This window comes from Paraburkholderia sp. UCT2, from assembly GCF_014397665.1.
GTDB lineage: Bacteria > Pseudomonadota > Gammaproteobacteria > Burkholderiales > Burkholderiaceae > Paraburkholderia > Paraburkholderia tuberum.
Genome location: NZ_VZQO01000031.1, coordinates 1 through 56,580, shown reverse-complemented (window position 1 = coordinate 56,580; position 56,580 = coordinate 1). Strand labels below are relative to the sequence as shown.

The following is a 56,580-nucleotide window of genomic DNA, read 5'->3' as shown; positions in this document are numbered from 1 at the left end:
AACCGACGCAGCGCTGCTGCTCGACGCCCGCCGCGTTCGGGCCGTCCTTGAACGTGACCGTGATCGGCGGACGGCTGAAGCGGTCGGCCATGCCGAGCGCCTGGGCCGATTTTTCGAGCGCTTGCAGCTTCGGCAGCGGCGGGAAATCGTCGGGCACCGGCGACGGTGACAGCATTTTCCAGGCGAGCGCATAGCCGTCGTCGCGTCCGGCTTGGTCGGCGCGCAGCGCGGCCGGCCAGCGCGGGTCGTCCCACAGGCGCGGATCGGCCTTGAGCGCGACGTTCGCATTGATCAGAGACGTCCCGCCGAGCCCACAGCCCACCACCGCGTTGACGTCTTCATTTACGTGCACTTCGAGCAGCGCGAGCGGCGAACCGATCTGCGCCTCGGCCGTGTTGTACTGGATCTGCTCGACGCCCTGCACGGGCGTGCGCGGATACTCGCCGGCCATGAATTCGCGGCCGCGCTCGAGCACGCACACGCGCCGGCCCGCGCGCGCCATGCGGCTCGCGGCAATCGCGCCGCCGTAGCCCGAGCCGATCACGACCACCTCGTAATGCCGTTGCAGCGCCGTCGGCGCGCTCGATAAGCGGTTCATCAGGACCACCTCGTCTGGAATCGGATGCGGGGAATGGAAGCTCGACTTCGGAACAAAGACGGCGTGCTGTGGGAGCTTTTTTATCGTAGGCGGAATATCGGTGCAAAAAAAGCGCGCCGTGGAGGGCGCGCCGAAGTCGTAGCGTGCGACGTTCAGGGCTGCACGCCCGGCCGGCCGTTGCCGGGTGTACCTGGCCGTACGGGCATGCGCACTTACCGCGCTTCTTATGTGGCCTGTTGGTTATCCGAACTATTACGCGGCCACTTCATAGAATTCGCTATCGCTCGATTCCGCCGCGAGCAGATTCAGCGCAACCAGAATCGCCGCGCGATTGTCGACGTCGATCTCGATGCCGAGCGCGTCGGTGAGCCAGCGGCCGAGCTCGGTGTTGGAAAATTCCTCGGCGCCGGCCGTCTTTTTCATGGTGACGCCGAGTTTGACGGCGCGATAGTGATAAGAGGGCACCCGATGCCGAGCCGCGACCGCCGAAAGCCCGCCTTTGCCTTCGGAGCACCAGCCGAGGCTGCCGGCCAGCACGATCCGCTCGGGTTCGTCGAGCCCTTCGATGAACTCGCGCGCCGCGCGCCGCACGCGCTGTTCGTCGAGGCCGTATTGCAGCAGCACGCTTTCCACCGGGTCTTCGAGCGCGTGCGCGTGCAGATCGATTTCCTGCGCGACGCCCTCGGTCTCCATCGACACATTGCGCTGATGGCACGCGCTGCGCAGGCAGTCGATCAGATAGCGGCGGAAATACGCGCATACCGCGTAGCTGTTGGACGGTGCGCTGTCGGCGCGCGCGTTCGTTTCGGTGTGGCCGGGCGCGAGTCGCAACACCTTCGCGTAGATGAACTGAGCGACCAGTTCTTCCTTGTCCTCGCCGAGCGCCTGCAATTCGAGCGGGTGGTAGGTCCGCAACGCGCGCTTGACCAGTTCGACCATCGACACCATTTCGTCCGCTGAGAGCCGGGTGCGTCTGCGCCACAGATCGGGGAGGATCGCGTCGTCGAGTTGGCGGGCGAACTCGTAGCTCGGGACTGCGCCCATGGAAAACCTCCGTCACTGTTGGCAGGGAGCGCGGCGAGCCGCGGCGCGTGGGCCGCGAGTCGAGGGAAGGTGGCTGAAATGCCGCGCTGAAACGTGAATGCAGTATGGTTCGCGGCAAGGCCGTCGCCTATATGGATTAAGTGTTAGCTGATGGGTAAACTGCCGGGTAAACCTTCCGGTGGATTGCTGACGATTCGTCTGAAGAGCGGGCATTCGCCGTAGAATAGACCGCGCGGGCGGCGCGTTCGGTCGCCCGATTCGACCCGCGGTTGCCACGAAGTGCCGGAGCGCCGCCGCTTCGTCAGTATTTCGTCTCAACGAAGTTGCCATGCCCGCGCGATAAAGCTGCGTGGGATCGGCGTAGGCGCTAAAGCGCTCACGCCGATCGACAGAGGAGACCGCCCCATGCGGGCCGACCCGATCCAGCGTGCCATCGACGAAGACCTCGTGCGCGTGCTCTACGCGCAGGATCCGATCGCGTTCTTTTCGCACTGGTTTTCGATCGCGGTACTGGTGGCGATCTACTGGCCGCATGTGCCGGCCCCGCCGCTGTTTATCGCGTGCTTCGTTTTTTATGCGCTCGCCAATTGCGCGGGCCTGGCGCTGTGGATTTGCAATCGCCGTTATCCGCAGCTCGTCTCGCCGCGCGACTGGATCTATCTGCACGCGCTGCGCGGTGTGCTCCTCTATAGCGGGCCGGGCTTCGCGGTGTGGTTCGCGTTCCAGAGTCCGCAAACCGATCTGCCGTTATTGCATACCGTACTGCTGGTGACGCTCGCGGCCGGCGTGTTCATGTCGAATGGATTCGATCTCCTCAATTTTTCGACGTCGATTCCGTTTCTGCTGCTGCCGTCGATCGTGCTGCATTTCGGCTCGCATACGTTCGATCGCACGATTCTCGCGATCGTGCTCGCGTTCTTCTTCTGCGCGATCAACGTCTACGCGATGAGCTATCGCAAGCTGTTTCGCCAGGTCGTGCAGGCGCGTGTCGATCAGCAATACCTCGCGGAATCGCTGGCCGCGCAAAAGCGCGTCGCCGAAGAAGCGAGCCTCGCGAAGACGCGCTTTTTCGCGGCGGCAAGCCACGATCTGCGTCAGCCGCTGCATGCGATCGGCCTGCTTGCGGCATCTCTGAACGATCCGGCGGCGACGCCCGCGCAGCACGCGAAGACGGCCGGGCACATCGTCTATAACGTCGAGGCGCTCAATCAGCTGTTCAACCAGGTGCTCGATCTCGCGCGGCTCGAAAGCGGCGTGACCCAGGTGATCCGGTTGCACTTCCGGCTCTCCGAGCTGTTCGAACGGGTCGGTAGCCAGTATCGTCCGCAGGCCGCGGCGAAGGGGCTCGCGCTGCGCATCGCGCCTACGACGATGGTCGTCTACGACGATCCGGTGTTGCTCGAACGCGTGTTGAGCAATCTGCTGTCGAACGCGGTGCGTTATACGGAGCAAGGCGCGATCTGGCTCGGCTTCCGGCGCGCGGGGCGACAGAAGGGCGGCTATATAGAGGTGCGCGATTCGGGCGTCGGCATGGCGCCGCAGGAGCACGAGCGCGTTTTCGAGGAGTTTTACCAGGTCGAGAATCCGCAGCGCGACGCGCGTCAGGGGCATGGACTCGGGCTGCCGACCGTCAGGCGGCTCGTCGGCCTGCTCGGCGGCGAGTTGCAGCTGCGCTCGGCGCCGGGGCGCGGCTCGGTGTTCCGCTTTGCGGTGCAGGCGGGTGACGCGAGCGGCATCGTCGCGAGTCTGAACGATTCGGTCGCGGGCGGCCCGGCCGCGCAGGGGCGGCGCGTGCTGTGCATAGACGACGAGCCGTCGATACTCGAAGGCCTCGCGAGTCTGCTCGAGCGCTGGGGCTGCGACGTGCGCGGCGCGCGCGACGAAGCCGGCGCGCTCGCCGCGCTCGCGGACGGCTTCGTGCCCGACGCGGTGCTGTGCGACTACCAGCTCGCCAATCACCGCACCGGCGCGCAGGCGCTGAGCGCGATACGGGGCGTGCTTGCGCGGGAGGGGCACGGCAATGTGGTGACGCTGCTCATCACCGGCGATATGGCGTCGGCGGAACTGACGGCGCTCGCGTTGCAGGGGATTCCGGTGCTGCACAAGCCGGTGACGCCGGCGCGGTTGCGGCGCACGCTGGAAATGCTGTGGCAGCAGGCGGAGCTCGATCAGGGGCGGCCGGCGGGTGCGGTGGTGTTGGGGGGCGGAGCGGCGGACGACCCACCGCCGTCGCCCGCCGCGGCCGGCTCGCCGCAAGCCGAAGCGGGCTCAGGCGCGCAAAGCGAAACGCAGCCTTAGAGGCGAGAAGCAAAGACGGGTTTGGCTTGCGGCGCAGCACAAAGCGCTACAACGTCTTCCCGGCCTCCAGCCATCCATTGATTACGGCGATCGCCGTCGACCGGTTATGCACACCGAGCGCCCGAAAGATCACCGACAGATGCACCTTCACCGTGCCTTCGGCGACGCCGAGATCGCGCGCGATCATCTTGTTGGTCCAGCCGCGATGCACGAGCCGCATGATGTCCTGCTGACGTGGTGACAGGTTCTCCAGCAGATGCTGCTGATGCGGCTGCAGCGACGGTACGTGCGTGACCGGTTCGAGCTGCGGGACGGTGCCGGGGCCCGGCCCGCGGACGGCTTGCGCGGCGGCACCCGGGGCCGGCACACGTGCCGATCCATCCGCATCGGCCCTCGCCTGCGTCTCGCGCGAGCCGAGCAGACTCAGCGCCTCCATCGGCACATAGGCACCGCCGGACAGCACCAGTTCGATCGCCTTCAGCATCACGCTGGCGGGCTGGCGCTTGGGGACGAAGCCGAGCGCGCCGGCCGCGAGCACCGCGCGCATCTCGTCGGGCGATTCCTCGGCGGACAGCACCACGACCGGCAGCGCCGGATTCGCCTTCAGCAGCGTTTCGAGCGACGTCGCGCCGCTCATGCCCGGCATATGCAGATCGACGATCGCCAGATCGTGATTCGCGTCGGGGCGCGCGGCGGTCGCAAGCGTTTCCCAGCTGTCGGCTTCGTCGAACTGGGCGTCGGGATCGAAGCCGCGCAGCATGCCTTTGACGCCTTGCCGGATCAGTTCATGGTCGTCGGCTACAAGAAACTTCATGATGTCTCCGCGAGTCGAGCCTGTCCGTTGAGGGCTGCCGCCGTTGCGCTGCGATGCGCGTGGCCGGCTGCCGGCATCGTTCGATGCGCTTCGTGATGTTAAGGCAGGTCTCCCGCGCATAGGTTCCGGCTTGCTACGTAGACGAGCCGCGCGCCCCGTTTTTGAAGCGCTGACGCGCACGATCCGGAAGGTTATGCCCGCCGGATCGACACGGGTTCGCGCGCCGCTATCTGACCGCGAACAGCGTCGCATTCATCAGAAGCTTGAAGGCGAAGCCGAGCGACATCGCCGCGGTCACGCCGAAGCACCATAGCGCGATGAACCAGAGCCAGCCCGGCAGTTTGCGGCTGCGCGTTGCGGCAGTGGCGGTGGGAGCCGACGCACTGGCACCCCGCGTTTCAGTGATAGTGATGTTGGTCGCCATGACGCACCTTGCCTCGAAAGACCCAGTAACCCATCGTCGTATAGGCGACGATGATCGGCAGGATCACCGCCGCGCCGGCCAGCGTGAACGTCTGGCTCGAGCGTGGCGCGGCGGCTTCCCATAGCGTGATGCTCGACGGAATCGCATACGGCCACAGACTCACGAGCAGCCCGAGATAGCCGAGCAGCACGAGCGCCAGCGCGAGCACGAACGGCGTGTTGTGATGGCGCGCGCGCACCGCGCGATGCATGAAGAACGCGCAGATCGCGACGAGGAACGGCACCGGCAGCAGACGGTAGAAGATCCCGTCATGGAACCAGCGTTGCGCGATGCCCGCATCCATCAGCGGCGTCCACAGGCTCACGAGCGCGATGAAGCCGAGCAGCACCAGCGTCAGCGGCCAGACCACGCGATGCAGCCGTCGCTGCAGATCGCCCTCGGTCTTCGCGATGAGCCAGCAGCAGCCGAGCAGCGCGTAGGTTGCGACGAGTCCGAGGCCCGTCAGCAGGCTGAACGGCGTGAGCCAGCCGAACGCGTCGCCGGCATAGGCGCCATCGGCGACCGGAATGCCTTGCAGGAACGCGCCGAGCACGATGCCCTGGAAGAACGCCGCGCCCGCCGAGCCGCCGATGAATGCGAGATCCCACAGATGCTTCGTGCGCCGCGACTTCGCGCGGATCTCGAACGACACGCCGCGAAAGATCAGGCACACGAGCATGAACACGAGCGGCAGATAGAGCGCCGACAGCACGGTGGAGTAGACGACCGGAAACACTGCGAACAGCGCGGCGCCGCCGAGCACGAGCCAGGTTTCGTTGCCGTCCCACACTGGCGCGACCGTGTTCATCATCAGGTCGCGTTCCTTTTCGTCGGGGAAGAACGGAAAGACGATGCCGATGCCGAGGTCGAAGCCGTCCAGCACCACGTACATGAAAAGGCCCAGCGCGATGATCGCGGCCCATACGACGGTTACGTCCATTTTTTCTTTCTCTCGAAGCGTAGGTTAGACGGCGTCGATCATCTGATCGGCGGCGGACAGCGGGCGGCGCGCGGTCTGCGCGGGCGTCGGCTGCGGCAGGCCGTGGGACATGTCGTTCGACGTGCCGCCAGGCAGCGCGGGACCCGAGCGCATCAGCTTGAGCATGTAGTAGATGCCGGTGCCGAACACGAGGAAGTAGACGGCCACGAACGTCATCAGCGACAAACCAACCTGCTGCGTGGTCAGCGGCGACACCGCCTGCGACGTGCGCATCACGCCGTACACGACCCACGGTTGACGGCCCGCTTCAGTGGTGACCCAGCCGGCCAGCAGCGTGATGAAGCCGCTCGGCCCCATCGCGACGCACAGCCGCTGGAACCACTTCGCTTCGAACAGGCGCCCGCGCCGGCGCAGCACCCAGGCCGCGATCGACATCGCGATCATCAGCACGCCGAGGCCGGCCATGATGCGGAAGCTCCAGAACACGACGGTCGAATCCGGCCGGTCCTGCGGCGGAAATTCCTTCAGACCGCGGATTTCGCCGTCCCAGCTATGCGTGAGGATCAGGCTGCCGAGGTGCGGCACCGACACCGCGTAGCGCGTGGTCTCCGCCTTCATGTCGGGGATGCCGAACAGGTTCAGCGCGGTACCGCCTTTTTCGGTATCCCACAAGCCTTCGATCGCCGCGATCTTCGCCGGCTGATACTTGCGCGTATTGAGGCCGTGCTGATCGCCGACGAATGCCTGGATCGGCGTGAGGATCAACAGCAGCCACAGCGCCATCGAGAACATCTTCTTGACGGCGGGATCGCGCCGGCCGCGCAGCAGATGCCACGCGCCGACCGCCGCGACCACCAGCCCCGCGACGATGAACGCCGCGAGCGCCATATGCGCGAGCCGGTAGGGGAACGACGGATTGAAGATGATCTTGAACCAGTCGAGCGGCACGACATGACCGTCGACGACTTCGAAGCCCTGCGGGGTCTGCATCCAGCTATTGGACGCGAGAATCCAGAAGGTCGAGATCAGCGTGCCGATCGCGACCATCAGCGTCGCGCCGAAGTGCGCCCGCGGACTCACGCGCTGCCAGCCGAACAGCATGATGCCGAGGAAGCCCGCTTCGAGAAAGAATGCGGTCATCACCTCGTACATCAGCAGCGGACCGGTGATCGGCCCGGCGAAACTCGAGAAGCCCGACCAGTTGGTGCCGAACTGATAGCTCATCACGACGCCCGAGACGACGCCCATGCCGAAGGCCACCGCGAAGATCTTCGACCAGAACAGACAAAGATCTTTGTAGTAGGCCTTGCCGGTTTTCAGCCAACGCCATTCGAGAACGGCGATGAAACTGGCGAGACCGATGCTGAGCGCGGGGAAAACGATGTGAAAAGAAACGGTGAACGCGAATTGAATGCGCGCGAGATCGAATGCCGATAGTGCGGAGTTCATGATCCTGTTGTGCGTGATGGCCGCGTGAGCGGACTTACGCGCGTCGACCGATGTCGGTGCGCACTGCGCTGGGCAGATGGCGCAAGAGTAGGGGATCGAAACAAAAAGTGCTGCGACGCGATGTGCGTCAAAAAACCGCCTTGTTTTATGCGAAATTCGCTTATCGATGAGGCAAGCCGTTGTTGAATATCAAGTTTCTTTTGGCGGCTGATACGTGGCCGTGTGTGCCTCGTCGCGTGAGCTGCGTCAATCGACCGCGCTGCAGCAATGAGTTTCGCGCAGCCTTGCGCGGCAAGGTCGCGGGCGGTGTCTGTCGCCAGCCGACAATCGATCCATCCAAACCGACTTCGTCGGTGGGCGTGCTGGTCAGGCGATTTTTTTACTTCTACGATGCACGCTGCCGCCTGGCCGTTTCAGCTTGTTCTCTTCAGTATTCGTTGCGCATTATCCGTTCGCCATTCGTTTGGTGTTGATGTTATTTCGCGGCGGAATTTCTCAATAGGTCATGACTCATTGCCGCATTCGCTCGGCGTTCTGTCATGCGTCGCGCGCATACTTCGTGAGCAGCGTCCGCTTCATCCACCTGCCGGCGACGGCAGACTTCATCGACAAGGAGTCAGCAGATGAGCACGATCAGAACGAAAGACGGTACCTCGATTTTCTACAAGGACTGGGGCCATGGCCGCCCGGTCGTGTTTTCGCACGGATGGCCGCTGACCGCCGATGCGTGGGATGCGCAGATGCTGTTTCTCGGCAGCAAGGGCTTTCGCGTGATCGCGCACGACCGGCGCGGTCACGGCCGCTCGGAGCAGCCATGGGACGGCAACGAGATGGACACCTACGCCGACGATCTCGCCGCGCTGATCGAACATCTCGATCTGCAGGACGCGACGCTGGTCGGCCATTCGACAGGCGGTGGCGAAGTTGCGCATTACATCGGCCGGCATGGCACGGGGCGCGTCGCGAAGGCTGTGCTGATCGGCGCGGTGCCGCCGCTGATGCTGAAGACCGCCGATAATCCGCTCGGCCTGCCGATCGACGTGTTCGACGGCATCCGCAAGGGCGTCGCGAACGATCGCTCGCAGTTCTTCAAGGATCTGGCCGTGCCGTTCTACGGCTACAACCGGGAGGGCGCGACGGTGTCGCAGGGCGTGATCGATTCATTCTGGCGCCAGGGCATGGCCGGTTCGATCAAGGGGCTATATGACTGCATCGAGCAGTTCTCCGAAGTCGACTACACCGAAGATCTGAAAAAGATCGACGTGCCGACCCTGGTGCTGCACGGCGACGACGACCAGATCGTGCCGATCGACGCAGCCGGCCGACGCACCGCGGAGATCGTCAAGAATGCCACGCTGAAGGTTTATCCGGGCGGCCAACACGGCATGTGCACGGTGGAGGCCGACAAGGTCAATGCCGATCTGCTCGAATTCATCGGCGCCTGAGCGAACGTAACGATGTGATCTGTTGAGGGCGCGGGCGGCATACGGACGCCGCTCGCGTCGGACGCCACGCGCCCGCTGGCGTCGCGTAAATCCACTCCTGGAACAAAAATCCAATTAGTTATACGATGTCGCACGAACGTGACGTTCCTATGCCTTTGTTTTTTAACGAGGTACGAAACCGCCGCGCAGTAATTTAAGGGTAAATGCGGAGTTGAAATCCGCTTGTCCATCGTTGATAGTACGTTATCGTACAACTTGAGTGTGTTATGCGACGCGCGCAGCGCGATTCGCCGGCCGCTCAGATCCTCTGTCTGTTCTCTGAAGACCTCGCGCGCGGCGCAGTAAAAGGAACCCCTATGAAGAAGATTGCCCTGAGTGGCGCCGGCGGCCAGCTCGGCTCCGTGGTACGTGCTGAATTCGTCGCGCGCGGCGTGCCGTTGCGCTCGGCCGCGGGCTCCAAAGTACTGACGCCGCTCGTCGACGGCGAAGACGTGATGAACGGCGACCTGCGCGATCCGGCGGTGGTCGACCGTCTGCTGAACGGCGTGGACGTGCTGATCCATTTCGCCGGCACGAGCGTCGAGCGTCCGCTGCCCGAGATCATCGAGAACAACCTGCGCGGCCTCGTCGAAGTCTACGAAGGCGCGCGCCGCAACGGCGTGAAGCGCATCGTGTTCGCGAGCTCGAACCACGCGATCGGCATGTACCCGGTCACCGAGCATCTGAGCCTCGACTGCGAACTGCGCCCGGACGGCTTCTACGGCCTGTCGAAGGTGTGGGGCGAAGCGCTCGCGCGTATGTACTGGGACAAGCACGGCATCGAAAGCGTGTGCGTGCGGATCGGCAGTTGCCTCGAGCGTCCGACCGAGCAGCGCCATCTGAGCACCTGGTTCGGCCACAAGGACCTGATGCATTTCCTCGAGCGCTGCATCGAAGCGGAAGACGTCGGCTTCCTGACCATCTGGGGCGTGTCGGCCAATACGCGCAGCTGGTGGGACAACAGCGGCGCCGCGCGCCTCGGCTACGAGCCGAAGCAGAACGCCGAGGACTACGCGCAAGACATCCTGTCGCGCCCGAATCCGCTCGATGAACTGTGCCAGCGCTACCAGGGCGGTAGCTTCGTCGGCATCGACTATTCGCGCAAGGCTTAAGTCCCGTTCGGTTTGACGGGCATTGCATCACGAGGAGTGGCAGCAATGAAGATCAAGGGTATTCGCTGGTGGATGGTCGCGCTGGTCGCGGCCGGCCTGATCATCAATTACCTGGCGCGTAACACGTTGTCGGTCGCGGCTCCGACGATGATGAAGGAGCTGAACATCACGACCGAGCAGTATTCGCACGTGGTCGTGGCGTGGCAGCTCTGCTATGCGTTCATGCAGCCGGTCGCCGGTTTCGTGCTCGACACGATCGGCACCAAGGTCGGCTTCGCGGTGTTCGCACTGGCGTGGTCGGTGGCTTGCGCGGCGGCGGCATGGGCGACGGGCTGGCGCAGCCTCGCCGTGTTCCGCGGTATCCTGGGTCTCGCCGAATCGGCCGGGATTCCGGCTGGCGTGAAGGCGACCAGCGAGTGGTTCCCGGCGAAAGAGCGGTCGGTTGCGATCGGCTGGTTCAACATTGGCTCGTCGATTGGCGCGCTGCTTGCGCCGCCGCTCGTCGTGTGGGCACTGTTTCACGGCCGCTGGCAACTCGCGTTCGTGATCGTCGGCGCGGCGGGTATCGTATGGAGCGTGCTGTGGATGATCATCTACAAGCATCCGCGCAACCAGAAGCTGCTGGGCAACGCGGAGCGCGACTACATTCTGAGCGGCCAGGAAGCGAAGCATCACGATGACATCAACACGCCGAAGCGCAACTGGCGCGCGATGCTGGCGAGCCGCGATTTCTGGGCGATCGGTATTCCGCGAATTCTGTCCGAGCCGGCCTGGCAAACGTTCAACGCGTGGATTCCGTTGTACATGATGACCGAGCGTCACATGAACCTGAAGGAAGTCGCGATGTTCGCGTGGATGCCGTTCCTCGCCGCCGACATCGGCTGCGTGCTCGGCGGTTATCTGAGCCCGCTGTTCCACAAGTACGCGAAGGTGTCGCTGTTCACGTCGCGCAAGATGGTGTTCGTGGTCGGTGCGCTGTTCATGATCGGGCCGGCGTGCGTCGGTCTCGTCGAGAGCCCGTACATGGCGGTGGCGCTGCTGTGCGTCGGCGGCTTCGCGCACCAGACGTTGTCGGGTGCACTGTACGCGATCACCTCGGACATGTTCGGCAAGCACGAGGTCGCGACCGCGACGGGCATGGGCGGCATGGCTGGATATCTGGGCGCCGCGGCGTTCACCGCGCTGTTCGGTGTGCTCGTCACGCAGATCGGCTATAGCCCGCTATTCGTCGTGCTGGCGGTGTTCGATCTGATCGCCGCGGTCGTGGTCTGCCTGATGGCCAGGAGTTCGGAAAAGATGCCGGAGCCGAAGTGGGCGTCGGCCGGTGCGGTGACGGCGAAGTAAGGCGAAGTGCGGTCGGCTTTAGTGGGCCGATGTTGTGAAAGAAGCGGCGCCCATGAGTGGGCGCCGTTTTTTTATTTGCGGGTTTTGAGGCGATCGACCGGATGCTGGTGTTGTGGCGCGAGCATCGCGACAAACTACTCGCTGAGAAGCCTCTTTAATTCGTCAAGAAATGAAGCCGTCGTGTAGCCCATAATTCCGGACCAAAATCCTGCCCATTGTTGTAGTTGCTTGCATTCGAAACGGGTCGTGTTTGCAATCGCCGTGTTCTCCTGGCAGGAATAACTGCAACTTATCGGGCGCATGCACGGACTATCTGCAACTGACGGAACTCGGATCGACAGCCCTGCTTGTCCGCTCTTTGACCCAGTTAGCTCGCGGCGACTGAGATCAGCGTTGCTTTGACCTTTTCCCAATCCCTGGCGACGGGCTCCATCGTCCATTGTCGCCATCTGCGCCGCAAGATGACCGGCAGGCGCGGGCGGTTGGATTGTTTCTCAAGGTGACTCAGGACGATGTCCCGCACCGCCTCAGGGCTCCACCCGCTCCATTCGCCGGCCACGAGGAGATTTGGCAGGAACGCCGGCGCCACCTCGTCGCGCAGGATGTCTTCCAACTCCTGCAGCCCAAAACCTGAACACCGCAGTCTTTCCGCGACGTACCGGCAGGCAATCTCATCGAATTCCGCATCAAGGAAGAGCTCGGAGAGCGCCACCCACACCGGAAGGCGGCGTTCGACTTCATCGGGCTTCAACATGGGCGTCTGCAGTGAACGTTCTTGAGCATCGCATTGCTAATGTGCTTGAGTGGACTGCCACCTTATCGGCGCATGGTCGTCTGATAGACAGTACCGAATACGATGTCACTGCCGAAGGCGAAAAGTGTGCCCCCGATGAGCGCCACCGCGCCCACGCAGACAGGTGCCGTTGCTGTACACACGCCGGTGGCAACCGCACCGGTACTGACGGCCCATCCACCCCATGCACCGGCCGCTGCTATTGTGCCTTGGCGGGCGATCTCGCGCGGCTTGTTCTCTGCCTTGTAGACTTCATAGACTCCGACGGCGATGGACACCAGAAGGAGGCGGCGACCCACCGTGCCAAGCTTTCGGGCGAGCGTACTGGCCGAAGTCCGGTCGGTGCCGGCACTCTGGACGATGCGCAGCCAGACAGCAGATTGCTCGGTCTCGGATAAGGCTGAAACCGGACGTTTGAAGAGTGCCTGCGCGTTCTTTTCGGCCAAACTGGCCAGCGAGGGGCTGGTCCTCTTGAGGTTCGTCACATATGCCCTGATCGTCGGACTCGTGCGCATACGAGTCAATTCGAGGATTTGCTGACGCATGGCATGAGCTTGTTCTGCCGCTTCGGCAACACTGAGGCTCCCGCTTCTGACCCGTTGCTGGAAATCGCCACTCATGGCTTGAATATCACGCAGGTATTGCGCTCGAACACGTTCGTCTCTGATGCATGTGGCGGCAAATTGGCTGGCGGTTCCCTGTAGCGCCGCCAAGGGTTCGTCAAGGGGCTGTGGTTGTGTTGAAATCATCGTTGTCTCCCGCAAGAACCCCGCCAAAATAGCGTCGACCACAGGGACAGGAAATGGGCGATGGATGATTCTTGTGTCCGATTGATCCGGTGAGGTGCGAGTTTTTGACTGCATATCGCTCGTGGTCATGCGCTAGCCTGGCAGGCTAACGCACGGCAGCAGACGGCAATCCGAGGAGACACGGGGCCGGAAGTCCATCGCTAAACACGATAAAGGGGTCGCGTTAGGCGGCGAAAGGCTCTACGGCCCGGAAGAGGGAACAGGCATCACGCGCAAACTACGTACGATGCCCAAGAATGCAAAGTGCAATCGAGCCGGCCATCAGTCACTTGAAGACCGACGGACAACCCGATCGCAACTATTTCGAACCTACGTCAAATCACGCGCTCTTCTGACCGATCTCGTGATTCGCGAGCACTTCGAGCGCGCGCACCATCGCCGAGTGGTCCCACGCCTTGCCGCCGTGCGCGACGCACGCGTTGAACAGCGCCTGGCAGGTGGCGGTGTTCGGCAGCGACACGCCGAGCGCCTGCGCGGTCGACAGCGCGAGGTTCAGGTCCTTCTGGTGCAGTTCGATGCGGAAGCCCGGATCGAACGTGCGCCTGGTCATGCGCTCGCCGTGCACTTCGAGAATGCGCGACGATGCGAAGCCGCCCATCAGCGCCTCACGCACGCGCGCCGCATCGACACCCGCCTTCGACGCGAGCAGCAGCGCTTCGCCGACCGCCTCGATGGTCGCCGCGACGATCACCTGGTTGGCGACCTTGCACACCTGGCCCGCGCCGACCGCGCCGATCAGCGTGACGTTCTTGCCCATCATGTCGAACAGGGGCTTCACGCTGTCGAACGTGGCCTGTTCGCCCCCGACCATGATGGTCAGCGAGCCGGCCTTCGCGCCGACTTCGCCACCGGACACCGGCGCGTCGAGATAATCGGCACCGGATTCGCGCACGCGCGCCGCGAAATCGCGGGTCGCCATCGGCGAGATCGAGCTCATGTCGACGACGGTCTGGCCGGCGCGCAGCGCGCTCGCGAGCCCGTTCTCGCCGAACAGCACGCGTTCGACGTCCGGCGTGTCAGGCACCATGATGAAGATCACGTCCGCGTTGGCGGCGACCGCGGCGGGGTTGTCGCATGCGAGGGCGCCGGCCTGCGTGAGCTCGGCGGGCACGCCGCTACGCGTAAAGGCGGCGAGTGACACGCCGTTTTTCAGAAGGTTGGCGGCCATGGGCTTGCCCATGATGCCGAGTCCGATAAAGCCTGCTGTTTGCATGGAATGCTCCGAAGATGTCGTGGCGGCCGCGTTCAAGCCTCGCCCGCCGGTTTCTGCATGAAGTGTTTCTGTGCCGCCTGCGCGGCGCCCTTGAGCAGCCCGAGATCCGCGCAGACGGCGACGACGCGCGCGCCCATCGACAGATATCGTTCCGCGTCGGCCTGCAGCGGCGCGAGAATGCCGCTCGACTTGCCGGCCGCCTGCGCGCGCGCGAACACATGCGCGATCGCCTGCTGCACGTCCGGATGGCTCGCATTGCCGAGGTGGCCATACGACGCCGCGAGGTCGGACGGACCGATGAAGACCGCGTCGATGCCGTCCTCCGCGAGGATGCTGTCGATATTCTCGACCGCCTTGCGGCTTTCGATCTGCGGGATCACGCAGACGTTGTCGTTGGCGATCGCGAAGTAGTCGGACACGGTGCCGTAGCGATTGCCGCGATGGCCGACCGACACGCCGCGAATGCCCTGCGGCGGATAGCGTGTCGACGCGACCGCGCGGGCGGCGTCGTCGGCGCTGTCGACGAAGGGCACGAGGAAGTTCGAAAAGCCGCTGTCGAGAAAACGTTTGATCACGACGCTGTCGTTGGCCGGTGGTCGGACGACCGGTGCGCTGCCGCTGTCCTTGAGCGCCATCAACTGCGGGATCAGCGTGAGCACGTCGTTGGGCGCGTGTTCGGCATCCAGCAGCATCCAGTCGAAGCCGACCGTGCCCAGCAGTTCAGTGGCGATCGGGCTGGCGAGCGACGCCCAGCAGCCGATTTGGGTTTTTCCCTCGCGCACCGCGCGCCGGAAGCGGTTGGGCAAGGATTCGTAAGGCGTGACGGCGGGCATGCGGTGTCTCCTCGAACTGCGATGGATCGGGAAAAGCTGCGACAATGCTGAACCGCGAAATGCGAGTTATAAGTCGTCGTATGACCAGCTGCAGATTAGCACCGCACGGCCTGGTTGTAATGGGCGAGTATACCCGTATGCCCCTGTCAGACAAGCGTTTCGGGTTGCATAGAGCCCCCGCGATGTTGTAGGATGACCTATATCTTTAGCCTTCATTAAAGGAAAGTCGAAAATGCCTATTACCGGCGAAATGCTGATCGGTCGCAAAGCCGTGCGCGGCGAAGAAAAACCGCTGCGCGCGTTCAATCCTGCCACGGGTTCCGAGATTGCCGAGCCGGTGTTCGGCAGCGGCACCGTCGAGAACGTCGAGCAGGCCTGCGCGCTCGCGCAACAGGCGTTCGACGCCTACCGTCAACTGCCGCTCGCAGTGCGCGCCGAGTTCCTGGACCGTATCGCTGACGGCATCACCGCGCTCGGCGACGAGCTGATCGAGCGCGCGCAGGCTGAATCGGGACTGCCGAAGGCGCGTCTGGAAGGCGAGCGCGGCCGCACCACCGGCCAGTTGAAGCTGTTCGCGCAGACCGTGCGCGCGGGCCAGTGGCTCAACGCTACGCTCGATTCGCCGCTGCCGGAGCGCAAGCCGCTGCCGCGCTCGGATCTGCGCATGCAGAAGATCGCGCTCGGTCCGGTCGCGGTGTTCGGCGCGAGTAACTTCCCGCTCGCGTTCTCGGTAGCGGGTGGCGACACCGCCGCGGCGCTGGCTGCTGGCTGCCCGGTCGTCGTGAAGGCGCATCGCGCTCACCTCGGCACGTCGGAGCTGGTCGGTCGCGTGATCCAGCGCGTCGCGCAGGAAATGGATCTGCCCGAAGGCGTGTTCTCGATGATCGTCGGCGCGGGTAACTCGGTCGGCGAGGCACTGGTTGCGCACCCGGCCATCAAGGCGGTCGGCTTCACCGGTTCGCGCGCGGGCGGCACGTCGCTGATGCGCGTCGCGGCGGCGCGTCCGGAGCCGATCCCGGTGTACGCGGAAATGAGCAGCATCAACCCGGTGTTCCTGCTGCCCAACGCTCTTGCGGCACGCGGCGACAGCATCGCGCGCGGTTTCGTCGACTCGCTCGTGCTCGGCGCCGGCCAGTTCTGTACCAACCCGGGCCTCGCCATCGCGATCGACAGCGACGCGCTGAAGGGCTTCGTCGCGACGGCATCGGAAGCGCTCGCGGCGAAGCCGGCGCAGACCATGCTGACCTCGGGCATTCACGCCGCGTATGAGGACGGCGAAGGCAAGCTGGCCGCAACGAAGGGCGTCGAAGTCGTGGCACGCGGCGTCGCCGCGACCGGCCCGACCCAGGCTTGCGCGGCGCTGTTCGTGACCGACGCGCAGACGTTCCTCGCGAACCCGGCGCTCGAAGACGAAGTGTTCGGCCCGGTGTCGACGATCATCCGCTGCAAGGACGAGCAGGAAATGCTGAAGGTCGCCGAACACTTCGCGGGCCAGTTGACCGCGACGCTGCAGATGGACAGCGCCGACGTGGCGGCTGCGAAGAAGCTGGTGCCGATTCTCGAGCGCAAGGCCGGCCGGATTCTGGTCAACGGCTTTCCGACCGGCGTCGAAGTGTGCCATGCGATGGTCCACGGCGGCCCGTTCCCGGCAACGTCGGATAGCCGAGCGACCTCGGTCGGCACCACGTCGATCGACCGCTTCCTGCGCCCGGTCTGCTACCAGGACTTCCCGGCCGAGCTGCTGCCGGAAACGCTGGCTGACGGCAATCCGCTGGAACTGTGGCGTCGTCGCGATGGCGAACTCACGCGCGGTTAATCGCGTGACGCCGTCCTGAACGGATGCGTGCCCGGGCCGGTCGGCCGGGCGCGGATCGAAGGGAAGGGCGGACGCAATCGCAAGATAGAAAAATGGCCGGGAGATTCCCGGCCATTTTTTTCGCCCGCGAGCTTGGTGAGAATCAGCTGTTCGCTTCGCTCGCTTCATTCGCGCGACGCAGCCGCTCGCGGCTATTCGACAGATGCATGCGCATCGCCGCGCGTGCGCCTTCGGCGTCGTGCCGGCTGATCGCCTCGAGGATGCTTTCATGCTCGAGGTTCACGAGCGACAGATACGCATCAGGATCGGCGCGCGCGATGCCGGCCGAGTCGAGCCGGTTGCGCGGAATCAGCGCGCTGCCCATTTGCGACAGGATGTCGACGAAATAGCGGTTGCCGGTTGCGCGTGCGACCGAGATGTGGAACTGCAGGTCGGCCTGCACGCTGTCGAGCCCGTTGTGGCGCGTGGCCTCGATCGCGTCGAGCGCGGTGCGCATGCGCGCGAGGTCGTCCGGTTTCGCGCGTTGCGCGGCGAGACCGGCGCATTCGGTTTCGAGGCTGATGCGCAGCTCCAGAATGCACAGCACGTCGCGCAGCGTGGTGGCGGGCACCATGTCGATGCCGAGCTTTTCGCGTTGCGGCTCGAGCACGAAGCTGCCGATGCCGTGCCGCGTCTCGATGACCTTGCCTGCCTGCAGGCGCGAGATCGCCTCGCGAATCACCGTGCGGCTCACGCTGAGTGTGCTCATCAGCTGCGATTCGGTGGGGAGTTTGTCGCCCGGCTTCAGCAAGTTGGCCGCGATCTGCTCGGTGACGTAGTTGACGACGAACTCGGCAAGATTGCGAGCGCGTCGTGGCGGTGCCGCGGATGCTAGTGGTGTAGCCATCGAAAACGCTCCTTGTTTGAAAGATCGCTGGGAATCGTGCATTTTTATTATATCGTCGTCTGACGACTGATTATATAAGCGCCAGATCGTTTCCGGCGCAAACGTCACGTATATCGGCGCAGACCCGAAGTTTGGCGCCTCGGCGCGGATAGATCGCGCGAGGCGCCGGGTCGGTCGGCCGGAAGTACGATAACCGCGACGATAACCAAGCCTATAACGGGCTCACGCCGGGCGCAACTCGACCCGCCGGATGTCCTTGACGATCACCAGATAGCTGATCACGGTCAGCAGCGCGTTCGCGCCGACGAACACCAGCGCGCCATTGAAGGAGCCCGTGCGGGCGACGAGATAGCCGATCACGATCGGCGTCACGATGCCGGCGATGTTGCCGAACATGTTGAAGATCGCGCCGGACAAGCCGAGCGCTTCCTTCGGCGACGTATCGGCGACGACCGCCCAGCCGAGCGCGCCGATGCCCTTGCCGAAGAACGCGAGCGACATCAGCGCGACGACGACCCAGTCGGTCGACACGTAGTTGCAGCCGATGATGCAGGTCGACAGCAGCATGCCGCCGACGATCGGCACCTTGCGCGCGACGGTCAGCGAACAGCCGCGGCGGATCATTCCGTCCGACAGCACGCCGCCGAGCACCCCGCCGAGAAAACCGCAGATCGCCGGCAGCGAGGCCACGAGGCCCGCGTGCAGGATCGTCATGCCGCGCGCCTGCACGAGGTAGATCGGAAACCACGTCAGGAAGAAGTAGGTCAGCACGTTGATGCAGTACTGCGCGAGATAGACGCCGAGCAGCATGCGGTTGCCGAGCAACTGACGCACGAGCGTCCAGCCGCCAGCCTTCGAAACATCGTCCGGGCGCGTCTTGCGCGCACCGCTGACGAGGCCGCCACCTTGCTCGATGTACTCGAGCTCGGCGCGCGACACGCGCGGATGGTCGGCGGGATTCTTCATGACCTTCAGCCACGTCAGCGCGAGCAGCAGCCCGGCCGCGCCCAGTACGACGTAGACCATTTCCCACCCGAACGCGTGCGTGAGCCACGCCATCAGCGGCGTGAACACGACCGCGGCGAAGTATTGCGCGGCGTTGAAGATCGCCGACGCGGTGCCGCGCTCGTTGGTCGGGAACCAGCTCGCGACGACCTTCGCGTTCGCCGGGAACGCCGGCGACTCGGCCGCGCCCATCACGAAGCGCAGCGCGAACAGGCCGGTAATCGCCGCACCGGCGCTGCCGAGCAGGCCGACCGAGCTCTGCAGCAGCGTGAATAGCGACCACGAGAAGATGCTCGCCGCGTACACGCGGCGTGCGCCGAAACGGTCGAGCAGCCAGCCGGCCGGCAGTTGCGACAGCACGTAAGCCCAGCTGAATGCGGAAAAGATATAGCCCATGCGGATCGCGTCGAGGCTGAACGCGGTGCGCATTGCGGAACCGGTGACGGACAGCGTCGCGCGGTCGGCGTAGTTGAGGGTGGTGATCACAAAGATCAGCAGCAGGATCCCGTAGCGGACCTTGGTGCGTGCCGCGCTGGAAGCGGCGTCGGTGGAACTGGCCGAGCGGCTCAAGTCCATGGGTCATCTCCTGTATTGTCGGGCGAGGTGTAGTCTGCACACCGGGCGGCCCGCAGACCACCTGCCTGTCGGGCAAACACACGAACGCCCGGCGACGTTGCTGTGCCGGGCGTTCGCCACGCGGCCGTCCAGGCGGCCCTCATCGATGAAGCTGGCGAGCTTTCTCGCTCGAAGCCCTGACGCCGGTGCCTTACTGCGGTCCGAGCTTCTTGATCAGCGCGTCGAGCTGCTCCATTTCTTCCGGCGTCAGATCGGTCAGAGGTGCGCGCACCGGACCTGCGTCGTGGCCGACCAGCTTCGCGCCAGCCTTGACGATGCTGACCGCGTAGCCGGCGCGGCGGTTGCGGATCTTCAGATACGGCAGAAAGAATTCGTCGATCAGCTTGCCGACCGTCGCGTGGTCGTCAGCGGCGATCGCGCGGTAGAAGTCCATCGCGGTCTTCGGAATGAAGTTGAACACCGCCGACGAGTACACCGGCACGCCCAGCGCCTTGTAGGCGGCAGCGTAGACTTCCGCGGTCGGCAGGCCGCCGAGGTACGAGAAGCGCTCGCCGAGGCGGCGGCGGATCGTCACCATGTTTTCGATCTCGCCCACGCCGTCCTTGAAGCCGATCAGGTTCGGGCAACGGTCTGCCAGACGTTCGAGCATGTCGGCGTTGAGCTTCGAGTTCGCGCGGTTGTAGATGATCATGCCCATGCCCGGAACAGCCTTGCAGACCTCTTCGGCGTGCTCGGCGATACCGTCCTGGCTTGCTTCGGTCAGGTAGTGCGGCATCAGCAGGATGCCGTGCGCGCCGAGGCGCTGCGCTTCCTTCGCGTAGGCGATCGCCACGCGGGTCGGGCCGCCGGCGCCGGCGAGGATCGGTACCTTGCCCTTGCAGACCTCGACCGCGGTCTTGACTACTTGCGTGTAGTCGTCTTGCGTCAGCGAGAAGAATTCGCCCGTGCCGCCGGCGACGAACAGCGCCGATGCGCCGTACGGAGCGAGCCATTCGAGACGCTCTGCGTAGGTGTCGGCGCGGAAGTCGCCTTTAGCGTCGAAGTCGGTGACGGGGAAGGACAGGAGGCCTTCCGAAACGATCTGCTTGAGTTCCTGCGGTGTCGTCATGATCAAAATATCCAGGCGTCGGATTGGGTCGTTGTTGGTTCCAACCAGTACAACGGACGTCGTACTAGTAGAAAATCTTTGGAAATCAGATTTCTTATACGTCATCGTACAACAACAAATCCGGTAACTCAACGGGGTTTTCACGGCATAATTCACGCTATAGGGTAAATACGGAACATCCGGGCAAAACTTCATGTTGTAGGATGACGTATGATTTCTGGCGAAGCAGGTCTATCACGCCTCAAGGATCGATCAATGGAACAAACTCCGCTCTACATCCGCGTTCATCCCAATGACAATGTCGCGATCGTCGTCAACGACGGCGGTCTGGGCGAGGGCGCGGTATTCGCTGATGGCCTCAGGCTGCGCGAGCGTGTGCCGCAGGGCCACAAGGTCGCGGTGGCCGATCTCGCCGAGGGCGACGAGGTCATCCGCTATAACGTCGTGATCGGTTATGCGCTGAAGCCGCTGCCGAAGGGCAGCTGGATCAACGAACACGTGATCCGCATGCCGAGCCCGCCGGGACTCGAAGACCTGCCGATCGCCACCACCAAAGCGCCGGACATGCCGCCGCTCGAAGGCTATACGTTCGAGGGCTACCGTAACTCGGACGGCTCGGTGGGCACGCGCAACATCCTCGCGATCACGACCACCGTGCAGTGCGTCGCCGACGTCGTGCAACACGCGGTCACGCGCATCAAGGCCGAGCTGCTGCCGAAATATCCGAATGTCGACGATGTCGTCAGCCTCGGTCACACCTACGGCTGCGGCGTCGCGATCGACGCGCCCGACGCGATGGTGCCGATCCGAACCGTGCGCAACATCGCGCTGAACCCGAACTTCGGCGGCGAAGTGATGATGGTGAGCCTCGGCTGCGAGAAGCTGCAGCCCGAGCGTCTGATGCCGCCGGGAACGATTCCGATCGCGGCGGCAGCGGTCGTCGACGACGTCGCGGACATCGGTGATGTCGCGCTGGACCAGAACGGCGACGTCGTGGTGCTGCAGGACGAATCGCACGTCGGCTTCCAGTCGATGATCACGTCGATCATGAGGATGGCCGAAGGGCATCTGAAGCGCCTGAACAACCGCCGTCGCGAAACCTGTCCGGCGTCGGATCTGGTGATCGGCGTGCAGTGCGGCGGTAGCGACGCGTTCTCGGGCCTGACCGCGAACCCGGCCGTCGGATTCGCAACCGACCTGCTGGTGCGCGCCGGCGCGACCGTGATGTTCTCTGAAGTCACCGAAGTGCGCGACGGCGTCGATCAGCTGACCGCGCGCGCGGCCAATGCGGACGTCGCACAGGCGATTATCCGCGAGATGCAGTGGTACGACGATTACCTGAAGCGCGGCGGCGCGGACCGCAGCGCGAACACGACGCCCGGCAACAAAAAGGGCGGCCTGTCGAACATCGTCGAAAAGGCGATGGGCTCGATCATCAAGTCGGGCAACTCGGCGATCTCCGGCGTGCTGTCGCCGGGTGAGAAGGTCAATCAGAAGGGCCTGATCTACGCGGCGACGCCGGCCAGCGACTTCATCTGCGGCACGCTGCAGGTCGCCTCGGGCATCACGCTGCACGTGTTCACGACCGGCCGCGGCACGCCGTACAGCCTCGCCGAAGTACCGGTCATCAAGGTTGCGACGCGTTCGGACCTCGCGCGCCGCTGGCACGATCTGATGGACATCAACGCCGGCACGATCGCGACCGGCCAGTCCAGCATCGAGGAGGTGGGCTGGGAACTGTTCCGCCTGATGCTCGAAGTCGCGAGCGGCCGCAAGGAAACCTGCGCGGAGAAGCTGGGACTGCACAATGCGTTGACGCTGTTCAACCCGGCGCCGGTGACCTGAGCAGGCACCGTGCCCCGTCAATACTCAGGCGAGCGCCGGTCCAGCCGGCGCTCGCTTTTCCATTCAGAAGACCCGCTCGCAATCACAACATCCAAGAGACATGACCGATTTGAACGTTGACCGCTCCGCGGCAAAGAAACCCTTCCGCCGTCTGCTGCTCACCGGCGCCGCGGGCAACCTCGGCAAGCAACTGCGTCCCGCGCTCGCGCAATGGGCCGACATCGTGCGCGTGTCCGATATCGCTGCGCTCGGCGAAGTCGCCGCGCACGAGGAAGCGCCCGTCGTCAATCTCGCCGATGAAGCAGCCGTGCACGCGCTGCTCGAAGGCGTGGACGCGGTGGTGCATCTCGGCGGCATCTCCGTCGAAGCGCCGTTCGAAGACCTGCTCGAAGCGAACATCCGCGGCCTCTACAACGTGTACTCGTCGGCGCAAAAGCATGGCGTGAAGCGCATCATCTACGCGAGCTCGAATCACGCGGTGGGTTTCCATCCGGTGACGTCGGTTCTCGATACCGAAGTGCCGCTGCGTCCGGACGGCATGTACGGCGTGACGAAGTGTTTCGGCGAATCGCTGTCGCGCTACTACTTCGACCGCTTCGGTCTCGAGACCGTGTGTTTGCGGATCGGCTCGTCGTTCGAGCAGCCGAAGACCGCGCGCATGCTCGTCACGTATCTGAGCTACCGCGATTTCATCGAGCTCGTGCGCTGCTCGCTGTTCACGAACCGCGTCGGTCACGCGATTGTCTACGGCGTGTCGAACAACCGCATCTCGTGGGTCGACAACACGAACGCCGCGTTTCTCGGCTACCGTCCGCAAGACAGCTCGGCGCAGTTCGAACACCTGTTCCCACCGAGCGCCCCCGACACGCGCTTCGACGACCCGACCCAGCTGTACCAGGGCGGCCCGTTCGTGCTAGCCGGTCCGATGGAGCCGAAGCGGGAGCCTGAACAATGAGCGCGAATCCGCAAGTGGAGCGCTTCGAAGCGGCCGGTCCGTTGCCCGCGGCCACTGGTGAAAGCCCGGTCTGGCGCGCGGCCGAGCAGGCGCTGTACTGGGTGGACATTCCGGCGAAAAAGATCGTGCGCGGTTCGATCGAGACAGGCAAGCGCACCGAATGGCTGCTGCCGGAGCAGGTTGCCTGCATCGCATTCGATCACGCCGGCACCGTGCTCGCCGGCTGCGAGACCGGGTTGTTCGCGCTCTCGCTCGCGGACGCGTCGAAGGCGGCGAGCGGCGAGCCGCTGACAGCGTCGCTGCGCAAGCTCGCGGCGCCTGAATTCCCGCACGGCGGAATGCGTTTCAACGACGGCCGCTGCGACCGGCAAGGGCGTTTCTGGGCCGGCACGATGGTGATGGATATGGCCGCGGCGATCCCGGGCGGCGCGCTGTACCGCTTCGACGAGAAGGGCGTGCTGTCAGCGCCGGTCGTCGATTCGCTGATCACGCAGAACGGCCTGGGCTGGTCGCCGGACGGCACGACGATGTATCTGTCCGACTCGCATCCGCTGCGCCGGCTGATCTGGGCGTTCGACTACGACGTCGACAGCGGTGAGCCGCGCAACCGCCGCGTGTTCGCCGACCTGCATCACTATTCGGGCCGTCCGGACGGCGCGGCGGTCGATGCCGACGGATGCTACTGGATCTGCGCGAACGACGCCGGTCTGCTTCTGCGTTTTACGCCGCAGGGCAAGCTTGACCGACAGGTTCCGGTGCCGGCCGTCAAGCCTGCCATGTGCGCGTTCGGCGGCCGCGATCTCGATACGCTGTTCGTCACCTCGATTCGTCCCGCCAACGGCGCGAGCGAGCACGACGGCCACGTGTTCGCGCTGCGGCCCGGCGTGAGCGGGCTGCCTGAGCCCGAATTCGCAGGGCAACTGTAACGTTGCTTGCATGAAGCATGCGCCGGGACGAAGTTTTTCTCCCCGGCGTTTTCATTTTTCAGCACCATTCGTGTGGCCCTTTATTTGTCACTCGTCGTACAACGTGTTGTGTGAAGACTACGCCGCCACGTATTTCTTCAGCAAAAACACCACAGCTCCGCAGACTGTACCGATTCCGTCCCCATCCAATGCCGGACGGCGCGGGACCTTGTGGCATGCCACGCCGGTCATCCGTACCGGCGCTTTTCTTGATGCGGGTAAATACCGTCTGTACAAGATAAAACCCCTTTTATAGACTTCGTATGTTGTCGTACAACATATAAGCCCAAACAAATGGCTTTCTGTGTTGGTGTGACAGTGCAATTCGGTGGGTTTTCCAGGCATTCGTGCCGCCGCGGTCGATGCGGCATGCATGTCCGAAGCCGGCCGGCGTGATTGAAGTAAGTAGTCGAGTTGTCGACTGGAGTGCTGGGTCAACTGTGCCGGGGAAGTCGCACAGCCAGTACGGCCAACGCCCGCACCTGCGAAGGCAGTGAGCGTGAAGCCGGAGACGCGTCAAAACCATGTCACATCCGCTGTTGCTGGGATGGTCTATTTTTCAAGGAATGTCACGATGAACAAGAAGTTTGCCTCTTCCCATGTTTCGATGATCGTCGCGGCCGCGGCGTTGGCGTTCAGCACGATGTCGGCTGAAGCGCGCGTGTTCCGCGTCGCCGATGTGCACGGCGACACCTTCCCGACCAACATGGCTGTGAAGTACATGGGCGAGGAGATCAGCAAGGCGACCGGCGGCAAGGACTCCGTGAAGGTGTTCGGCAACAGCGCGCTCGGTTCGGAAAACGACACGATCGACCAGGTCCGTATCGGCGCGCTCGACATGGCCCGTGCCAACGGTGCTGCGTTCAACGAAATCGTGCCGGAATCGATGATCCCGTCGCTGCCGTTCCTGTTCCGCGACGTCGACCATTTCCGCAAGGTCATGTACGGTCCGGAAGGCCAGAAGATCCTCGACGCCTTCACCGCGAAGGGCATGATCGCACTGACGTTCTACGAGAGCGGCGCACGCTCGATGTACGCGAAGAAGGCGATCAAGTCGCCGGCTGACATGAAGGGGCTGAAGGTCCGCGTGCAGCCGTCCGACCTGATGGTCGACGAAATCAAGGCAATGGGCGGCACGCCGACCCCGATGCCGTTCTCGGAAGTCTATACGGGCCTGAAGACCGGCCTCGTCGACGGCGCCGAAAACAACCTGCCGTCGTACGAAGAAACCAAGCACTTCGAAGTCGCTCAGGTCTACTCGGAAACCCAGCATTCGATGACGCCGGAAGTGCTGGTGTTCTCGAAGAAGGTGTGGGACACGCTGTCGCCGCAAGAGCAGCAGATCATCAAGAAGGCCGCGGCTGACTCGGTGCCTTACTACGAGAAGCTGTGGACCGCGCGCGAAGCCGACGCACAGAAGGCCGTCACGAAGGGTGGCGCAACGGTCATCGCGGCTTCGCAGATCGACCGCGCGGCTTTCGTGAAGGTGATGCAGCCTGTGTGGGCGAAGTACGAAAAGACCCCGCAAATGAAGCAGATCGTCGACGAGATCGAAGCAATCAAGTAAGTCACGCGTCCCGGACGCAATCAGCAATAGCAACGCTTGTCGCAACAGCGGCGTGAATGGTCCCGCGAGGAAACTCGCGAGACCTTCCGCCGCGCGATTTCGCGCGCGCGTGCGGATCGTGTCGCATCGGGACGGCTGAATCTCAAGCATAGGTCGGTCGTAAGCAAGGACAGGGTCATGAGTTTCCTGAAACGCCCAAATGATTTTCTTTTTCGCGTGCTGCTGGTCGTGGCGTCGCTTAGCCTCGCCGTGCTTTGCCTGCTCGTGATTTATAGCGTGGTGATGCGCTACGTGTTTAGCGACGCGCCCGATTTCGTTGAGCCCATCGCATTGCTGCTGGTAATCCTGATCGCGATGTTCGGCGCCGCGCTGAAGGTTCGCGAGGGCGGTCACATCGGACTCGACTCGCTCGTCAAGAAATTGCCCGAGAAAGGCCAGGTGATTGCGAAAGGGATTCAGCACCTGTGTCTGGTCGCTTTCGCGGTGGCGGTCTTCGTCGGTTGCCTCGAGATGGCGGAAACCACGATGGGCGACCGCATTCCGATCATCGGCGTGCCGGAAGGCGTGCGCTACTGCATCCCGATCTTCGCGAGTGTGTGCATCGCGTTGTTCTCGATCGAGCATCTGCTCGAGCTCTTCGCGGGGAAACGGGAAGAGCCGACGCTCGAACTCTCCGCCACGGAATAAAAGTAGAACCATCATGGAACTTGCCCTTCTTGCCGCCAGTTTTCTAATCTTCCTCTTCCTCGGGGTTCCGGTTTCATTCGCGTTGGGCCTGTCCTGCGTTCTGACGTACCTGTTCGAAGGCTTGCCGACCGCGACCGCGATGCAGTCGATGATCTCGGGCATGAACGGTTTCTCGTTCCTCGCGGTCCCGTTCTTCATCTTCTCCGGCGAGCTGATGCTCCATGGCGGCATCGCTGACCGCATCCTGCGTTTCGCGCAGGCCTCGGTCGGCCATTTCCGCGGTGGCCTCGGCATGGCCAACGTGGTCGCCTGTACGCTGTTCGGCGGCGTGTCGGGTTCGCCGACCGCGGATACGTCGGCCATGGGCGGCGTCGTGATCCCGCTGATGAAGCGGGAAGGTTATAGCGCCGCATACGCGGTCAACGTGACCACGCACTCGTCGCTCGCCGGCGCGCTGATGCCGACGTCGACCAACATGATCATCTACGCGTTCGCCGCGCAAGGCGTGAGCGGCGTGCTGAACGGCAAGCAGATGAGCGGCGTGTCGATCGGCGATCTGCTGTTCTCGGGTCTGTTGCCGGTGCTGTGGGTGATGGGCCTCGTGCTGATCGCCGCTTACTGGCAGGCTGTCAAGTTCGGCTATCCGCGCCGTCCCGACGGTTCGACCGAACTGCAGCGTTTCCCGGGCTGGATGGCGGTGCTGCGCACGTTCATCGGCGCGGTGCCGGGTCTGATGGTCATCGCGATCATTCTGTTCTGCGTGGCGCGCGGTATCGCCACCGCGACGGAGGCGGCCGCGATCGCCGTGGGTTATTCGCTGATATTGACCATCGTCGTGTATCGCTCGCTGTCGATGAAGAAGCTCGGCCATGCGCTCGGCAAGGCCGCGAAAACGACCGGCGTGGTGCTGCTGCTGATCGGTGTGTCGAACATGCTGCGCTTCCAGATGGCCTATCTGGAGATCCCGGAGGCGATCGAACGCATGCTCGACGGCGCGACCTCGCTGCCGTGGCTGATGTTGTTGTACATCAACGTGATTCAGGTGTTCCTCGGTACGTTCGTCGACATGGCGGCGCACATCCTGATCACAACCCCGCTGTTCCTGCCGATGGCCATGCACAACGGGGTGGGCCCGGTTCAGTTCGGCATCATGATTCTGCTGAACTGCGCATTGGGTCTCGTGCATCCGCCGATTGGCTCGGTGCAGTTCATTGGTTGCGCAATTGGCAATGTGTCGATAGGGGAAACTACCAAGGTGGCTTGGCCGTATTACCTCGCTATCTTCTCGGCCATCAATATTGTCACCTATGTCCCGTGGTTCTCGACCTGGTTGCCGAGCATCATCAACGGTCACCCGGTGTTCTGATCCAAATAAAACGTATTTCCCACACTCAGCGGCGCTCGCATAGGCCGCATTAGAAAGTTTTTAACAGAGGAGTAAAAATGAAAAAGACTCTCTTAGCTTCGGCCTTGGGGTTGGTCGCCCTGGGCGCACATGCGCAAAGCAGCGTGACGCTTTACGGTATCGTCGATACGGGCCTGGGTTGGCAGAACAGCTCGGCGTCGCTGACCACGGCGGCGAAACCGCAGACCGTCCCTGGCAACTCGCAAGTCAAGATGATCAACGGCATCTGGGCAGGCAGCCGTTTCGGTTTGAAGGGCTCGGAAGATCTGGGTGGCGGCACGAAGACGATTTTCCAGTTGGAAGAAGGCTTTAACAGCGCAACTGGCGCGCAAAGTGTGTCGGGTCTGGCATTCAACCGCCAGGCATGGGTCGGTCTGACGAACGCTCAGTTCGGTACGGTGACGGCAGGCCGCGGGTACACCTCGTACTACACGATGCTCTCGCCGTATAGCCCGACCACGTGGCTGACCGGTGCATACGGTGCGCATCCGGGTGATATCGACTCGCTGGATACGACGTTCCGGGTGAACAACCAACTGGTCTATACGTCGCCGAGCTTTGCCGGTCTGACGGTTAGCGGTTCGTACGCACTGGGCGGCAACGCGGGCAGCTTCGCAGCCGGCCAAACCTGGAGCGTTGCGGCACAGTACCTGAACGGCCCGATCGGTCTCGCGGCAGGTATCCAGCGCATTGACAACGCGGCGACCGTTGGCACCCCCGCGTGGAATTCCACGGCGTCGAACAACGGCGCTCAGCCGTCCGTCTCGGCAATCAACAACGGCTTCCAGACCGCAGCGAAGCAGCAGCGCATTGCGGTGACGGGTGGTTACGCGTTCAACTCGCAGTGGGACGTTTCGTTCGCATACTCGAACGTTCAATACGCTGCGGGCCAGGCTTCGCTGTTCCACGACACGCAGATCTGGAATACCGGTGGCGCAGTGCTGCACTGGAAGCCGATCTCGGTGCTGGACCTGGCCGCTGGCTATAGCTACACCCGTGCAACGTCGTCGAACGGCATTCAGAGCACGGCTAGCTACAGCCAGTTCAACCTGTCGCAGTACTACTCGCTGTCCAAGCGCACCGGCCTGTACGCACTCGAAGCGTATCAGCGCGCTAGCGGCCAGACGCTGTCGGGCAACGGCAAGTCCATCATCAACGCAGTGGCAAGCATCGGTGACGGCCAGAACGGTTCGCCGTCCTCGTCGCGCAGCCAGACCGCGGTTGGCGTGGGTATCATCCACAAGTTCTAAACAGTTACTGAATACGTGGCGGCACGTTGTTTTGCCGCCACATCGACGCGTTTTTTTCGCGTCGTCAGTCTCGCAAAGCTGCGCACATTACGTGCGCAGTTTTTTTTTGGATGCTTCGTTTTGATGCATCGCAGGCGCTGGTCTCGCCAGCGGTGCCAGATCTGGGTTGGGATTGCCTCGCGCGCGGGCTTTCGCGTTACGATGAGAGCCCGGCGCGCTTTCCTGCGCCGTTTCGCGAGGAGACGCCGATGCGTGAATTACGATGGGCTTCGGAAGAGGGCGACGGCATCGAACATCTGGTATTCGATGCGCGCGACGATGGCTTCGCCGTTGAAAGCGTCGTGGTCGGGCAGCGCTACGGCAAGGCGTACGGGCTGCATTACGCGGTGCGCTGCGACGCGCGCTGGCGCACGCGCTACGCGCGGCTGAAGATCGTCGGCGGCGGCGAGCTGGAGCTGCATGGCGATGGCGACGGCCACTGGCACGACGGGCACGGCCTCGCGCTCAGCGCGATCGAAGGCTGTATCGACATCGATATCGCGGCGACGCCGTACACCAATACGTTGCCGATCCGTCGGCTGCAACTGGCGCAAGGCGAACGTCAGCCGATCGAAGTCGCGTATATCTCGACGCCGGACTTGCAGGTTACGCGCGCCGAGCAGGCCTACACGTGCATCGAGTTGAATGGCGAGTACCGCTACGAAGGCATTTTTCGCGAGTTCACCGCCAATTTGCGCGTGGATAGCGATGGTCTCGTGATCGACTATCCGACCTTGTTCACGCGTTTGCCGCGCGCGCGTTAGGTTGTGCGTTCGGCGTCGCCCGCTGCGTTTGAGTCGTCGTCGGGCCCAGTCGATGCGCCGCGGCCGAGCGGGCGTTGCATCAGCGTCGTGTCGAGCCAGCGGCCGTGCTTGTAGCCGACAGCCTTCAACGTGCCGGTCAGCTCGAAGCCGAGTTGCGCGTGCAACGACAGTGAGCCGCCGCTGCCGCCATCGGCGATCACTGCGATCATCTGACGCCACGGTCCGGTCTCGCAACGTTCGATCAGCGCCTGCAGCAGCACGCGTCCGATGCCGCGTCCGCGATACGCGTCGTTGACGTAGATCGAGTCTTCGATCGTGTTGCGATAGGCGGCGCGCGGGCGATACGGCGTCGCATAGCAATAGCCGGCTACGTCGCCGTCGATCTCCGCGACCATATATGGCAGTCCGTGGCTGCGCACGCTTGCGAGCCGCGCGCGCAGATCGTCGACGGACGGCGGGGTTTCTTCGAACGACGCGACACCGGTCAGCACGTGATGCGCGTAGATCGCCTGGATCGCGGGGAGGTCGGCTTCGCTGGCGTCGCGGATCAGCGGGGCGTCGAGCGGAGGGCGGGGTGAACTCATGCGGGGTCCTGTCGTAGCGGGCGCAGTTTGGCGGAACTCTTCACTATGCCTGTCGCCGGGGCGGATTTGAAGCGGGTCAAAGATCGAATTGATCGAACTCGCTCTGCAGCTCGCGATTACGCGCCACGCGTTCGTCGATAGCCGGTCCACGCCGTTCGACGACCGCCGAGATCAGCAGATTGAACAGGCACGTCAGCGGCGCGAGCGAATCCCAGAACTGACCGACGTCGGTCGTCACCTGCAGCAGATCGCCGTCGAAATCGCGCGCCCACGGACAGTAGATATCGGTGACGAGCGCGAACGGCAGGCCGCGGCGCGAGGCCGCCTGGCAATAGCGTCGCGCGATCGTCGAATAGGCGCGCGTGTCGGTGACGATCAGATAGGGCGTGCTGAATTCCGAGTTCAGCGAATCGACGTAGGAACCCGACATGCCGTCCGAATAGAACACGCGCGGGCGGATGTATTCGAGATAGCTGTAGAACGCGTTGCTGATGCCGCGCGTCGATTGGATGCCGAGGATGTAGACCGCATCGGCGTTCGCAATGCGCTCGGCGACGCGCGCGAAGGCCGGCGAGCGCGCGAGTTCATACACGTGCCGGATCGCGCCGATCTCGAGTTCGAGCGATTGGGCGAGCGCGGCGTCGCGCGGCGAGGAGCCGTCAGCGACGCTCGGTTCATGAAGCTCACCGGTTTGCGCGCAGTCGCTCGGGCCACGGCGGAACGCGTCGAGCCGGTCCGTGATCAGCCAGGGCCGCTGCTGCGTGCCGCGCAGCTCGCGTTTCAGATCGTCGAGATTGCGATAGCCGACGCTACGCAGAAAGCGGCCGACCGAAATACCGCTGGTGCCAGCTTGCTGCGCGATCTGATCGGCGGTCTCGAGGCCGAGCCGGTCGAGATTCGCGAGCATGTAGCTGGCGACGCGTTTCGACGTCGGCGTGAGTTCGGCAAAACGGGCTTCGACGGTTTGGGTAAAAGCGGTCGTCATCGTCAGTCGCGGCGCGGGGCGCTGGTTGTGCCAACCTGCGAAATGATGACATATCGATCCACGGCTCGCGCAATTCGATCCTGAAAAAGTCTATTCGCCGTGCGACGGTCGAGCCGCGTCAGACCGGCCGCCGCACCGGCGCGGCGCGCGAAAAATGCCGTGCGCCAGCCACGCAGGCGACCACGATCACGGTGACGATGATCATCGATGGCGGTACCTGCTCGTGCAGCAGCACGCCGGCGAGCAGCAGCCCGAAAAACGGCTGCAGCAGCTGCAGTTGGCCGACCGCCGCGATGCCGCCGAGCGCGAGCCCGCGATACCAGAACACGAAGCCGATCAGCATGCTGAACAGCGACACGTACGCGAGTCCCCACAGCGCGGCGGCGCCGACACCGTCGAACGACACGGGCCGCGTCCACCATGCGAGCGGCAGCATCAACGGCAGCGACAGCACGAGCGCCCACGAAATCACCTGCCAGCCGCCGAGATGACGCGACAACCGCGCGCCTTCCGCGTAGCCCAGCCCGCACACGACGATCGCCGCGAGCATCAGCGCGTCGCCGAGCGGCGAGGCGTCGATGCCGTGACGCAGCGCGAACGCGGCCACCACCGCGCTGCCGAGCGCCGAGAACAGCCAGAACGCCGGCTGCGGCCGCTCGCCGCCGCGCAACACGCCGAAGATCGCGGTGGCGAGCGGCAGCAGGCCGATGAACACGACCGCATGCGCGGCGCTCACATGACGCAGCGCGAGCGCGGTCAGCAAAGGAAAGCCGACCACGACGCCGAGCGCGACCACGACGAGCGGCAGCAGATCGCGCCGCTCCGGGCGGGTCTCGCGGAACACCAGCAACAGCAGCAGACCAAGGATGCCCGCGATCGTCGCGCGCGCCACGGTCAGAAACACCGGATCGAGGCCCTGCACGGCAAGCCGCGTGGCCGGCAGCGAGCCGCTGAAAATCAGCACGCCCGCGAAACCGCTGAGCCAGCCGTTGGTGGTTTTGTCCATGGCAAACATCCCTGCGCTGAAAGAGTCTCATGATGCGCGCCGCGGCCGTAAACGTTAAGCTACAGATCAGTACAGTTTGTACAAACTGTACTGAACATGGGAGCAGTACAGATGGCGGAAAGCGAGAACAACGAGACGGCGTCGGGCACGCGTGTCGGCCTCGTGATGAACAATCTGCGGGAGCGTATCGCGAGCCGCTCGCTGATGCCGGGCGCCCGCGTGCCGTCGATCCGCGCGATGACCGACACGCTCGGCGTGTCCAAGTCGACCGTGGTGGAAGGCTACGACCGTCTCGTTGCGGAAGGGGTGATCATCGCGCGGCGCGGCTCGGGCTTCTTCGTGTCGGGCCATGCGCCGCCGCTCGCGCTCGCCGATCTCGGGCCGCGGCTCGATCGCGAGGTCGATCCGCTGTGGCTCACGCGGCAGTCGCTGGAGATCGGCTCGAAAGCGCTGAAGCCCGGCTGCGGCTGGATGCCGGCTTCGTGGTTGCCGGAAGATGGCGTGCGGCGCGCGCTGCGCGCGGTCGCCCGTGATCCGCAATCGCTGCTCGCGGATTACGCGAGCCCGGCGGGCTTGCCCGCGCTGCGTCAGCAGCTTGCGTGGCGGCTTTCCGCGCACGGGGTCGATGCGCCGCCCGAGCAGATCCTGCTGACCGACGGCGGCACCCATGCGCTCGATCTCGTGTGCCGCTTCCTGCTCGAACCCGGCGACACGGTGCTGATCGACGATCCTTGCTATTTCAATTTTCAGGCGTTGTTGCGCGCGCATCGCGTGCGGATCGCGAGCGTGCCGTACACGCCGCAGGGACCGGATCTCGCGGCCTTCGAGCGCGTTCTGGTCGAGCAGCGTCCGCGGCTCTACGTGACGAACTCGGCGATCCACAATCCGACCGGCGCGACGCTCTTGCCGGCCGTCGCGCACCGGCTGCTGAAGCTCGCCGGCGAGCACGACCTGCTGATCGTCGAGGACGACATCTTCGCGGACTTCGAAGACGAAGCCGCGCCGCGCCTTGCCGCATTCGACGGCCTCGCGCGCGTCGTGTCGATCGGCAGCTTTTCGAAGACGCTGTCGGCGGCGGTGCGCTGCGGCTATATTGCGGCACGCGCCGAATGGGTCGAGCCGTTGATCGATCTGAAGCTCGCGACATCGTTCGGCAACGGTCAGCTCGCGGCGAGCGTCGTGCATCGGATGCTCGTCGACGGTACCTATCGGCGTCATCTCGAGGCGATGCGCGCGAAGCTGGCCGATGCGATGGGAGAGACCATCAGGCGTCTCGGCTATGCGGGCCTCGATATCTGGACACGGCCGCGCGCGGGCCTGTTCGTATGGGCGCGCTTGCCCGGGGCGCTCGATGCCGCCGACATCGCACGTCATGCGCTGACGGCGGGCGTCGTGTTCGCGCCGGGCAACGTGTTCAGCGCGTCGCAAGCGGCGGCGGGCTTTCTGCGTTTCAACGTGTCGCAATGCAATCGCCCGAAGGTGTACGAGGCATTGCAACGGGCGATGCAAGCGTGCACGGTGTCGGCCGGCGCGGGGCGCGAGCGGGTCTGAGACGAACTCAGGCGAAGCAGGCGTTCGCGGTCCCCCGCTACAGCGTTATTTGCACAGCAGAAGCATCCGTTCTTCTTCCGAGCAAGGCGTGTGCGGTTTCGGCGCGGGTTGCGCGGCCGCCGCGCTCATCGCCGCGCTGCGGTTCGCGAGACACGCGCGCAGATGCTTCTCGACCGGACCGTAGTACTTCCACCCACGAACGAGCGTCGGCAATTCGAGCTTCACCTGTTTCCATTTCGGATGGCCATGCTCCTGCAGATTGTCGAAGTTCGCGCACAACGAGTCGGCGAAATGATTCAGATTGCTGACTGTGTCGCGCAAGCCGTAATCGTAGGTGACCAGAAACGCTTTGACGGTCAGACCCGGCACGTCTTCCTTCAACCAGCCTGGGTAGCTGCTTTGGTGGATCGTAGTCGGAAAGTAGGTCTGCTTCGCGCGGTTCGTCTCCGGCGCGTTGGGATCGACGGGCAACAGACGCAACTGTGACAGCAGGTCGGGTTTCATGTCGTTGAACAGCTTTGCCGGCTGCCCGACCACGATGATCGCGACGTCGATCTTCTTCACGATCAGCGCGGCGAGCGCGTCCTCGTTGCTCAGATGCACGACGTTCTGCTCCGGAATCGGCTGGCCGAACATCAGGCGGTAGAGCGTCGTCGCCGACTGCGCGGTGCCGCTGCCCAGCAGGCCGACGCTGATGGTCTTGTCCTTGATGTCGGCGAGCGTTTTCAGCGGCGAATCCGCCCGCACGACGACGTTAATTTCCTCGTCGTAGAGCGGCATGATCAGTCGCAGCGGCCGGATCGTCGTGCCCGCATCGGGGTTGCCCGAGTTGGCCATGTCGATGAACGCCTGGTACACGTCGGACTGCACGAGCGCGAGCTTCACGCCGGGCTCGAAACGCATGCGCTGCACGTTTTCGGCCGAGCCTTTCGACGCCACCACTTCGAGGTCGATGCCAACCGGCTGGGCCACCCATTTCGACAGGTCATTGCCGATCTGGATATATGTGCCGCGCTCCGGCCCGGTGACGATCTTGTAGTGCGCCGGTTCCGCGCCGGCCAGCGAACATACGACCATTACCACCAGGCCCAGCCAGCCCGCGAGGAGTCTCTTCAGCATGATCTTTCTACCTATCGGTCAGGTTGATCCCGCTTCACGCGTGGCGCGTGGAAGCACCAGTGATCCGGTTGCCCTGTCATGTTCAAACTGCTGCCAGGGTCGCTCCGTCTGTTTCCGCTCAGAGGACGCACGATAATGTGCGAATCGGCACAGACGGCGGCCATTTGATCTGGTATGCGAAGCAATGTTTTTGCGCGACGGCGCAGCAGTTTGCGTCTCCGGGACCCGGTTCGGACCGTCGCGTCGCGCGTGAGCGCTAGTTGCTCCGCGGCGTCGCGGTTCTCACGACGCCGACGTTCGTTGCAGTCACGACCAGTTCGCTGTGCGCTTGCATGCCGCCGGGCAGCGGTGCCTGCGCTTGCGCTTGCGCGAGCGGCGCGCCCGGCACGGCGTCAGTCGTCGCCGCATGCGGCGGAGTCAGCGGCGCCCAGCCGGTCTCGCGAATGACGCGCTCGAGGATCACTTTCGCCGCGTCGTTGCCGCTGTCGATCGCGAGCGCCTCGTTCGCGTGCTGACGCGCGCACGGCCACGACTGCTGCGCGACGCAGGCCTGCGCGGCCTGTAGCGCAGTATCGCGACGCTGGACGAGCGGCCGCATCTGATCGGCCAGACCCTGCGCGTCGCTGTTTCCGGGTTGTAACGTTTGCGCGGCGGCGAGAGCGGCTTGGGCGGCGGACAGATCGTTCGCGCGGAACGCTGTCCTCGCGACCTGCAATGCTTGTCCGGCGTCGTGGATTTGCGGCGCGGGCCGCATGGGCGTCGCGGCCATCGGCGGCGCGGCAGGCGGCGCGGCTGGTGTCGCTGGAATGACAGGAGCCGCGGGCACGACGGGCGCGGGCTTCGCCGCCAGTGCGGTCACGGGCGGTGGCGCGGGCTTGGCCGCGGCCGGCGCGTGCATGGTCTGTGCTTGAGCAATCACCGGGGCGGACCCAAGCGGCGCGATCATGCCGGTCGTTGTTCTGGCATCCGGCGTAATCTGCTCCACGCCTGTATCTTCCGATTCGCCGCCGTCGCTGAATAGCGTATAAGCGACATACGCCAGGCCGATTGCGACAACCGCGCCGATCACGTACAGCACGCGCCAGATCGTTTGCGCAGTGTTGGGCGGCGCATACATCGGATCTTCGTAAGGTGGGATAGTGGTGTCGGTCGATACGAGCGCCGTGTGCATGACCGGCTCGGTCTGCAACAGGGGTTCGGACGCCATCGCGGCAGCGGCGATGGCGGGCTCGTCCCGTGTGCCGAGCTCATTGTCGAAACGGGGCAGGGGCTTGTGCGTGGCGCTCGCACGGCTGCCTGGAATACCGGTGCGGATGTGCGGATCGTCCTGGTCGAACGGATGCGCAGCGCCACAGTAGGGGCAGGCGTCGACTTGTCGGTACAGTGCGCCACCGCAGCGTTTGCAGGGCGTGGGGAAACTTTGGCCGGTTGCTGTCTGGGTGGACATGCCGTGGACCCACCTTTGGAAAACGATGCCGTAAAGGCATGCTTCGGATCGTGTTGAGGCAGGAGCCTTGTCCGCGGAATCACGATCCACATGCGCCGGAAGTCGTGGAGACGTAGGCAGCGGCTGCGTTTCCACGGGTTCCAATATGTGGCGTTTCACGGGGGACGTCAACGCGGTTGGCCCCTGGATTGTGTGCGCTACCGCTCATTGGGAGGTATGAAGAAACCCTGGCCATATATTCGAAAACGAGTGTATGTGTCTGTTGTTTCACGACAAATGGAAGGTAACCGGAAGCATCGCGCTGCATGAAGCGAGCGCGACAAAAAAACAACGAGGCCGACGCGTCGTGCGTGCGGCCTCGTGATCGACCTGCTATCTGGCGCCTGCCGGTACGCGTTTGCATCAGCTTCCCGATCAGGCGTCGAAGTACGCTCAGTGCTTGCGCAACGGATGATCCTTCAGCAGCCATGCGAGCACGAAGGCGAGCACCACGACGCATGCGGCCGACAGATACACGGTGTGCAACGCACCCGCGAACGCATGCAGATAGTCGTTGCGCAATGCTTCGGGCAGCTGATGAATCGCTGCGGGACCCAATGCCTGCGGAAGTTCGGTGTCGGGCGGGATCAGCTTTTCGAGGCGTCCGGCGAGGCCGTTCGAGAACACCGCGCCGAAACCGGCCACGCCGATCGAGCCGCCGATCGAGCGAAACAGCGTGACGCCCGACGTCGCCACACCCATATGCTTGAACTCTACGGTGTTCTGGACCGCGAGGACCAGCACCTGCATCACCATGCCGAGGCCGCAGCCGAGCAGACCCATGTACAGATACATCACATGAATCGGCGTATCGACCTGCAGGCGCGCGAGCAGCAGCATCGCCACGGAGACGAGGAACGTGCCCATGATCGGGAACAGCCGGTACTTGCCGATCTTGCTGATCACGCGGCCCGTCACCATCGACAGGATGAACAGGCCGCCCATCATCGGCAGCATCTGCATGCCGGCTTGCGTCGGCGTGGAGCCCTTCACGACCTGCAGATAGAGCGGAATGAACGTCACGGAGCCGAACAGCGATACGCCGATGATGAAGCTCACGAGGCTGCTGATCAGAAACGTGCGCTGTTTGAACAGTCCGAGCGGCATGATCGGTTCGACCGCGCTGCGTTCTTCGTGAATGAATCCCCAGATCGCTGCGAGGCCCATGCCGAGCGTGAACCACAGTTGCGGCGACGACCACGGCAGGATCGTGCCGCCCTGACTCGTGAACAGGATGATGCAGGTCAGCGCGCCGGCGAGAAAGGCGGCACCCATGTAATCGATCGTGTGCTTCACGTGGCGCGCGTGCGGCTTGAACACCGCGCCGATCACGATGAGCGACAGGATGCCGAGCGGCAGGTTGATGTAGAAGATCCAGCGCCACGTCAGATGCTCGACCAGAAAGCCGCCGAGCAGCGGACCGATGACGGTGGCAAGACCGAAGATGCCGCCGAACACGCCCTGGTAGCGGCCACGCTCAGCGGGCGGAATCACGTCCGCGATCGCCGCCATCGTCACGACGAGCAGGCCGCCGCCGCCGAGCCCTTGCAGCGCGCGCAGCACGATCAGCTGACTCATGTTCTGCGCGATGCCACACAGCGCCGAGCCGACGAGAAAGATGACGATCGCCGTCTGCAGCACGATCTTGCGGCCGAACAGATCGCCGAACTTGCCGTACAGCGGCACGACGATGGTCGAACTGAGCAGGTAGGCGGTCACGACCCACGACAGGTTATTGAGCCCGCCCAGTTCGCCGACGATGGTCGGGAGCGCGGTCGAGACAATCGTCTGGTCCAGGGCGGCGAGCAGCATGACCAGCAGCAGCGCCGGAAACAGCAGCCGGATCGGCGGATGGTCGGCCGCGGGCGCGGGGTTGACTGACACGGTCGTAGCGGGTTGTTCCATGGCGGCAATGCGTTGAAATTAATTAACTGAGAGATTAATATATGTGACATCGCCTCTCACGTCAAATTCAATGCAATGACAAGGATCTCGCCTGACGACGCCGCGGCGCACAATGCCGTGGCAGATACGGGGCCGCCCGCGCGAATTGCCGCGAAAGAGCGCGACGCATCGAAGCCCAAACTCAAGGCAGCGCCAACGGATATTCATGCCGCGAATATCGGAAGCAGCGCGCCGGCTGGGTCCGCCGCCCGCCGCCCCGGCCGGCCGTCGGGCGCCGCGCGCGGTCCCGCGCAGCGTGCGCGCTTGCTCGACGCCGCGCTGACGCTGTTCGCGAGGCAGGGCATCGTCGAGACATCGCTGGGTGAGATCGCCCGCGAGGCCGGCGTCACGCCCGCGATGGTGCACTACTACTTCAAGACGCGCGATCAACTGCTCGACGTGCTGATCGACGAGTGTTTCGTACCGTTGCGCGCGAGCCTCGGGCTGCCGTTTCAGGAGAATCCCGACGATCCGGTCGCGGCAATCACGCAACTCACGGAGCGGCTCGTGCAGATCGCGAGCGACAACCCGTGGTTCGCGTCGCTGTGGGTGCGCGAAGTGATCAGCGACGGCGGGCTGCTGCGCCAGCGCATGCATGAGCGCTTTGGTTTCGCGCATCAGAAGGCGTCGCTGCTGGCGATCGCGCGCTGGCAGAAGGAGGGGCGCCTGAATGCATCGCTCGAACCCGCGCTCGTGTTCGTCACGCTGCTCGGCATGACGATTCTGCCGCTTGCCACCTCGAAGCTGTGGCGCAACGATCCGTTGCGCCGCAGTATCGGCGGCGCGGAGATTGCGCGGCACGCGGTGGCGTTGCTGTTGCAGGGCATTGGGCCCGGCAAGGGCGATTGAACTGGCGCCCGGTGTGGCGCCCCGGGCGCCGCGTCGTTTGAAAGGGCCCTAGATTTTGCGATTGTTCTTCCACTCGTCGAACGCCGCCTTCGTCTCGTCGTTCGGCGGATAGGTGCCGGGCAGCGCGGCGCCGGCACGAATCCTTTCGGTGAGAAACGCCTCGAGCTGTTCCTGTCCGGCGGCGGCTTGCGCGACGTCGTCGGCTATCTTCAGCGGAATTACCACGACTCCATCCACATCGCCGACGATCACGTCGCCCGGAAACACCGCGACTCCACCACAGCCGATCGGCACGTCGATATCGACCGCGTGATGGCGGATCAGATTGGGCGGCGCGCTCGCGCCGGCGCAAAACACCGGCATGTCGAGCGCGGCGATCGTCGCGCTGTCGCGCACCGGGCCGTCGGACACCATGCCGGCAACACCGCGCACCTGCAAACGAAGCGACAGAATCGAACCGAACGACGCGCTGCCGCGCTCGCCGCGGCAATCCTGCACGAGCACGTGGCCCGGCGCAATGGTCTCGACGCATTTGCGTTGCGCGTACTCAGGGTCCGCGAATAGCTCCAGTATGTCGATGTCTTCGCGCGATGGGATGTTGCGCAGCGTGAACGCCGGCCCGACCAGATTCGCGCCGCGCCGCGGACCGAGCGGCGCGACGCCCTGCATGAAGGTGTTGCGCAGACCGCGCTTGAATAGCTGCGTGGTCAGCGTGGCGGTGCTGACGTGACGAAGGATGTCGAGCGTCGCGGCGGAAAGCGCGGGCGATGTGGCGGACATGGTGTCGGTTGACCTCGGGTTGAGATGAGGGGGCATCGGTAGGCGCGCGTGCGCGCCCACGATGATAGCGCCGCGACACCACCGGTTAGCAGGCCAGCGCCATTCATCGCGCGACATCGGCAACCGCGACCGAGCCCTTCTTTACGAGACGCGAACCGCTGCAACGAGGCACGCGACGTGCTTGCAGTGTCGTCGGATGCGAGCGACGCAAAACGAACGGCAGCGCGGCGTTGTGCAAACAATACGAAGGACAGAATCGATACCGGGCGGGGAAGGCCGTAGGAACGGGGTTCGTACGAACCGCGCCGGAACATCGGGTGCCGGCGATCGGCGAGCCGCGGAAAAACTGCGGACACTGAGCAGCTAAATCGCGGTGCGCGTCGAGCGCCGTTTTTTCATCGACGTGCAATTTTGGCGCGTTACCGTGCGCAAGCGTTGTACTCGGGAAGATGTTGCGCAATGTTTTACAAGCGCGGACCTGTCTGCAACTTGGCGTGCGAAATCGGGTCGGAATCATGGACAGCAACACCCTGGCCGCGCGAATCGGCGGCAATCAGCAAAGTGAAATACAAAGTGAAACCTCCGCCCCCTCGGACGGCCTAACCGGTTTTTCAGAGCAACAACCTACGATGAACGCAGCAATGAGGCTCGATCAGGCCACGATCGTGCTGGTGGAGGACGACCCGGACAGCCGGGAATCGTTGACCTTGTTACTCGAGGCGGAAGGCGCGAAGGTTTGCGCGGTCGCCGATGCGGAAGAGGGCGTCGTGGCGGCGATGCGGTTGCTTCCCGACGCGGTCGTCTGCGACCTCGACTTGCCGGCCATGGATGGCTTCTATCTGATCCAGCGGCTGCGCGACCACGAGATTTGCGGCGGTCATTCCCCCTCGGTGGCGGTGGCCCTCACCGGCCATACCGACGACGCATACCGCCTGCGCAGCATCGGCGAAGGCTTCCAGCATTTCATGACCAAACCTGCGTTACCCGAAGCGCTCGTGACGCTGCTGCACGACGCGATCGACGCCCGCGCGGCGGGTTGATCGACGCTTCGCCGCGGCTCTCGTGGGAGCGGGTTTTAGACAGAGCAGGCCGGCGCGCGGCGGGGAGATGTCGTTTCGCAGCGCACGGCCATCGACGCTTTGCAGCGCGTCACACAGCGTTGCGCACCCAATGTGGCGCGCCGCTATTTCGCCGCGGCCACCGGCGCGGCCGCGCTGGCCGCTTTGGCCGCCTGACAGGCGGCACACAATCCCTTCAATTCGATTTCGTCGCTCGCGAGCCGATAGCCCGCGTCCTCGATCTGCGCGACGAGGGTCTGACGCAGCTTCGGTTGATGCAATTCGGTGACGCTGCCACATTGCTGGCATACGACGAGAATGCCGTGCTGGCATTGCGTCAGATCATGGCAGACAGTGAACGCATTGATCGATTCGATCCGATGCACGAGCCCCGCCGACAGTAAAAAATCCAACGCGCGATAGACGGTCGGCGGCGCCGAGCCGGCGTGGATCTGGCGCATTTCGTCGAGCAGCGAATAGGCCTTGGTCGCGCGTCCCGAGTTCAGCAGCAGTTCGAGCACCTTGCGCCGGATCGGCGTGAGTTTTTCGCCGCGTTCGCGGCAATATTCCTCGGCGAGTGCGAGAGCCGCTTCCTGCGACGGGCCATGTGCGTGCGACGACTCGTGCACGTCGTGATGCGCTCGATGATCGTGTGCATCGGCGGCGGGGGCGGCAGGTGTGGGAGCGACCGGACGGCCGGTCGCGGCGGGCTTGGCGGTTTTCATGCGTCGATTATAGAGGCAGGGGGATGCAAGTGCCGCGCCGGTCGAAGCGTCGAGAGAATCGGGAGTCCCCGGATTTGGCTTACATCTGACAACAAACGAAAAATAGGGTCTTTACTGGCAAAAAATGCCTATTCTTTGTCAGTCAGTCGCTGAATGTGTTTGACGGGATCTCGATGAGACAACTGCTTCACCCATCGCGGGCAGTAGCCTTAGCCTTTCTCTTTGCGATTGCCGCAGGGACGCTCCTTTTGAGGTTGCCCTTGTCGCAGGCCAAAGGTGAGGCAGCGCCGTGGCTGAGCGCTTTTTTTACCGCTACCTCCGCGGTCTGCGTGACTGGACTCGTCGTTGTCGATACGGGCACCTACTGGTCAAGCTTTGGACAGTGGGTCATCCTCGGCCTGTTTCAGATTGGCGGTTTCGGCATGATGACCGCAGCCACCTTGCTGGGACTCATGGTCAACCGGTCCTTGCCGCTGCGAGCGAAGCTGATCACCCAGGTCGAGACGCACACGCTCCGTCTCGGGGACATCGGCAGCGTGGCGCGCCTGGTGCTCGTCGTGACGCTCGTCACCGAACTGACCACGGCACTCTGGCTGACGCTCAGGCTTCATCTCGGGTACAACGTCCAATGGGGCGAGGCCGCATGGAGCGGATGGTTCCATGCGGTCTCCGCGTTCAGCAACGCGGGCTTTTCAATTTACCCGGACAGTCTGATGCGCTATGCCGCCGACGCGTCGATGCTGGTACCGATGATGGTCGCGATTGTCGTCGGCGGAATCGGGTTTCCGGTTCTGTACGATCTGCGGGAAAAACTTCGGGGTGCCCGTCGGCTTTCATTGCACACTAGGCTCACTTTAGTGGTCACGGGGGTGCTGCTGCTCGGTGGATTTCTTGCGTTGCTGCTGTTCGAATGGACCAATCCAAAAACCCTGGGTCCGATGCCGTTCGGAGAGAAGCTCCTTTCGGCAGCTTTCGCCTCGGTATCCGTGCGCACGGCGGGTTTCAACTCGCTCGACGTCGGCGCAATGCGTCATGAAAGCTGGGCCCTGCATTTCTTCCTGATGTTCGTTGGCGGGGGCAGCGCGGGAACGGCAGGGGGTGTCAAGATCGGCACCATCGCCATTCTGGCCTTGCTGGTGATCGCAGAGATCCGCGGGCTTGGCGATATCGAAGCGTTTGGGCGCCGTGTCAGCGCGTCGGCGCAGCGGCAGGCGATTACCGTCGTGGCGCTGGGCGCCGTGATGATCACGGTCGGCACACTGATCATTCTGCACATCACCGATTTCCCTACCGATCAGGTCATCTTCGAAGTTATTTCGGCGTTCAGTACGGTCGGTCTGTCCACGGGTATCACGGGTGATCTGCCTGCGCCGGCACAGTTCGTGATCATCGCGCTGATGTACGTCGGCCGGGTTGGAACCATTACCTTTGCAACGTCGTTAATACTGGTTGAGCGGCGTGCGCAATATAGCTACCCCGAGGAGCATCCAATTGTTGGCTGACCTGTTCAAGATTTCGCTCTCTTTTTCGAAAGGCGACAGTGTGGTCGTCATCGGTTTGGGGCGGTTCGGCTGTGCCGTGGCCCAGTCGCTGCTTCGGCTTGGCCATGACGTGATGGGAATCGACCGGGACGAGCAGCAGGTGCAGTTATGGGCGGACCGGTTGACGCATGCCGTCCAGGCCGATTCGACCAACGTGAATACCCTGCGTCAATTGGGCGTTGCCGACTTCCCTCATGCGATCGTGGGCATTGGAAGCGACCTTTCGGCGAGCCTGATGACCCTGATGGCCCTAACGGAACTTCAGATCAAGGACATCTGGCTGAAGGCGGTGACCACGGAACACGCCCAGATTGCCCAGCGCATCGGCGCGCATCACGTGGTTTATCCGGAAGCGGAAATGGGTGAACGGATCGCTCACCTGATCACAGGCCGAATCGTGGACTACATTGAATTCGGCGAAGGATTTGCCGTCGCCGCGATTCATGCCCCGGCGCCGACACACAACCGTCCGCTCGCAGATTGCGGCGTTCTGGAGGCGTTCGGTGTCATGGTCATGGCCGTCAGGCGCGCTGGCGAAGAGTTCCAGCACGCGGGGCCTGACACGGTTGTTGTGCCGGGGGATCTGCTGATCGTGTCGGGCCCCGCGAGCAGCGTTGAAGAGTTTGCGGGTCGCGCGAATACCTGAACTGTTTCAGCCGACCCGCGCCATGCTCAGGTCAACGGGAAATCCACATACTTCTTGAACCCGGAACGCGTCGTGAGACGCGAATACCAGCGCTCCAGACTCGGCAGCGACGGCCGCTGCAAACCGTCGAGGCCGAACCAGCGCTTCGCGTACGCGCCGATCACGATATCGGCGAGCGTGAACTTGTCGCCTTCGAGAAAGAAGCGGCCCTGCAGATGCGTGTCGAGCAGGCGCCACAGGACGGTGACCGCCTTCGCGTCGGCGGCGAGTTTGGCGCCGTCGCGCTCGGCCTCGGGCGTGCGCACGAGGGTCCAGAACACGGGACGTTCCACTGGCTGCAGCGTCGACAGCGACCAGTCCAGCCAGCGGTCGATGCTCGCGCGCAGTTTCGGCTCGCCCGGATACAGCAGGCTCGATTCGCCGTATTGCATCGCCAGATAGCGCAGGATCGAGTTGGATTCCCACAGCACGAAGTCGTCGTCGACCAGCGTCGGAATCTTGCCGGTCGGGTTCATCGCGAGATAGTCGGGTTCGTTGTTGCGGCCGAATTGCAGGCCCGCGTCGATGCGATCGAACGGCAGCACGAGTTCGTCGCAGCACCACAAGACCTTCTGGACGTTGACCGAATTGGCGCGTCCCCAGATCGTAATCATCCGGCAATTCCTTTTCTCTTACAGTTGGCAAGCCGCGCGGCGTGCGCGGCGTTCAGGCGGTAACGATACACGATGCGCGCGCCTTTGCGCGACGGGCCGCCCGGCCGACATTGCGTTGCGTACAATGACCGCACTCCGGATTGGCCGCTGAAACACGCATCCCAACTCATTGAGGCATCGCATGGCCCGCATTGTTCCCGACGACTGGAAGAGCCTCGAAGCGACCGGCGCGGCGGCGCGCGAACGTGAAACGCTCGCGCTGCTCGAAAAGGCACTGCCCGCCGACTACACCGTCTACCACGGCGTGCATTGGACGCGCCTGAACCAGAACTTCTCCGTGTTCGGCGAGGCCGATTTCGTGATCGTGAGTCCCGCCGGGCGCCTGCTGATCATCGAGCAGAAGACCGGCTTTCTGCGCGAAACGCCGAAGGGGCTCGTCAAGGTGTATCTGCAAACCGAGCGAAACGTCGCGATCGCGCTCGCGCATACGATCGAGAGTCTGCACCGGCGTTTTACCGCGGCGTTCGGCGCGGGCGCCTATTTCATCGAGGAACTGCTGTACTGTCCCGATCACATCGTCAAGGATGCGGCGATCGCCGGCGTGAATCCCGCGCGCATCGTCGACGCTACGCGGCGCGAGCGTCTCGCGGCGATCGTCCGCGAAGCGCTGCCGGCCGATGAACCGCGGCTTCCCTGCGCGGCGAAAATCCACCACTTTCTCGCCGACGAACTCGCGTTGACGCCCGACACGAGCGCGCTCGTCGGGCAGGCGGGCATGCTCGTCACGCGCCTTTCGGGCGGACTTGCGACATGGGCCCGGCGGCTCGAAATCGCGCCGTTCCGTTTGCGCGTGATTGGCACGGCGGGCTCCGGCAAGACGCAACTCGCGGTGCAGGTGATGAAGGACGCGGTCGCGCGCGGCGAGCGGCCGTTGTACGTGTGCTTCAACCGGCCGCTCGCCGATCACATCGCGCGGGTCGCGCCGCCGGAGGCGAAAGTCGCGAACTATCACCAGCTTTGCGACTGGATCGCGCGCGACGCGGGCCGCGCGCCCGATTTCCGGTCGGCGCAGGTGTTCGATCAACTGGAGGCCGTATTCGCCGACACGCCGATCGAACCGCGCTGGCAATTCGACGTACTGATCGTCGACGAAGGGCAGGATTTCCAGCAGCCATGGGTTGCCGCGCTCGAGCGGCTGCTGCGGCCGGGCGCCGCATGGTGGTGGCTCGAAGACCCACTGCAGAATCTGTACATGCGTGAGCCGGTCTCGTTGCCCGGCTGGACCACGCTGAAAGAAACCACCAATTACCGCAGTCCTCGCGACATCCTCGATTATCTGCGCGACGTGCTGGGCGCGTCGGTGCCGCTGGCCGCGGCACTTACGTCGGGCAGTCCGTTCGACGGCTCCGAGGTTTCGGTGTCGGTCTACGACGAAGCGCAGGGCGCCGATAGCAGTATCGACGCAACCAAGCGCGCCATCACGCAGGCGCTATCGCTCGGTTTTCGCAAGCAGGACATCGCGGTGCTGTCGTTCCGCGGTCGCGAGGGCTCGGCGATGAGCGCGCTCGATCATCTCGGACCGCATCGGCTGCGCAGTTTCACCGGCAAATACGATCTGTTCGGCAACCCGGAGTATCGTGAAGGCGACGTGCTGTTCGAGTCGATCTACCGCTTCAAGGGGCAGGCGGCGCCGTGCGTGATCTTCACCGAGATCGACTTCGACGCGTTCGACGAACGCAGCGCGCGCAAGCTGTTCGTCGGCGCGACGCGCGCGACGATGAAGCTGATCGTCGTCGCGTCGCAGCGGGCCGCGCGGCATTTGCAGTTGCGCGAGGCGAAGGACAGGTAGCGGCGGCGTTCGGGCGCTGCGCCCACAAGGAACGTTGCGCTCAACTCCACGCCCTTGCGCTCACCAGCATCCCCGTGCGCGTCAGCGCATCCCACCAGATCACGCGCAGCAGCGGCGCTTGCTGCGCGATCAGCAGCGCCTGCACCGGATCGCTTTCGACGAAGTGCGTGACACCCGCGCGCAGCGCCGCGCTCGCCTTGTGCGCGGCCGCGCCGGCGGGGCTGTCGTCGTGCAGGCCGGACGTGCGCATCGCCAACTGCATGTGAGCGAAGCCGTGTCGCGCGAGCCACGCTTCGGTGCGCGCGCGATCCATCTCCGGGCGGCCCGTGATGATCGTGCGCACCTGCTGCAGGTCGATGCCGGGCAGCACCTCGAACGGCAGCAGCGCGTCGCGCTCGGCGAGCGCGGCGGCGAGGTCCTCGTCGTAGCGCGCGAGCGGTACGTCGGGCAGCAGGATGCCGTCGAGGTCGATCGCGTAGGCCGCGTACTCGTGGTCGTTGGCCATCGCGGGCGCGGCGCCGGCTTCGACGCGCGCCCAGTCGTCGCGGTAGCGCTCGGTGTACGCCTGGCGTTCCCATGGAAAGAGGGCGAAGTAGCCGCGCGCATCGATCGCGTAGTCGGGCTGTGCGCGGCTCAGATCATCGACCGCGGCGGTCAGGGTTTTGACTTCGAGCCCGTGCGCCTGCAGAAACGCGATGCAATCGACGAGCGTAAAACCGCGTCCCGCGATGTCCTCGCACAACAGCACTTTCGATCCGGCGGGCGGGATCGGCAGCGTCGAATCCCATGCGACCGCGCGCGTCTGGCGGTCGTAGCGCAGGAACGCGACCGGCGCGCCGACCGCGTGCGACACCATCAGCGCGAGCGGCGCGCCGCCGCGCAGAATCCCGAGCGCCATCGAGAAACGCTCGGCGAGCAACGCGGGTTGCAGCGATTCGATCCAGTGATCGAGCTGTTCGTACGTCAGAGGCAGGACCGGCTTGTTCATGACTATCGAGGCGCCGCGTGGCGCGTTGGAAGGCAATGGTCCGCGGGGATGCGCGCGCGGCGCGCGCTGACGCACTGGCGCGACATCGCGGGTCCCCGTTTTTGAGTCAGCGCATTTTGGCGATATTATGCATGCGGGTCAAAGGTCGCGTGTCGGGGTGGCACGCGTTTGACGGCACGGCACGGCGCAACTCTTCGCGTGGCATGAGATCGGCTGACCGTGGCGCCGCCAGCGTTCCGGCGAATCAGCGAAAACGGATAAAAAAGCAAATGGCCAATCTGATTGCAACGCTGCGCAACGCAGCCAGCGGAACCGGTGTGCCCTGGCGGATGCGCTGGCTGACGGGGCTGGCGGGACTGATCGTCGGGCTTTCCGTCTGTTGCGCGCATGCGCAGCCGGGCGCGCGGCAGTCGCCGGCGCTGGCGCTCGACGTGCAGGGCAAGATCGCCAATACCAACGACGCCGCGCATCGCACCTATCACTTCAACGAGGCTCAACTGCTCGCGCTGCCCGTGCATACGATCACGACCTCGACCACCTGGACGCCGCGCTCGACGTTCACCGGGCCCAGGCTCGCCGACATCCTGAAGGCCGTCGGCGCGCACGGCACCCAGATCGAACTCCACACGTTCGACGACTACACCTACACCGTGCCGGTGTCGGACTGCGAACGCTACGGCGTGATCGTCGCGTACAGCATGAACGGCCAGCGCCTGAAACTCAGCGACTTCGGGCCGCTGTTTCTGATCTATCCGCGCGACGCATTTCCAGATGAACTGACTGGCGCGGTCGGCGACTCGAAATTCGTATGGCAGATCAAGGCCCTCATCGTCAAATAGCGCGCCGTCCGTGGCGGCGCGTGTTGTACGTGCTGATCTGGCTGATGGCGCTCGCGGCGCCCGCCGGCGCGATCGGCTATCTGCTCTATGCGAACCTGTTGAACCCGCGCGCGACCGAGCAGCTGACCCGTACCTACGACGGTTTCTACTGGGACGCCGCGCAACTGCAGATCGCGTACACTCGCTTCGAGAACCAGCTGCTGCTGTATCAGTCCGGTGCCGACGACGATTATCAGCAGTTGCAGCTGCGCTTCCAGCTGCTGCAATCGAAGCTGCGCGTGATGGCCGGCTCGACGCATCGGCTCTCCGCGCAGCTCGCTCTGTTGCAACGGCAGCTCGACGAAATCAAGACGCTCGAGACTGTGCTCGACGACATCCAGCCCGAGATCGAGGTACTGCAGCGCGACCGTGCGCGTGCCGCGCGGATCGACGCGCAGCTGCGCCAGCACTGGAGCGAGGTCAACGATCTCGCGCTGTCGCGCCGTTTCGCCGATGTCGCCGACCGCGAGGCGATGAACCGCGATTTCATCGACAAGCGCCGCATTCTGTTCGCGGGCGGTCTGGTGCTGCTATTGCTGTCGGCGGCGGCGACGCTGCTGCTCGCGCTCAACGGCCGGCGCCGCACGCGGCTGATGCGCCAGCAGCGCGCGGCGCTGGAAGCCGAGCATCAGGCGAGCCGCGCGGCGCGCGAGGCGAGCCTCGCGAAGGATGCGTTTCTCGGCATGATCGGCCATGAACTGCGCACGCCGCTGCATGCGATCGTCTCGTCGGTGGAACTGCTCGGCTTCAACTATCACTCGGAGGCCGACCGCAAGGTGATCCAGCGGCTCGAAACCGCGGCGCGCCATCTCGAGGCGCAGATGAAGGACCTGACCGACTACGCGCGCCTTGGCGCCGGCAAGCTCGAACTGCGGCACCAGCATTTCGAGCCGCGCGAGCTGCTGGCGTCGATCGTCGATGAACACACGATGTCCGCCAGGACGCGCGGGCTCGAGCTCGAAAGCGAGGCGAGCGGCGCGAGCGGGCTCGTCGAGTCGGACCCGCACCGCATCCGGCAGATCGTCAACAACCTCGTCACCAACGCGATCCGCTACACCGAGACCGGCACGGTGCGCGTCGAACTGCGGCAAGAGCCGGCGCTGCTGGTTTTCGTCGTCAGCGATACGGGGCCGGGCGTGCCGTCCGAACAGATCCCGCTGATCTTCGAGGAGTTCACGCAGCTCGACGCGTCGCGCACGCGCCGCTTCGAAGGCGCGGGGATGGGGCTCACGATCGTGCAAGGGCTCGTGAAGCTGTTCGGCGGCACGGTGGATGTCGCGAGCACGGTCGGCGAGGGCACCAGCTTCACGGTGACGATCCCGGTCGTGCCGGTCGCCACCGTCGAGCCGGCCGAGGTCGCGGAGCAAGCCGAGCCGGACGGCGCGCAGCCGTGCGTGCTGATCATCGACGATAACCGGCTGATCCGCGAGTCGCTCAGCGAAATGGTCGCGCACATGGGCTACGACTCGCTCGCACTCGGCAATGCCAACGACGCGCTCGCGTGGCTCGACACCCACCGCTGCGAAGTGGTGCTGCTCGATCTGCACATGCCGGAGCGCGATGGCTACACGTTTCTCGAAGACTTCGCGACGCGCGACGGACCGTCGGCGGGCGTGCCGGTGATCGTGGTCAGCGCGTACGCGCCGGAGGTCGTGCGGGATGGCGAAAGTGGCGCGACTGGTGTGCCGTCGGTGTTCGAGGCGCTGTTAAAGCCAGTCCATTACGAGGATCTGAAGCACGCCCTGCAGCGGGCGCTGGCGGCGCGGCATCAGGCGTGAGCGCGTGAGCGCGTGAGCGCGTGAAGGCGGCGCTGCCGCGAACGGGGTGCGCATCGGCGCCCGCGCTTCAGGGGCGGTTCAGCCGCTTCGACAGATCGGCGACGAGGATCGCCATGCGCGCGGGCTTCTCGTAGCACGCGACGTCGTAATCGCGGATCACCTCGCTGATCTCCGATTCGCTGGCCTTGCCGGTCAGCAGTTCGCCGGTGAGCACGAAGATCGGCGCGTCCGGGTTCTCCGACGCGCGCACCGCGCGAATCGCGGCCGCCGAGGTCTGCGAGCCGAACAGCCAGTCGATGATCACGCCGTCGAACACCTGCGTCTGCAACTGCTCGCTGAAGGCCGCGAGCCCATAGATCGCGACCGCCGTGAAGCCGCTGCGCTCCAGATAATCGCGCAGGTTATCGGCGCTTGCACGATCGTCGTCGACCACCGCGATGGCCGGCTTGTCGGTCTCGGCGCGGCGCGGATAGATCTCGATCTTGTGGACTTCGTACGCGCTCTGATACAGCGCGCCATCATGACGCGAGACGCGCCATTGACCGAGCCGCGAATAGGCGACGAATTCCGGGCGGCTACCCGGTTCGAGCGCCGCGCCGACCCACGCGGTGCAGGCGATTTCGGTCGCGCCGATGCAGAACACCGCCTCTTGGGCGATCGCGCCGACGACGCCCGGATCGAGCGACTGCGCGCCGAACAGCTGCGCCGCGGGTTCGTCGAATACCTCGGCGACTTTCTTGATTTGCGACAGCGTCCACGGACTATTGCCGCGCAGTTTGCGGTGCCCCTGAGAAAAACTCAGATCGAGGATGCGGCATAGCTCCGTGGTTTGCTGTCGCTTGCCGATTCCATGCCTGCTCATCAACTCGCGCACGCGCTCGGCAACCGCGATGGAGTCGGGTGAGTGTGTTTCGTTGGCCATGCTGCGTGAAAATCCGCCGGGTTAAAAGGTACATCTGGAGCGCGGTCGGCAGGCGCAAGCCGACCCTGCGCATGCTATGCGCATGAATCGGTCACGCGGGGACAGCAAATGTACCGTAAAAAAATTCACCATTTATGATTTTGTCAGACCGGCCGCCGAGTCCGCTGATGCAAGCGACGCCATCGCCGTGCCGGTGACTTTTGATGCATTGAGCATCAAAAGGCATTCTACCGGTGAAACGATGACGAAACCGTAGGGAATCCACGAATGAGTAGTGCGCAAGGCGACGGATCCGGCCGCTTGCCGCACAGCCCGGCAGGTCCGCCCTTGCGGAAAAGCCAGGCGAGAGGCGCAATGAAAAGTGTGTCCGGAGGGATCGGGTTTGCGCCGGCACGCGCGGTCCGCGTTCAGCTTGCCGGCATCGTGTCGAGCCGGGCCGCCGAATTTTGAAGTCCTTTGAAAATCCGCTCGGCGACCTTGCCCGGAAAGCGCTCGGGCAACTCCGCCGACACCCGCTCGATCACGCCAGGTGTCTGCTCGATCAGACGCTGGAGCAGCGGCTCGGCGTCGGCGCCGTACGAGCATTTCAACGCCATCGCGTTGAAGTGTCGCCGCTGCACGTCGCGAAACGCATCGTGCTTGCTGCGCGACCATAGACCCATCGCAAGCCGCGCCTTGTACCACGACCACTGGTTCGGGCCGTTGCCCTCGACCGGCCAGATCGACATCACGTCGTAAAGCGGCGTCAGACGGTACTGGCCACCGGCGAGCAGGCGGATGCTGAAGTTCTTCGCGTGGCCGTCCGGCGCGGCCAGCATCCAGAACAGGATCTGGCTCGCGAGCAGGGTCTCGATGTCCTGCCGCGCCTCGACCGATTGCTGCAGAATCCGCGCGAGGTCGAGCACGCCGGGGCCGCCCTCGTTTTCGTACTTGCGATGCGACGGCACGCCGTACACCTGGCAGAAATCTTCCTGCGGCAGACGCAGCAGCCAGCGGCCGCTCGAATGCATCTGCCGGTCGAAGCGTTCGACGGCGAGCACGCGCTGCTTGCCGAACCTGAGCACCTCGGTGTTCGCGACCGGCAGGCCGAACGCGCGCAGAATCCGCAGACACAGCCACTCGTTTTCGACCGACGTGCTGAGATCGGCGAGCCGGTTGCCGACCAGCCCGAGCGGCAGCTTGAAGATATGCGTGGTCGGCGTCGCGCCGTGCGGCCGTTGCCATTGGCCGTCGTGCCACAGCAGCGCGGTTTTCTCCTGCGCGCCGGCGAGCGAGATGCGGAAGTCGTCGGATTCGTCGGGCGCGCCGAGCGTCGGTTTGCCGACCGTCTGCGCAAGCAGCGCCTCGATGTCGTCGTCGGAAAGCGGCGTGCCTTCGATGCGCTGGACCCCGGCCGGCGCGTCGTCTTCGGCGAGCAGCTGGACCGCGCCGACGCAGTCGCGGCCGATGGCCTGCAGCAGGTCGAACGCTTCGAGCGTTTCGGTCCGGTAGCGCTGCGCGATGCGTTTGCGGATGACGTCGCTGTCGGGCAGCAGGTTGTCGAAGTAGTTGAGCACCCGCGGCCCTTTGTGCGTCATGTTGCCGGGCGTGAACGGCAGCGACAGCGACAGCGGACGACCCGCGGGCGACGCGATCCAGGCGGCCTCGTAGGCGAACTCCATCGGGCCACGCGCGGGCAGCCGCCAGAGTCCGACGCGCTCGCCGTTGGCCCACACCGACAATGCCTTCGAAGCGGTTTGCCGGGCCATCTCACCACTCGACGTTCGGTGCCGGCTCGGAGCTCGGCTGATTTTTGTCGCGCAACTGCAGTTGCAGGCCGTAGGCGCCGCACAGCGCGAGCAACTGGGTGAGCGTGAGCCCGCTCGCATCGGTTTCGAGCGCGGAAATGCGGCTTTGGCTCACGCCGACGCGCGCGGCGGCCTCGGTCTGCGTGAGGCCGGCCTGGCGGCGGCTGGCCGCCAGCAACTGCGCGAGCTGGTGCGACGTGGCGATCAGATGGAGCATGGCGGATTATCTGCGAGACGAATAAATGCAATTTATGCGTGAGACGAATATTTGTCAAATATTTGCGTGACGCATAATCGACGAATATTCGTGTGACGGATAATCGGGCATTCCGGCAGGCGCCGGCCGCGCCGTCCCGGCTGCGACCAGCCGCGGTACCGACGTCGCTCGTCATTGCGGACAATGGCTCCCACTGCGAAGATGACGCCCACATCGCCAACCCGCCCACCCATGACCACGACTTACCCGCTGCACTCGACCTTCACGCCTGCCGACCAACCGTTTCCCAGCCACGCCGACGTCGTGATCGCCGGAGCCGGCATCATGGGCTGCGCGGCCGCTTATTACCTGGCGCGGCGCGGCCTGTCGGTGGCGGTGCTCGACAAGTCGCGGATCGCCGGGCAGCAGTCATCGCGCGCGTGGGGCTTCGTGCGTCAGCAGGGTCGCGAAGCCGCGGAGGTGCCGCTGATGATGGCCAGCATTCCATTGTGGAAAGAACTCGAACGTGAGCTGAATTTCGATCTCGAATGGCGCCAGGGCGGTTGCCTGTATGTCGCCACCCATGACGAAGACTGGACATCGTTTCAGCAATGGACCGAGGTCGCGCGTCAGTATGGCCTCGATACCCGCACGCTCGAGCGCAGGCAGATCGACGCCGTGGTGACCGGCATGCAGGGCCCCGCGCTCGGCGGCCTGTACACGCCAAGCGACGGTCAGGCCGAACCGCGCCGCGTCGCCGCGGCCTTCGCGGCACGGGCGGCCGAAGCCGGCGCGCTGTTTTTCGAGGGCTGCGGCGTGGTCGGCGTCGAACGCGCGGGCGGTGCGATCGCTGGTGTGGTCACCGAGCGCGGCACGATTCGTACCTCGCGTCTGATCTGCGTGGCCGGCGCGGGCAGCTGGCGGCTGCTCGGAACGCTCGGTCTCGAACTGCCGCAGCAGGCCGTGCGCGGTACCTGCATGCGCACCAATCCGTTGCCGCCGATCACGGCGTCGACCTTCTGGGGCCACGGTCTCGGCATCCGGCAGCGCGCGAACGGCGCGATCAATCTCGCCGACGACATGCAGGTCGACGTCGACATGACGCTCGGTCATTTCCGCGCGCTGAAATGGTTTTTGCCCGAAGTGTGGACGCAGCGCGAGAAGTTCAGCTTGCATCTGAACGGCGCCTGTTTGCACGATCTGCGCGAACGTCTGCCGGGCGGCATGCCCGACGCCGAACGCGTGCTCCATCCGCGCGACCCGCATCCGCAGCCGAACGCGAGCCACGCGCCGCGCGCGCTGAAAAAGCTGCGCGCACTGTTTCCGGCGTTGCGCGACGCCCAGGTGGTCGAGGCGTGGGCGGGGCTGATCGACGTGTTGCCCGACGGCATTCCGGTGATCGATGCGCCGCCGCAGGTTCCGGGCCTGACGATCGCGACCGGCTTCTGCGGTCACGGTTTCGCGATGGGGCCGATCGTCGGCAAGCTGCTGGCTGAACTCAACGATGGCGGCGAGGCGTCGCTCGATCTGTCGGCGTTCCGTTTGCAGCGTTTCTTCGACGGCACGATGAAGCGGCCGCGCAACATGCTGTAACTCCGCGCAACCCAGCCCGATACAACCCAACCCGACCGATACCACCGATGACCGAACCCGTTCTCCGCCACGCCGACGTCCCGTACTACACGCAATGGGGCAGCCCCGAGTGGGTGCGCGCCATCGTCGAACAGCAGCGCGACCCGTGCGACGATCCACACTGGCAGCGCAGCGGTTTCGCCGACCCCGAGCGCTATCGTTTCTGGGCGCAACGCCTGTGCGGGCTGACGTGCCTCGAGTCGGCTCTCGACTACTGGAGCATCGATCACGCGCCGCGCGCCGCACTGCTCGACGACGCACTGCGGCACGGCGTATACCGGTTGCGCGACGATGGTGGCGTCGACGGTCTGATCTACCGGCCGTTCGCCGACTGGGCGGGCCCGGCGTTCGGCCTCGATATCGAGGTGCTGCCGCAGGCGTCGCTCGAGGAGATCGCGGCGCGGCTCGACGACGATACGCTCGCGATCGTGTCGGTGAGTCCCGAGATCCGCTATCCGGAGCGGACGAACCAGCGGCGGGGCGGTCATCTGATCCTGCTGCACGGGCGGGATCGCGGCGGCGTGTGGTTTCACAACCCGTCGGGCGTCGCGCCGCATCAGTCCGACGTGTACCTGCCGTTCGCGACGATGTCGCGTTTCTATGCAGGGCGGGGGATGACGCTCAGCCGCGGCACGAGCTAGCCGGCGCGCTGGGCATGAAGCGGAGTTCGCGATTCGGCGGGCAGTAGACGTCCACACGACTGGTCAATTTTTTCGCGCTCGGTTACGGTGACGTCATGCCCACTCCATCCCCCATTGGATCGTTCCGCCCATGACCCGCCCGACCACGCAGATCTTCGACGCCGCCACCACCGCGCGGCTGATGCCTTACGCAGCGCTTGTCGACGCGTTGAGGCGCGCTAGCATCGACTACGCGCAACGACGCATCGTGAGCCCCGAGCGGCTCGTCGTGCCGCTGAACGCCGGCGGCGTCATGCTGTCGATGCCCGCCACCGCGCCCGATCTCGCGATCCACAAGCTCGTCAATGTGTGCGCGAGCAACGGTGCGCGCCATCTGCCGACGATCCACGGTCAGGTCATGGCCTTCGATGCCGACACCGGCGAGACGCTGTTCATCCTCGATGGTCCGACAGTGACAGGGCGCCGGACCGCGGCGATGTCGATGCTCGGCATCGCGACGTTCGCTGCGGGCGCGCCGCGTGAATTCCTGCTGATCGGCACCGGCACGCAGGCGCTCAATCATCTGGAGGCGATCGGCGAACTGTTTCCCGACGCGCGCGTGTGCGTCAAGGGCAGCGCGCCCGCGCGCGCCGAAGCGTTCTGCGCGGCGCAGCGCGGCAAGGTGCGTGAGCTGCGGCCGCTCGCGGATGCGGGCGCGACGATTCCCGCTTCGGTCGACGTCGTGATCGCGTTGACCACCAGCAAACAGCCGGTCTACGACGAGACGGCACGCGCCGAGCGGCTCGTGATCGGCGTCGGCGCTTTCACGCCGCAGATGGTCGAGATCGGCGCAACTACGATCGCGGGCAGCGCGCTGTTCGTCGACGATCAGGCTGGCGCAATGCACGAGGCCGGCGATTTCATCCAGGCCGGTGTCGATT

51 protein-coding genes (1 of these 51 only partly in view) are annotated in these 56,580 nt (G+C 64.4%); 25 read left to right on the top strand and 26 right to left on the bottom strand.

The genetic code is table 11. The features are described from left to right. A protein-coding gene (locus F6X39_RS23830; protein WP_187618359.1) for an alpha/beta fold hydrolase crosses the window boundary here: on the bottom strand, positions 1-598 show its start. It extends 2,819 nt beyond the left edge of the window; the window shows 598 of its 3,417 coding nt (coding positions 1-598); it begins with the start codon at positions 596-598; its stop codon lies off the left edge, out of view. A 252-nt stretch (positions 599-850) separates the two neighbouring features. Next, positions 851-1,642 carry a hypothetical protein gene (locus F6X39_RS23825; protein ID WP_187618358.1) on the bottom strand — a complete coding sequence of 264 codons (792 nt, stop codon included), beginning with the start codon at positions 1,640-1,642 and terminating at the stop codon, positions 851-853. Between the two features lie 405 nt (positions 1,643-2,047). Between F6X39_RS23825 and F6X39_RS23820 the strand changes: the two genes are divergently transcribed. Then, positions 2,048-3,940, top strand: a complete 1,893-nt coding sequence (locus F6X39_RS23820; RefSeq protein WP_187618357.1) for a hybrid sensor histidine kinase/response regulator — start codon at positions 2,048-2,050, stop codon at positions 3,938-3,940. Between the two features lie 46 nt (positions 3,941-3,986). Here F6X39_RS23820 and F6X39_RS23815 read toward each other — a convergent pair whose 3' ends face one another. The 4 genes from F6X39_RS23815 to F6X39_RS23800 all read right to left on the bottom strand — a co-directional run bounded on the left by F6X39_RS23815 (position 3,987) and on the right by F6X39_RS23800 (position 7,606). Then, the gene (locus tag F6X39_RS23815) at positions 3,987-4,754 is read right to left on the bottom strand and encodes a response regulator transcription factor (protein ID WP_187618356.1); all 768 of its coding nucleotides are present in this window, start codon (positions 4,752-4,754) and stop codon (positions 3,987-3,989) included. Between the two features lie 226 nt (positions 4,755-4,980). Next, the gene (locus F6X39_RS23810) at positions 4,981-5,178 is read right to left on the bottom strand and encodes a hypothetical protein (RefSeq protein WP_187618391.1); all 198 of its coding nucleotides are present in this window, start codon (positions 5,176-5,178) and stop codon (positions 4,981-4,983) included. Further along, positions 5,153-6,157 carry a cytochrome d ubiquinol oxidase subunit II gene (gene cydB, locus F6X39_RS23805; RefSeq protein ID WP_187610209.1) on the bottom strand — a complete coding sequence of 335 codons (1,005 nt, stop codon included), beginning with the start codon at positions 6,155-6,157 and terminating at the stop codon, positions 5,153-5,155. The genes F6X39_RS23810 and cydB overlap by 26 nt, the downstream gene beginning before the upstream one ends. A gap of 24 nt (positions 6,158-6,181) precedes the next feature. Further along, positions 6,182-7,606, bottom strand: coding sequence for a cytochrome ubiquinol oxidase subunit I (locus F6X39_RS23800; protein ID WP_187618355.1), 1,425 nt, complete (start codon positions 7,604-7,606; stop codon positions 6,182-6,184). A gap of 623 nt (positions 7,607-8,229) precedes the next feature. Between F6X39_RS23800 and F6X39_RS23795 the strand changes: the two genes are divergently transcribed. The 3 genes from F6X39_RS23795 (at position 8,230) to F6X39_RS23785 (ending at position 11,546) form a co-directional block, all read left to right on the top strand. Then, positions 8,230-9,051 (top strand): alpha/beta fold hydrolase, encoded by an 822-nt coding sequence (locus F6X39_RS23795; protein ID WP_187618354.1) that lies wholly within the window; start codon positions 8,230-8,232, stop codon positions 9,049-9,051. 356 nt (positions 9,052-9,407) lie between these two features. Then, on the top strand, positions 9,408-10,202 hold the full coding sequence (locus tag F6X39_RS23790) for an NAD-dependent epimerase/dehydratase family protein (protein WP_184067005.1): 795 nt from the start codon (positions 9,408-9,410) through the stop codon (positions 10,200-10,202). Between the two features lie 45 nt (positions 10,203-10,247). Beyond that, complete coding sequence (locus F6X39_RS23785; protein ID WP_187618353.1) at positions 10,248-11,546, top strand: MFS transporter; 1,299 nt, start codon at positions 10,248-10,250, stop codon at positions 11,544-11,546. 367 nt (positions 11,547-11,913) lie between these two features. On the opposite strand, the gene F6X39_RS23780 is transcribed toward F6X39_RS23785, so the two are convergent. The 4 genes from F6X39_RS23780 to garL all read right to left on the bottom strand — a co-directional run bounded on the left by F6X39_RS23780 (position 11,914) and on the right by garL (position 15,194). Next, complete coding sequence (locus tag F6X39_RS23780; protein ID WP_187618352.1) at positions 11,914-12,300, bottom strand: hypothetical protein; 387 nt, start codon at positions 12,298-12,300, stop codon at positions 11,914-11,916. A gap of 62 nt (positions 12,301-12,362) precedes the next feature. Further along, positions 12,363-13,217 (bottom strand): hypothetical protein, encoded by an 855-nt coding sequence (locus tag F6X39_RS23775; protein ID WP_187618351.1) that lies wholly within the window; start codon positions 13,215-13,217, stop codon positions 12,363-12,365. A 250-nt stretch (positions 13,218-13,467) separates the two neighbouring features. Beyond that, entirely contained in the window at positions 13,468-14,397 is a 930-nt protein-coding gene (locus F6X39_RS23770) for a 2-hydroxy-3-oxopropionate reductase (protein ID WP_262414788.1), read from the bottom strand. Continuing rightward, complete coding sequence (gene garL, locus F6X39_RS23765) at positions 14,394-15,194, bottom strand: 2-dehydro-3-deoxyglucarate aldolase (protein ID WP_187618349.1); 801 nt, start codon at positions 15,192-15,194, stop codon at positions 14,394-14,396. Before garL ends, F6X39_RS23770 begins: the two co-directional genes overlap by 4 nt. A gap of 232 nt (positions 15,195-15,426) precedes the next feature. Between garL and F6X39_RS23760 the strand changes: the two genes are divergently transcribed. Further along, positions 15,427-17,010 carry an aldehyde dehydrogenase (NADP(+)) gene (locus F6X39_RS23760; protein WP_187618348.1) on the top strand — a complete coding sequence of 528 codons (1,584 nt, stop codon included), beginning with the start codon at positions 15,427-15,429 and terminating at the stop codon, positions 17,008-17,010. Between the two features lie 142 nt (positions 17,011-17,152). Here the strand turns inward: F6X39_RS23760 and F6X39_RS23755 are convergent, their stop codons facing one another. The 3 genes from F6X39_RS23755 to kdgD all read right to left on the bottom strand — a co-directional run bounded on the left by F6X39_RS23755 (position 17,153) and on the right by kdgD (position 20,585). After that, on the bottom strand, positions 17,153-17,896 hold the full coding sequence (locus tag F6X39_RS23755) for a FadR/GntR family transcriptional regulator (protein WP_184049998.1): 744 nt from the start codon (positions 17,894-17,896) through the stop codon (positions 17,153-17,155). A 222-nt stretch (positions 17,897-18,118) separates the two neighbouring features. Then, positions 18,119-19,477, bottom strand: coding sequence for an MFS transporter (locus F6X39_RS23750; RefSeq protein ID WP_187618347.1), 1,359 nt, complete (start codon positions 19,475-19,477; stop codon positions 18,119-18,121). A 190-nt stretch (positions 19,478-19,667) separates the two neighbouring features. Further along, positions 19,668-20,585 (bottom strand): 5-dehydro-4-deoxyglucarate dehydratase, encoded by a 918-nt coding sequence (kdgD, locus tag F6X39_RS23745; RefSeq protein ID WP_090806087.1) that lies wholly within the window; start codon positions 20,583-20,585, stop codon positions 19,668-19,670. A gap of 255 nt (positions 20,586-20,840) precedes the next feature. On the opposite strand from kdgD, the gene garD reads away from it, so the two are divergent. From garD to F6X39_RS23700, 9 genes are all read left to right on the top strand, one after another. Next, positions 20,841-22,430 carry a galactarate dehydratase gene (gene garD / locus F6X39_RS23740; protein ID WP_090806085.1) on the top strand — a complete coding sequence of 530 codons (1,590 nt, stop codon included), beginning with the start codon at positions 20,841-20,843 and terminating at the stop codon, positions 22,428-22,430. A gap of 100 nt (positions 22,431-22,530) precedes the next feature. Next, positions 22,531-23,385 carry an NAD-dependent epimerase/dehydratase family protein gene (locus F6X39_RS23735; protein WP_187618346.1) on the top strand — a complete coding sequence of 285 codons (855 nt, stop codon included), beginning with the start codon at positions 22,531-22,533 and terminating at the stop codon, positions 23,383-23,385. Continuing rightward, the gene (locus F6X39_RS23730) at positions 23,382-24,311 is read left to right on the top strand and encodes an SMP-30/gluconolactonase/LRE family protein (RefSeq protein ID WP_187618345.1); all 930 of its coding nucleotides are present in this window, start codon (positions 23,382-23,384) and stop codon (positions 24,309-24,311) included. The genes F6X39_RS23735 and F6X39_RS23730 overlap by 4 nt, the downstream gene beginning before the upstream one ends. Positions 24,312-24,321: 10 nt before the next feature. Further along, positions 24,322-24,606 carry a hypothetical protein gene (locus F6X39_RS23725; RefSeq protein ID WP_187618344.1) on the top strand — a complete coding sequence of 95 codons (285 nt, stop codon included), beginning with the start codon at positions 24,322-24,324 and terminating at the stop codon, positions 24,604-24,606. A gap of 318 nt (positions 24,607-24,924) precedes the next feature. Next, positions 24,925-25,917, top strand: a complete 993-nt coding sequence (locus tag F6X39_RS23720; protein WP_184049987.1) for a TRAP transporter substrate-binding protein — start codon at positions 24,925-24,927, stop codon at positions 25,915-25,917. A 177-nt stretch (positions 25,918-26,094) separates the two neighbouring features. After that, positions 26,095-26,604 (top strand): TRAP transporter small permease, encoded by a 510-nt coding sequence (locus F6X39_RS23715; protein ID WP_187618343.1) that lies wholly within the window; start codon positions 26,095-26,097, stop codon positions 26,602-26,604. A 13-nt stretch (positions 26,605-26,617) separates the two neighbouring features. Further along, a complete protein-coding gene (locus F6X39_RS23710) occupies positions 26,618-27,970 on the top strand; it encodes a TRAP transporter large permease (RefSeq protein WP_184034188.1) in 1,353 nt (450 codons plus the stop codon). 77 nt (positions 27,971-28,047) lie between these two features. Beyond that, entirely contained in the window at positions 28,048-29,259 is a 1,212-nt protein-coding gene (locus F6X39_RS23705) for a porin (RefSeq protein WP_187618342.1), read from the top strand. A 248-nt stretch (positions 29,260-29,507) separates the two neighbouring features. Beyond that, positions 29,508-30,062 carry a putative glycolipid-binding domain-containing protein gene (locus tag F6X39_RS23700; RefSeq protein WP_026225863.1) on the top strand — a complete coding sequence of 185 codons (555 nt, stop codon included), beginning with the start codon at positions 29,508-29,510 and terminating at the stop codon, positions 30,060-30,062. Here the strand turns inward: F6X39_RS23700 and F6X39_RS23695 are convergent. The 3 genes from F6X39_RS23695 to F6X39_RS23685 all read right to left on the bottom strand — a co-directional run bounded on the left by F6X39_RS23695 (position 30,059) and on the right by F6X39_RS23685 (position 32,637). Further along, complete coding sequence (locus tag F6X39_RS23695; RefSeq protein WP_184069238.1) at positions 30,059-30,646, bottom strand: GNAT family N-acetyltransferase; 588 nt, start codon at positions 30,644-30,646, stop codon at positions 30,059-30,061. The two genes, F6X39_RS23700 and F6X39_RS23695, sit on opposite strands and share 4 nt — an antisense overlap. Positions 30,647-30,722: 76 nt before the next feature. Continuing rightward, positions 30,723-31,631, bottom strand: a complete 909-nt coding sequence (gene sapR / locus F6X39_RS23690) for a sap1 transcriptional regulator SapR (protein ID WP_187618341.1) — start codon at positions 31,629-31,631, stop codon at positions 30,723-30,725. 118 nt (positions 31,632-31,749) lie between these two features. Further along, entirely contained in the window at positions 31,750-32,637 is an 888-nt protein-coding gene (locus tag F6X39_RS23685; protein WP_187618340.1) for a DMT family transporter, read from the bottom strand. 111 nt (positions 32,638-32,748) lie between these two features. On the opposite strand from F6X39_RS23685, the gene F6X39_RS23680 reads away from it, so the two are divergent. Next, positions 32,749-34,188 (top strand): PLP-dependent aminotransferase family protein, encoded by a 1,440-nt coding sequence (locus F6X39_RS23680; RefSeq protein WP_187618386.1) that lies wholly within the window; start codon positions 32,749-32,751, stop codon positions 34,186-34,188. 45 nt (positions 34,189-34,233) lie between these two features. Here F6X39_RS23680 and F6X39_RS23675 read toward each other — a convergent pair whose 3' ends face one another. The 3 genes from F6X39_RS23675 to F6X39_RS23665 form a co-directional block, all read right to left on the bottom strand. Next, positions 34,234-35,307: a TAXI family TRAP transporter solute-binding subunit gene (locus F6X39_RS23675; RefSeq protein WP_187618339.1), complete on the bottom strand. Its 1,074-nt coding sequence runs from the start codon at positions 35,305-35,307 to the stop codon at positions 34,234-34,236. Between the two features lie 256 nt (positions 35,308-35,563). After that, positions 35,564-36,754 (bottom strand): hypothetical protein, encoded by a 1,191-nt coding sequence (locus F6X39_RS23670; protein WP_187618338.1) that lies wholly within the window; start codon positions 36,752-36,754, stop codon positions 35,564-35,566. A 432-nt stretch (positions 36,755-37,186) separates the two neighbouring features. Then, positions 37,187-38,698: an MDR family MFS transporter gene (locus tag F6X39_RS23665; RefSeq protein ID WP_187618337.1), complete on the bottom strand. Its 1,512-nt coding sequence runs from the start codon at positions 38,696-38,698 to the stop codon at positions 37,187-37,189. 75 nt (positions 38,699-38,773) lie between these two features. On the opposite strand from F6X39_RS23665, the gene F6X39_RS23660 reads away from it, so the two are divergent. Beyond that, positions 38,774-39,586, top strand: a complete 813-nt coding sequence (locus tag F6X39_RS23660; protein WP_187618336.1) for a TetR/AcrR family transcriptional regulator — start codon at positions 38,774-38,776, stop codon at positions 39,584-39,586. Between the two features lie 48 nt (positions 39,587-39,634). On the opposite strand, the gene F6X39_RS23655 is transcribed toward F6X39_RS23660, so the two are convergent. After that, positions 39,635-40,366, bottom strand: coding sequence for a ribonuclease activity regulator RraA (locus F6X39_RS23655; RefSeq protein WP_187618335.1), 732 nt, complete (start codon positions 40,364-40,366; stop codon positions 39,635-39,637). A 515-nt stretch (positions 40,367-40,881) separates the two neighbouring features. On the opposite strand from F6X39_RS23655, the gene F6X39_RS23650 reads away from it, so the two are divergent. After that, on the top strand, positions 40,882-41,406 hold the full coding sequence (locus F6X39_RS23650; protein WP_187618334.1) for a response regulator: 525 nt from the start codon (positions 40,882-40,884) through the stop codon (positions 41,404-41,406). Positions 41,407-41,549: 143 nt separating this feature from the next. On the opposite strand, the gene F6X39_RS23645 is transcribed toward F6X39_RS23650, so the two are convergent. Next, entirely contained in the window at positions 41,550-42,149 is a 600-nt protein-coding gene (locus tag F6X39_RS23645) for a Fur family transcriptional regulator (RefSeq protein WP_187618333.1), read from the bottom strand. 260 nt (positions 42,150-42,409) lie between these two features. Between F6X39_RS23645 and F6X39_RS23640 the strand changes: the two genes are divergently transcribed. Then, positions 42,410-43,651 carry a TrkH family potassium uptake protein gene (locus F6X39_RS23640; protein WP_262414787.1) on the top strand — a complete coding sequence of 414 codons (1,242 nt, stop codon included), beginning with the start codon at positions 42,410-42,412 and terminating at the stop codon, positions 43,649-43,651. After that, a complete protein-coding gene (locus F6X39_RS23635) occupies positions 43,644-44,336 on the top strand; it encodes a potassium channel family protein (RefSeq protein WP_187618331.1) in 693 nt (230 codons plus the stop codon). Before F6X39_RS23640 ends, F6X39_RS23635 begins: the two co-directional genes overlap by 8 nt. 26 nt (positions 44,337-44,362) lie before the next feature. On the opposite strand, the gene F6X39_RS23630 is transcribed toward F6X39_RS23635, so the two are convergent. Further along, on the bottom strand, positions 44,363-44,989 hold the full coding sequence (locus tag F6X39_RS23630; RefSeq protein ID WP_187618330.1) for a glutathione S-transferase family protein: 627 nt from the start codon (positions 44,987-44,989) through the stop codon (positions 44,363-44,365). A 181-nt stretch (positions 44,990-45,170) separates the two neighbouring features. On the opposite strand from F6X39_RS23630, the gene F6X39_RS23625 reads away from it, so the two are divergent. Beyond that, positions 45,171-46,838: an ATP-dependent helicase gene (locus tag F6X39_RS23625; protein WP_187618329.1), complete on the top strand. Its 1,668-nt coding sequence runs from the start codon at positions 45,171-45,173 to the stop codon at positions 46,836-46,838. A 40-nt stretch (positions 46,839-46,878) separates the two neighbouring features. On the opposite strand, the gene F6X39_RS23620 is transcribed toward F6X39_RS23625, so the two are convergent. Beyond that, positions 46,879-47,826: a phosphoribosyltransferase gene (locus tag F6X39_RS23620; protein WP_187618328.1), complete on the bottom strand. Its 948-nt coding sequence runs from the start codon at positions 47,824-47,826 to the stop codon at positions 46,879-46,881. A 269-nt stretch (positions 47,827-48,095) separates the two neighbouring features. Between F6X39_RS23620 and F6X39_RS23615 the strand changes: the two genes are divergently transcribed. Both F6X39_RS23615 and F6X39_RS23610 read left to right on the top strand, forming a co-directional pair. Further along, a complete protein-coding gene (locus tag F6X39_RS23615) occupies positions 48,096-48,665 on the top strand; it encodes a molybdopterin-dependent oxidoreductase (RefSeq protein WP_187618327.1) in 570 nt (189 codons plus the stop codon). Beyond that, entirely contained in the window at positions 48,635-50,482 is a 1,848-nt protein-coding gene (locus tag F6X39_RS23610) for a hybrid sensor histidine kinase/response regulator (protein WP_187618326.1), read from the top strand. Before F6X39_RS23615 ends, F6X39_RS23610 begins: the two co-directional genes overlap by 31 nt. 67 nt (positions 50,483-50,549) lie before the next feature. Here F6X39_RS23610 and F6X39_RS23605 read toward each other — a convergent pair whose 3' ends face one another. The 3 genes from F6X39_RS23605 to F6X39_RS23595 all read right to left on the bottom strand — a co-directional run bounded on the left by F6X39_RS23605 (position 50,550) and on the right by F6X39_RS23595 (position 53,408). Beyond that, positions 50,550-51,404: a helix-turn-helix domain-containing protein gene (locus tag F6X39_RS23605; protein WP_090806040.1), complete on the bottom strand. Its 855-nt coding sequence runs from the start codon at positions 51,402-51,404 to the stop codon at positions 50,550-50,552. 407 nt (positions 51,405-51,811) lie between these two features. Continuing rightward, on the bottom strand, positions 51,812-53,152 hold the full coding sequence (locus F6X39_RS23600; RefSeq protein ID WP_187618325.1) for a type II toxin-antitoxin system HipA family toxin: 1,341 nt from the start codon (positions 53,150-53,152) through the stop codon (positions 51,812-51,814). Between the two features lies 1 nt (position 53,153). Next, entirely contained in the window at positions 53,154-53,408 is a 255-nt protein-coding gene (locus F6X39_RS23595) for a helix-turn-helix domain-containing protein (protein ID WP_187618324.1), read from the bottom strand. Positions 53,409-53,639: 231 nt separating this feature from the next. On the opposite strand from F6X39_RS23595, the gene F6X39_RS23590 reads away from it, so the two are divergent. The 3 genes from F6X39_RS23590 to F6X39_RS23580 form a co-directional block, all read left to right on the top strand. Beyond that, positions 53,640-54,980: an NAD(P)/FAD-dependent oxidoreductase gene (locus F6X39_RS23590; protein WP_187618323.1), complete on the top strand. Its 1,341-nt coding sequence runs from the start codon at positions 53,640-53,642 to the stop codon at positions 54,978-54,980. A 47-nt stretch (positions 54,981-55,027) separates the two neighbouring features. After that, positions 55,028-55,660 (top strand): C39 family peptidase, encoded by a 633-nt coding sequence (locus F6X39_RS23585; RefSeq protein ID WP_187618322.1) that lies wholly within the window; start codon positions 55,028-55,030, stop codon positions 55,658-55,660. Between the two features lie 130 nt (positions 55,661-55,790). Further along, positions 55,791-56,580, top strand: a 790-nt coding sequence (locus F6X39_RS23580) for a delta(1)-pyrroline-2-carboxylate reductase family protein (RefSeq protein ID WP_187618321.1), incomplete at its 3' end; no start/stop codon positions are given.

What these genes read in the sequence shown, in the direction of transcription:
- F6X39_RS23825 (WP_187618358.1), bottom strand. Translation starts at nt 1,642, where the DNA reads ATGGGCGCAGTCCCGAGCTACGAGTTCGCCCGCCAACTCGACGACGCG.
- F6X39_RS23820 (WP_187618357.1), top strand. Translation starts at nt 2,048, where the DNA reads ATGCGGGCCGACCCGATCCAGCGTGCCATCGACGAAGACCTCGTGCGC.
- F6X39_RS23815 (WP_187618356.1), bottom strand. Translation starts at nt 4,754, where the DNA reads ATGAAGTTTCTTGTAGCCGACGACCATGAACTGATCCGGCAAGGCGTC.
- F6X39_RS23810 (WP_187618391.1), bottom strand. Translation starts at nt 5,178, where the DNA reads ATGGCGACCAACATCACTATCACTGAAACGCGGGGTGCCAGTGCGTCG.
- cydB (WP_187610209.1), bottom strand. Translation starts at nt 6,157, where the DNA reads ATGGACGTAACCGTCGTATGGGCCGCGATCATCGCGCTGGGCCTTTTC.
- F6X39_RS23800 (WP_187618355.1), bottom strand. Translation starts at nt 7,606, where the DNA reads ATGAACTCCGCACTATCGGCATTCGATCTCGCGCGCATTCAATTCGCG.
- F6X39_RS23795 (WP_187618354.1), top strand. Translation starts at nt 8,230, where the DNA reads ATGAGCACGATCAGAACGAAAGACGGTACCTCGATTTTCTACAAGGAC.
- F6X39_RS23790 (WP_184067005.1), top strand. Translation starts at nt 9,408, where the DNA reads ATGAAGAAGATTGCCCTGAGTGGCGCCGGCGGCCAGCTCGGCTCCGTG.
- F6X39_RS23785 (WP_187618353.1), top strand. Translation starts at nt 10,248, where the DNA reads ATGAAGATCAAGGGTATTCGCTGGTGGATGGTCGCGCTGGTCGCGGCC.
- F6X39_RS23780 (WP_187618352.1), bottom strand. Translation starts at nt 12,300, where the DNA reads ATGTTGAAGCCCGATGAAGTCGAACGCCGCCTTCCGGTGTGGGTGGCG.
- F6X39_RS23775 (WP_187618351.1), bottom strand. Translation starts at nt 13,217, where the DNA reads ATGACCACGAGCGATATGCAGTCAAAAACTCGCACCTCACCGGATCAA.
- garL (WP_187618349.1), bottom strand. Translation starts at nt 15,194, where the DNA reads ATGCCCGCCGTCACGCCTTACGAATCCTTGCCCAACCGCTTCCGGCGC.
- F6X39_RS23760 (WP_187618348.1), top strand. Translation starts at nt 15,427, where the DNA reads ATGCCTATTACCGGCGAAATGCTGATCGGTCGCAAAGCCGTGCGCGGC.
- F6X39_RS23755 (WP_184049998.1), bottom strand. Translation starts at nt 17,896, where the DNA reads ATGGCTACACCACTAGCATCCGCGGCACCGCCACGACGCGCTCGCAAT.
- F6X39_RS23750 (WP_187618347.1), bottom strand. Translation starts at nt 19,477, where the DNA reads ATGGACTTGAGCCGCTCGGCCAGTTCCACCGACGCCGCTTCCAGCGCG.
- kdgD (WP_090806087.1), bottom strand. Translation starts at nt 20,585, where the DNA reads ATGACGACACCGCAGGAACTCAAGCAGATCGTTTCGGAAGGCCTCCTG.
- garD (WP_090806085.1), top strand. Translation starts at nt 20,841, where the DNA reads ATGGAACAAACTCCGCTCTACATCCGCGTTCATCCCAATGACAATGTC.
- F6X39_RS23735 (WP_187618346.1), top strand. Translation starts at nt 22,531, where the DNA reads ATGACCGATTTGAACGTTGACCGCTCCGCGGCAAAGAAACCCTTCCGC.
- F6X39_RS23730 (WP_187618345.1), top strand. Translation starts at nt 23,382, where the DNA reads ATGAGCGCGAATCCGCAAGTGGAGCGCTTCGAAGCGGCCGGTCCGTTG.
- F6X39_RS23725 (WP_187618344.1), top strand. Translation starts at nt 24,322, where the DNA reads ATGAAGCATGCGCCGGGACGAAGTTTTTCTCCCCGGCGTTTTCATTTT.
- F6X39_RS23720 (WP_184049987.1), top strand. Translation starts at nt 24,925, where the DNA reads ATGAACAAGAAGTTTGCCTCTTCCCATGTTTCGATGATCGTCGCGGCC.
- F6X39_RS23715 (WP_187618343.1), top strand. Translation starts at nt 26,095, where the DNA reads ATGAGTTTCCTGAAACGCCCAAATGATTTTCTTTTTCGCGTGCTGCTG.
- F6X39_RS23710 (WP_184034188.1), top strand. Translation starts at nt 26,618, where the DNA reads ATGGAACTTGCCCTTCTTGCCGCCAGTTTTCTAATCTTCCTCTTCCTC.
- F6X39_RS23705 (WP_187618342.1), top strand. Translation starts at nt 28,048, where the DNA reads ATGAAAAAGACTCTCTTAGCTTCGGCCTTGGGGTTGGTCGCCCTGGGC.
- F6X39_RS23700 (WP_026225863.1), top strand. Translation starts at nt 29,508, where the DNA reads ATGCGTGAATTACGATGGGCTTCGGAAGAGGGCGACGGCATCGAACAT.
- F6X39_RS23695 (WP_184069238.1), bottom strand. Translation starts at nt 30,646, where the DNA reads ATGAGTTCACCCCGCCCTCCGCTCGACGCCCCGCTGATCCGCGACGCC.
- sapR (WP_187618341.1), bottom strand. Translation starts at nt 31,631, where the DNA reads ATGACGACCGCTTTTACCCAAACCGTCGAAGCCCGTTTTGCCGAACTC.
- F6X39_RS23685 (WP_187618340.1), bottom strand. Translation starts at nt 32,637, where the DNA reads ATGGACAAAACCACCAACGGCTGGCTCAGCGGTTTCGCGGGCGTGCTG.
- F6X39_RS23680 (WP_187618386.1), top strand. Translation starts at nt 32,749, where the DNA reads ATGGCGGAAAGCGAGAACAACGAGACGGCGTCGGGCACGCGTGTCGGC.
- F6X39_RS23675 (WP_187618339.1), bottom strand. Translation starts at nt 35,307, where the DNA reads ATGCTGAAGAGACTCCTCGCGGGCTGGCTGGGCCTGGTGGTAATGGTC.
- F6X39_RS23670 (WP_187618338.1), bottom strand. Translation starts at nt 36,754, where the DNA reads ATGTCCACCCAGACAGCAACCGGCCAAAGTTTCCCCACGCCCTGCAAA.
- F6X39_RS23665 (WP_187618337.1), bottom strand. Translation starts at nt 38,698, where the DNA reads ATGGAACAACCCGCTACGACCGTGTCAGTCAACCCCGCGCCCGCGGCC.
- F6X39_RS23660 (WP_187618336.1), top strand. Translation starts at nt 38,774, where the DNA reads ATGACAAGGATCTCGCCTGACGACGCCGCGGCGCACAATGCCGTGGCA.
- F6X39_RS23655 (WP_187618335.1), bottom strand. Translation starts at nt 40,366, where the DNA reads ATGTCCGCCACATCGCCCGCGCTTTCCGCCGCGACGCTCGACATCCTT.
- F6X39_RS23650 (WP_187618334.1), top strand. Translation starts at nt 40,882, where the DNA reads ATGGACAGCAACACCCTGGCCGCGCGAATCGGCGGCAATCAGCAAAGT.
- F6X39_RS23645 (WP_187618333.1), bottom strand. Translation starts at nt 42,149, where the DNA reads ATGAAAACCGCCAAGCCCGCCGCGACCGGCCGTCCGGTCGCTCCCACA.
- F6X39_RS23630 (WP_187618330.1), bottom strand. Translation starts at nt 44,989, where the DNA reads ATGATTACGATCTGGGGACGCGCCAATTCGGTCAACGTCCAGAAGGTC.
- F6X39_RS23625 (WP_187618329.1), top strand. Translation starts at nt 45,171, where the DNA reads ATGGCCCGCATTGTTCCCGACGACTGGAAGAGCCTCGAAGCGACCGGC.
- F6X39_RS23620 (WP_187618328.1), bottom strand. Translation starts at nt 47,826, where the DNA reads ATGAACAAGCCGGTCCTGCCTCTGACGTACGAACAGCTCGATCACTGG.
- F6X39_RS23615 (WP_187618327.1), top strand. Translation starts at nt 48,096, where the DNA reads ATGGCCAATCTGATTGCAACGCTGCGCAACGCAGCCAGCGGAACCGGT.
- F6X39_RS23610 (WP_187618326.1), top strand. Translation starts at nt 48,635, where the DNA reads ATGGCAGATCAAGGCCCTCATCGTCAAATAGCGCGCCGTCCGTGGCGG.
- F6X39_RS23605 (WP_090806040.1), bottom strand. Translation starts at nt 51,404, where the DNA reads ATGGCCAACGAAACACACTCACCCGACTCCATCGCGGTTGCCGAGCGC.
- F6X39_RS23600 (WP_187618325.1), bottom strand. Translation starts at nt 53,152, where the DNA reads ATGGCCCGGCAAACCGCTTCGAAGGCATTGTCGGTGTGGGCCAACGGC.
- F6X39_RS23595 (WP_187618324.1), bottom strand. Translation starts at nt 53,408, where the DNA reads ATGCTCCATCTGATCGCCACGTCGCACCAGCTCGCGCAGTTGCTGGCG.
- F6X39_RS23590 (WP_187618323.1), top strand. Translation starts at nt 53,640, where the DNA reads ATGACCACGACTTACCCGCTGCACTCGACCTTCACGCCTGCCGACCAA.
- F6X39_RS23585 (WP_187618322.1), top strand. Translation starts at nt 55,028, where the DNA reads ATGACCGAACCCGTTCTCCGCCACGCCGACGTCCCGTACTACACGCAA.